The organism is Curtobacterium sp. LFS084 (assembly GCF_047977705.1).
Classification (GTDB): domain Bacteria; phylum Actinomycetota; class Actinomycetes; order Actinomycetales; family Microbacteriaceae; genus Curtobacterium.
In genome coordinates this window covers 55,934-111,280 of record NZ_JBFPFM010000001.1, presented here as the reverse complement: position 1 = coordinate 111,280, position 55,347 = coordinate 55,934, and the positions used below count along the sequence as shown (strand labels likewise).

General features: G+C 72.1%; 55 protein-coding genes and 1 pseudogene (2 of these 56 only partly in view). 33 read left to right on the top strand and 23 right to left on the bottom strand.

Translation table 11 applies throughout. The features are described 5' to 3' along the window. Positions 1-769 carry the 5' portion of an agmatine deiminase family protein gene (locus tag ACNQOV_RS00555; RefSeq protein WP_416392931.1) on the bottom strand. The gene continues 251 nt to the left of window position 1, outside the view, so the window shows 769 of its 1,020 coding nt (coding positions 1-769); its start codon is at positions 767-769; its stop codon lies beyond the left edge, outside the window. Next, complete coding sequence (locus ACNQOV_RS00550; RefSeq protein WP_416392930.1) at positions 766-1,800, bottom strand: nitrilase-related carbon-nitrogen hydrolase; 1,035 nt, start codon at positions 1,798-1,800, stop codon at positions 766-768. Before ACNQOV_RS00550 ends, ACNQOV_RS00555 begins: the two co-directional genes overlap by 4 nt. A gap of 58 nt (positions 1,801-1,858) precedes the next feature. On the opposite strand from ACNQOV_RS00550, the gene ACNQOV_RS00545 reads away from it, so the two are divergent. The 4 genes from ACNQOV_RS00545 (at position 1,859) to ACNQOV_RS00530 (ending at position 3,848) form a co-directional block, all read left to right on the top strand. Further along, positions 1,859-2,299: a VOC family protein gene (locus tag ACNQOV_RS00545; RefSeq protein ID WP_416392929.1), complete on the top strand. Its 441-nt coding sequence runs from the start codon at positions 1,859-1,861 to the stop codon at positions 2,297-2,299. Between the two features lie 70 nt (positions 2,300-2,369). Then, positions 2,370-2,582, top strand: a complete 213-nt coding sequence (locus ACNQOV_RS00540) for a PLDc N-terminal domain-containing protein (RefSeq protein ID WP_022908434.1) — start codon at positions 2,370-2,372, stop codon at positions 2,580-2,582. Continuing rightward, positions 2,579-2,929: a hypothetical protein gene (locus tag ACNQOV_RS00535; RefSeq protein ID WP_022908435.1), complete on the top strand. Its 351-nt coding sequence runs from the start codon at positions 2,579-2,581 to the stop codon at positions 2,927-2,929. Before ACNQOV_RS00540 ends, ACNQOV_RS00535 begins: the two co-directional genes overlap by 4 nt. 100 nt (positions 2,930-3,029) lie before the next feature. Next, a complete protein-coding gene (locus ACNQOV_RS00530) occupies positions 3,030-3,848 on the top strand; it encodes an SDR family oxidoreductase (protein WP_416392928.1) in 819 nt (272 codons plus the stop codon). Between the two features lie 12 nt (positions 3,849-3,860). On the opposite strand, the gene ACNQOV_RS00525 is transcribed toward ACNQOV_RS00530, so the two are convergent. Then, entirely contained in the window at positions 3,861-4,703 is an 843-nt protein-coding gene (locus ACNQOV_RS00525) for a helix-turn-helix transcriptional regulator (RefSeq protein ID WP_416392927.1), read from the bottom strand. Positions 4,704-4,830: 127 nt separating this feature from the next. Here ACNQOV_RS00525 and ACNQOV_RS00520 point away from each other — a divergent pair, with 127 nt between their 5' ends. After that, positions 4,831-5,763, top strand: a complete 933-nt coding sequence (locus ACNQOV_RS00520; RefSeq protein ID WP_416392926.1) for an SDR family oxidoreductase — start codon at positions 4,831-4,833, stop codon at positions 5,761-5,763. Here ACNQOV_RS00520 and ACNQOV_RS00515 read toward each other — a convergent pair. Beyond that, complete coding sequence (locus ACNQOV_RS00515; RefSeq protein WP_031263233.1) at positions 5,756-6,412, bottom strand: DUF1345 domain-containing protein; 657 nt, start codon at positions 6,410-6,412, stop codon at positions 5,756-5,758. The genes ACNQOV_RS00520 and ACNQOV_RS00515 overlap by 8 nt on opposite strands. 58 nt (positions 6,413-6,470) lie before the next feature. Next, complete coding sequence (locus tag ACNQOV_RS00510) at positions 6,471-7,571, bottom strand: VanZ family protein (protein WP_022908440.1); 1,101 nt, start codon at positions 7,569-7,571, stop codon at positions 6,471-6,473. A 136-nt stretch (positions 7,572-7,707) separates the two neighbouring features. On the opposite strand from ACNQOV_RS00510, the gene ACNQOV_RS00505 reads away from it, so the two are divergent. Next, entirely contained in the window at positions 7,708-8,154 is a 447-nt protein-coding gene (locus ACNQOV_RS00505; protein WP_402265965.1) for a hypothetical protein, read from the top strand. Between the two features lie 13 nt (positions 8,155-8,167). Here the strand turns inward: ACNQOV_RS00505 and ACNQOV_RS00500 are convergent, their stop codons facing one another. The 4 genes from ACNQOV_RS00500 to ACNQOV_RS00485 are packed head-to-tail and all read right to left on the bottom strand — an operon-like array spanning position 8,168 to position 12,772. Beyond that, positions 8,168-9,496 (bottom strand): flavin monoamine oxidase family protein, encoded by a 1,329-nt coding sequence (locus ACNQOV_RS00500; RefSeq protein WP_416392925.1) that lies wholly within the window; start codon positions 9,494-9,496, stop codon positions 8,168-8,170. After that, positions 9,496-10,860 (bottom strand): NAD(P)/FAD-dependent oxidoreductase, encoded by a 1,365-nt coding sequence (locus ACNQOV_RS00495; RefSeq protein ID WP_416392924.1) that lies wholly within the window; start codon positions 10,858-10,860, stop codon positions 9,496-9,498. Before ACNQOV_RS00495 ends, ACNQOV_RS00500 begins: the two co-directional genes overlap by 1 nt. Positions 10,861-10,862: 2 nt before the next feature. Further along, positions 10,863-12,293, bottom strand: coding sequence for an aspartate aminotransferase family protein (locus ACNQOV_RS00490; RefSeq protein WP_416392923.1), 1,431 nt, complete (start codon positions 12,291-12,293; stop codon positions 10,863-10,865). Continuing rightward, on the bottom strand, positions 12,290-12,772 hold the full coding sequence (locus ACNQOV_RS00485) for an Lrp/AsnC family transcriptional regulator (protein ID WP_416393038.1): 483 nt from the start codon (positions 12,770-12,772) through the stop codon (positions 12,290-12,292). Before ACNQOV_RS00485 ends, ACNQOV_RS00490 begins: the two co-directional genes overlap by 4 nt. Positions 12,773-12,905: 133 nt before the next feature. Between ACNQOV_RS00485 and ACNQOV_RS00480 the strand changes: the two genes are divergently transcribed. The 5 genes from ACNQOV_RS00480 (at position 12,906) to ACNQOV_RS00460 (ending at position 18,588) form a co-directional block, all read left to right on the top strand. Continuing rightward, positions 12,906-14,339: an aminobutyraldehyde dehydrogenase gene (locus tag ACNQOV_RS00480; protein ID WP_416392922.1), complete on the top strand. Its 1,434-nt coding sequence runs from the start codon at positions 12,906-12,908 to the stop codon at positions 14,337-14,339. Between the two features lie 34 nt (positions 14,340-14,373). Further along, positions 14,374-15,561 carry an ABC transporter ATP-binding protein gene (locus ACNQOV_RS00475; RefSeq protein WP_402265953.1) on the top strand — a complete coding sequence of 396 codons (1,188 nt, stop codon included), beginning with the start codon at positions 14,374-14,376 and terminating at the stop codon, positions 15,559-15,561. Beyond that, a complete protein-coding gene (locus tag ACNQOV_RS00470) occupies positions 15,558-16,769 on the top strand; it encodes an ABC transporter substrate-binding protein (protein ID WP_416392921.1) in 1,212 nt (403 codons plus the stop codon). Before ACNQOV_RS00475 ends, ACNQOV_RS00470 begins: the two co-directional genes overlap by 4 nt. 71 nt (positions 16,770-16,840) lie before the next feature. Further along, on the top strand, positions 16,841-17,713 hold the full coding sequence (locus ACNQOV_RS00465) for an ABC transporter permease (protein WP_416392920.1): 873 nt from the start codon (positions 16,841-16,843) through the stop codon (positions 17,711-17,713). Then, the gene (locus tag ACNQOV_RS00460) at positions 17,710-18,588 is read left to right on the top strand and encodes an ABC transporter permease (RefSeq protein ID WP_416392919.1); all 879 of its coding nucleotides are present in this window, start codon (positions 17,710-17,712) and stop codon (positions 18,586-18,588) included. The genes ACNQOV_RS00465 and ACNQOV_RS00460 overlap by 4 nt, the downstream gene beginning before the upstream one ends. A 50-nt stretch (positions 18,589-18,638) precedes the next feature. On the opposite strand, the gene ACNQOV_RS00455 is transcribed toward ACNQOV_RS00460, so the two are convergent. Continuing rightward, on the bottom strand, positions 18,639-18,857 hold the full coding sequence (locus ACNQOV_RS00455; protein ID WP_416392918.1) for a hypothetical protein: 219 nt from the start codon (positions 18,855-18,857) through the stop codon (positions 18,639-18,641). A 22-nt stretch (positions 18,858-18,879) separates the two neighbouring features. Further along, positions 18,880-19,401, bottom strand: coding sequence for a hypothetical protein (locus ACNQOV_RS00450; protein WP_416392917.1), 522 nt, complete (start codon positions 19,399-19,401; stop codon positions 18,880-18,882). A gap of 271 nt (positions 19,402-19,672) precedes the next feature. Between ACNQOV_RS00450 and ACNQOV_RS00445 the strand changes: the two genes are divergently transcribed. Continuing rightward, positions 19,673-20,041, top strand: a complete 369-nt coding sequence (locus tag ACNQOV_RS00445; protein WP_416392916.1) for a hypothetical protein — start codon at positions 19,673-19,675, stop codon at positions 20,039-20,041. Between the two features lie 69 nt (positions 20,042-20,110). Here the strand turns inward: ACNQOV_RS00445 and ACNQOV_RS00440 are convergent, their stop codons facing one another. Further along, entirely contained in the window at positions 20,111-21,700 is a 1,590-nt protein-coding gene (locus tag ACNQOV_RS00440; protein ID WP_416392915.1) for a GMC family oxidoreductase, read from the bottom strand. Next, positions 21,697-23,046, bottom strand: coding sequence for an alpha/beta fold hydrolase (locus ACNQOV_RS00435; RefSeq protein WP_416392914.1), 1,350 nt, complete (start codon positions 23,044-23,046; stop codon positions 21,697-21,699). The genes ACNQOV_RS00440 and ACNQOV_RS00435 overlap by 4 nt, the downstream gene beginning before the upstream one ends. A 127-nt stretch (positions 23,047-23,173) precedes the next feature. Here ACNQOV_RS00435 and ACNQOV_RS00430 point away from each other — a divergent pair, with 127 nt between their 5' ends. From ACNQOV_RS00430 to ACNQOV_RS00415, 4 genes are all read left to right on the top strand, one after another. Beyond that, a complete protein-coding gene (locus tag ACNQOV_RS00430; protein WP_416392913.1) occupies positions 23,174-25,723 on the top strand; it encodes a glutamate--cysteine ligase in 2,550 nt (849 codons plus the stop codon). Then, on the top strand, positions 25,723-27,507 hold the full coding sequence (locus tag ACNQOV_RS00425; RefSeq protein WP_416392912.1) for an N-acetylglutaminylglutamine amidotransferase: 1,785 nt from the start codon (positions 25,723-25,725) through the stop codon (positions 27,505-27,507). Before ACNQOV_RS00430 ends, ACNQOV_RS00425 begins: the two co-directional genes overlap by 1 nt. Before the next feature lie 101 nt (positions 27,508-27,608). Then, positions 27,609-29,420 carry a S9 family peptidase gene (locus tag ACNQOV_RS00420; RefSeq protein WP_416392911.1) on the top strand — a complete coding sequence of 604 codons (1,812 nt, stop codon included), beginning with the start codon at positions 27,609-27,611 and terminating at the stop codon, positions 29,418-29,420. A 71-nt stretch (positions 29,421-29,491) separates the two neighbouring features. Beyond that, positions 29,492-30,406, top strand: coding sequence for a GNAT family N-acetyltransferase (locus tag ACNQOV_RS00415; RefSeq protein ID WP_416392910.1), 915 nt, complete (start codon positions 29,492-29,494; stop codon positions 30,404-30,406). Between the two features lie 80 nt (positions 30,407-30,486). On the opposite strand, the gene ACNQOV_RS00410 is transcribed toward ACNQOV_RS00415, so the two are convergent. Next, positions 30,487-31,401, bottom strand: a complete 915-nt coding sequence (locus tag ACNQOV_RS00410) for a hypothetical protein (protein ID WP_022906803.1) — start codon at positions 31,399-31,401, stop codon at positions 30,487-30,489. Positions 31,402-31,438: 37 nt separating this feature from the next. Here ACNQOV_RS00410 and ACNQOV_RS00405 point away from each other — a divergent pair, with 37 nt between their 5' ends. The 8 genes and pseudogenes from ACNQOV_RS00405 (at position 31,439) to ACNQOV_RS00370 (ending at position 39,434) form a co-directional block, all read left to right on the top strand. Next, complete coding sequence (locus ACNQOV_RS00405) at positions 31,439-31,915, top strand: hypothetical protein (protein ID WP_416392909.1); 477 nt, start codon at positions 31,439-31,441, stop codon at positions 31,913-31,915. 85 nt (positions 31,916-32,000) lie between these two features. Next, positions 32,001-33,002, top strand: a complete 1,002-nt coding sequence (locus ACNQOV_RS00400) for a matrixin family metalloprotease (protein ID WP_416392908.1) — start codon at positions 32,001-32,003, stop codon at positions 33,000-33,002. Positions 33,003-33,052: 50 nt separating this feature from the next. After that, positions 33,053-33,769, top strand: a complete 717-nt coding sequence (locus ACNQOV_RS00395; RefSeq protein ID WP_416392907.1) for a GntR family transcriptional regulator — start codon at positions 33,053-33,055, stop codon at positions 33,767-33,769. Positions 33,770-34,004: 235 nt separating this feature from the next. After that, the gene (locus ACNQOV_RS00390) at positions 34,005-35,003 is read left to right on the top strand and encodes a sugar phosphate isomerase/epimerase family protein (protein WP_416392906.1); all 999 of its coding nucleotides are present in this window, start codon (positions 34,005-34,007) and stop codon (positions 35,001-35,003) included. Beyond that, positions 35,000-35,468 (top strand): annotated as a pseudogene (locus ACNQOV_RS00385) (3-hydroxyacyl-CoA dehydrogenase family protein); the annotation flags it as partial. The gene ACNQOV_RS00390 and the pseudogene ACNQOV_RS00385, both read left to right, overlap by 4 nt. A 107-nt stretch (positions 35,469-35,575) precedes the next feature. Then, on the top strand, positions 35,576-36,967 hold the full coding sequence (locus ACNQOV_RS00380) for an MFS transporter (RefSeq protein ID WP_416393037.1): 1,392 nt from the start codon (positions 35,576-35,578) through the stop codon (positions 36,965-36,967). After that, positions 36,964-38,667: a dihydroxyacetone kinase family protein gene (locus tag ACNQOV_RS00375; RefSeq protein ID WP_416392905.1), complete on the top strand. Its 1,704-nt coding sequence runs from the start codon at positions 36,964-36,966 to the stop codon at positions 38,665-38,667. The genes ACNQOV_RS00380 and ACNQOV_RS00375 overlap by 4 nt, the downstream gene beginning before the upstream one ends. Further along, on the top strand, positions 38,664-39,434 hold the full coding sequence (locus ACNQOV_RS00370) for a triose-phosphate isomerase family protein (RefSeq protein WP_416392904.1): 771 nt from the start codon (positions 38,664-38,666) through the stop codon (positions 39,432-39,434). Before ACNQOV_RS00375 ends, ACNQOV_RS00370 begins: the two co-directional genes overlap by 4 nt. A gap of 5 nt (positions 39,435-39,439) precedes the next feature. On the opposite strand, the gene ACNQOV_RS00365 is transcribed toward ACNQOV_RS00370, so the two are convergent. The 7 genes from ACNQOV_RS00365 to ACNQOV_RS00335 form a co-directional block, all read right to left on the bottom strand. Beyond that, a complete protein-coding gene (locus ACNQOV_RS00365; RefSeq protein WP_022906848.1) occupies positions 39,440-40,111 on the bottom strand; it encodes a response regulator in 672 nt (223 codons plus the stop codon). Then, entirely contained in the window at positions 40,108-41,436 is a 1,329-nt protein-coding gene (locus ACNQOV_RS00360; RefSeq protein ID WP_402265905.1) for a sensor histidine kinase, read from the bottom strand. The genes ACNQOV_RS00365 and ACNQOV_RS00360 overlap by 4 nt, the downstream gene beginning before the upstream one ends. Before the next feature lie 237 nt (positions 41,437-41,673). After that, on the bottom strand, positions 41,674-42,360 hold the full coding sequence (locus ACNQOV_RS00355; protein WP_416392903.1) for an SDR family NAD(P)-dependent oxidoreductase: 687 nt from the start codon (positions 42,358-42,360) through the stop codon (positions 41,674-41,676). Between the two features lie 126 nt (positions 42,361-42,486). Then, positions 42,487-42,795, bottom strand: a complete 309-nt coding sequence (locus tag ACNQOV_RS00350; RefSeq protein WP_416392902.1) for a hypothetical protein — start codon at positions 42,793-42,795, stop codon at positions 42,487-42,489. Between the two features lie 11 nt (positions 42,796-42,806). Then, on the bottom strand, positions 42,807-43,238 hold the full coding sequence (locus ACNQOV_RS00345) for an Hsp20/alpha crystallin family protein (protein ID WP_071294275.1): 432 nt from the start codon (positions 43,236-43,238) through the stop codon (positions 42,807-42,809). Positions 43,239-43,364: 126 nt separating this feature from the next. Next, positions 43,365-44,015: a helix-turn-helix domain-containing protein gene (locus tag ACNQOV_RS00340; RefSeq protein WP_022906855.1), complete on the bottom strand. Its 651-nt coding sequence runs from the start codon at positions 44,013-44,015 to the stop codon at positions 43,365-43,367. Further along, positions 44,012-45,529, bottom strand: a complete 1,518-nt coding sequence (locus ACNQOV_RS00335) for an APC family permease (protein WP_416392901.1) — start codon at positions 45,527-45,529, stop codon at positions 44,012-44,014. The genes ACNQOV_RS00340 and ACNQOV_RS00335 overlap by 4 nt, the downstream gene beginning before the upstream one ends. A gap of 204 nt (positions 45,530-45,733) precedes the next feature. On the opposite strand from ACNQOV_RS00335, the gene ACNQOV_RS00330 reads away from it, so the two are divergent. The 6 genes from ACNQOV_RS00330 (at position 45,734) to ACNQOV_RS00305 (ending at position 51,541) form a co-directional block, all read left to right on the top strand. Further along, positions 45,734-47,227, top strand: a complete 1,494-nt coding sequence (locus ACNQOV_RS00330) for an APC family permease (protein WP_416392900.1) — start codon at positions 45,734-45,736, stop codon at positions 47,225-47,227. A gap of 79 nt (positions 47,228-47,306) precedes the next feature. Then, on the top strand, positions 47,307-49,340 hold the full coding sequence (locus ACNQOV_RS00325) for a primary-amine oxidase (RefSeq protein ID WP_416392899.1): 2,034 nt from the start codon (positions 47,307-47,309) through the stop codon (positions 49,338-49,340). Position 49,341: 1 nt separating this feature from the next. After that, entirely contained in the window at positions 49,342-49,944 is a 603-nt protein-coding gene (locus ACNQOV_RS00320; protein WP_022906859.1) for a hypothetical protein, read from the top strand. A gap of 130 nt (positions 49,945-50,074) precedes the next feature. Further along, positions 50,075-50,257, top strand: a complete 183-nt coding sequence (locus ACNQOV_RS00315) for a hypothetical protein (RefSeq protein ID WP_022906860.1) — start codon at positions 50,075-50,077, stop codon at positions 50,255-50,257. Positions 50,258-50,321: 64 nt separating this feature from the next. Next, the gene (locus ACNQOV_RS00310) at positions 50,322-50,864 is read left to right on the top strand and encodes a MarR family winged helix-turn-helix transcriptional regulator (RefSeq protein WP_022906861.1); all 543 of its coding nucleotides are present in this window, start codon (positions 50,322-50,324) and stop codon (positions 50,862-50,864) included. Positions 50,865-50,935: 71 nt separating this feature from the next. Continuing rightward, positions 50,936-51,541 carry a TetR/AcrR family transcriptional regulator gene (locus tag ACNQOV_RS00305; RefSeq protein WP_022906862.1) on the top strand — a complete coding sequence of 202 codons (606 nt, stop codon included), beginning with the start codon at positions 50,936-50,938 and terminating at the stop codon, positions 51,539-51,541. A 6-nt stretch (positions 51,542-51,547) separates the two neighbouring features. Here ACNQOV_RS00305 and ACNQOV_RS00300 read toward each other — a convergent pair whose 3' ends face one another. Then, positions 51,548-51,985 carry a MarR family winged helix-turn-helix transcriptional regulator gene (locus ACNQOV_RS00300; protein WP_022906863.1) on the bottom strand — a complete coding sequence of 146 codons (438 nt, stop codon included), beginning with the start codon at positions 51,983-51,985 and terminating at the stop codon, positions 51,548-51,550. 52 nt (positions 51,986-52,037) lie between these two features. Here ACNQOV_RS00300 and ACNQOV_RS00295 point away from each other — a divergent pair, with 52 nt between their 5' ends. Next, positions 52,038-52,775 carry an alpha/beta fold hydrolase gene (locus tag ACNQOV_RS00295; protein WP_416392898.1) on the top strand — a complete coding sequence of 246 codons (738 nt, stop codon included), beginning with the start codon at positions 52,038-52,040 and terminating at the stop codon, positions 52,773-52,775. Positions 52,776-52,853: 78 nt separating this feature from the next. On the opposite strand, the gene ACNQOV_RS00290 is transcribed toward ACNQOV_RS00295, so the two are convergent. Then, positions 52,854-53,324 (bottom strand): hypothetical protein, encoded by a 471-nt coding sequence (locus ACNQOV_RS00290; protein WP_148286921.1) that lies wholly within the window; start codon positions 53,322-53,324, stop codon positions 52,854-52,856. 216 nt (positions 53,325-53,540) lie between these two features. Here ACNQOV_RS00290 and ACNQOV_RS00285 point away from each other — a divergent pair, with 216 nt between their 5' ends. Both ACNQOV_RS00285 and ACNQOV_RS00280 read left to right on the top strand, forming a co-directional pair. Beyond that, on the top strand, positions 53,541-54,824 hold the full coding sequence (locus tag ACNQOV_RS00285; protein WP_416392897.1) for an SGNH/GDSL hydrolase family protein: 1,284 nt from the start codon (positions 53,541-53,543) through the stop codon (positions 54,822-54,824). 191 nt (positions 54,825-55,015) lie between these two features. Further along, on the top strand, positions 55,016-55,347 hold the 5' end (the start) of the coding sequence (locus ACNQOV_RS00280) for a hypothetical protein (protein WP_416392896.1). Its footprint extends 1,291 nt past the window's final position; the window shows 332 of its 1,623 coding nt (coding positions 1-332); the start codon lies at positions 55,016-55,018; its stop codon lies off the right edge, out of view.

Below are 55,347 nucleotides of genomic sequence, written 5' to 3'. Positions count from 1 at the left end.
CGATCGTGGCGTCGGTCGCCTCCTCGAGCGCCCGGCGGACCATCGGCATCACGAGGTGGTCCGGGTGGCCGGCGTCCGGCTGGGCGTGCAGCAGCACGGTGTCCATCCCGGCGCCCGCGAAGGTCGCCACCATGTCGACGTGCCCGCGGGTGCCGAACCCGTCGTAGTCGCGGGTCAGCCCGCGCGGGAGCCAGACCACCTCGGTCGCACCGATCGTCCGCGCCAGCTCGTGCTCCACCCGCGCGCGGTCGGCGTACGGGTTCCGACGGGGATCGAGCTGGACCGTCTCGGTGACGAGGACCCGCCCCGTACCGTCGACGTGGATCGCCCCGCCCTCGTTGACGAGCAGCGAGGGGATCCGTTCCGCGCCGGCCGCCGCGGCCACCGTGGCAGCGACCTCGGCGTCGCGCGTCCACGTCGACCACGGGTTGGCACCCCACCCGTTGAACACCCAGTCGACGGCGCCGAGCGCACCGGTCACGTCGTCGAGCACGAAGGTCGGGCCGATGTCCCGCATCCAGAAGTCGTCGAGGGGTGTCTCGAGCACGTCGATGCCGCCCGACAGCAGCCGGCGGGCGTCGTCGCGCGCGACCGGGTCGACGACCACGGTGACCGCCTGGTGTTCGGCGATCGCGTTCGCGGTCGCCGCCCAGACGCGACGAGCCGCCTCGGCGCTCGCCGGGTCGTCGCCGAGGGTGAGCCCGGGGCGTGGGAACGCCATCCAGGTGCGGTCCTGCGGCGCGGTCTCGGGAGGCATGGCCCACGTCATGCGCGCACCTCGCGTCCGGCGTCGGTCGCCGCCACCGCGATGGCCGCGTCGATCGCGTCGCGTGCGCCGAAGGCGTGGCGCTCCTCGTCGACGGGGTCGACGAGCGTGCCGTACAGGTCGGGTCGCCGGGTGACGTAGAAGGGGAAGAGCCGGAGCCACTCGGTACGGGCCTCGAGGTCGAGGTCGGCGACGAGCACGACGCTCGCGTCCCGGGGTGCCTCGACGAGCACGCGGCCGAACGGGTCGGAGATGAACGAGGACCCGTAGAAGGTGATGTCGCCCTCGTCGCCCCACCGGTTCGGCACGACCATGAACTGCCCGGCGGTGATCCCGTTCGCCACGATCACCTGTCGCCAGATCGGCGCGGTGTCGAAGGCGGGGAACGTCGGCTCGGAGCCGATGGCGGTCGGGTACGCCAGGACCTCGCTGCCGGCGAGGCCGTACGACCGGGCGACCTCGGGGAACCACTCGTCCCAGCAGGTCGGCAGTCCCACTCGGGCACCGAGTCCGGTCGGTTCGTACACGGGGAAGGCATCGGCGTCGGCGCCCGGGCGGAAGTAGGTGTCCTCGTAGTACCCGGCGCTGATCGGGATGTGGGTCTTGCGCGTCCGACCGACGAGCGTGCCGTCCGGGGCCACGAGGACGGCCGTGTTGTAGCCGCGGGGGTCCTCGGGGTGGTCGTCGGCGTCGGGCCGTTCGTACAGGGACGCGTGCACGAACACCCCGTGCTGCGTCGCCCGGTCCCGGGCGAACGCGACGGTCGGGCCGTCCTCCAGCGACTCGGCCGTGTCCTTCGGTGTCCCGCTGGCCGGGGTGTCGCCCGGGTACCGCGAGAGCGTGAGCTCGGGGAGGAACACCGCGGTGGCGCCGTTCGCGGCCGCGGTGGCGATGCCGTCAGCGAGCTGTGCACGGTGCGCCGTCGGGTCGTCGAGCCAGCGCGACTGGACGAGGGCGACGCGCACCCGGCGTCGGGGTCGGCCCGTGTCCTCGTGCAGGGGAGACGGCTGCGGTGTGCCGGTGATGACGTCCATGTCGCCATTGTTGATCGTGCGATCAACGAGCGCAAGCCCCACGGTGTTCTCTTGGTGCATGAGCGAACCCGTCGTCACGCCGCTCGGCTTCTCGCACGTGCGGCTGACGGTCACCGACATCCGACGCAGCAAGGCGTTCTACGAGCAGTTGTTCGGGATGCCTCCCGGGAGCGACTTCAGCGACCAGATCGACGACCCGACGATCCACGACGATCCGTGGCGGACCTACGGCGGATGCTCCTTCACGTTCGGCGGTCAGACGCTCGGCCTCCGTCCGGTCGCGCCCGCGGGGGACCGGTTCGACCCCGACCGGGTCGGCCTCGACCACGTGTCGTTCCGGGTCGCCTCGGTCGACGAGCTGCACGCCGCGGTCGGTCGGCTCGACGCAGCCGGGATCCCGCACGGCGAGGTGACCGACCTGCCGCCGTTCGGGCTCGTGATCCTGTCCGTGCAGGACCCGGACGACGTCAACCTGGAGTTCGCCGCGCCCCGAGGGTGACGGTCGTTCGGCGTGTGTGTCACGCCAAGAGGGGCTGTCCGCGCCGTCGCCGTCCTGGGAGCATCACGGCATGCTCGACAACCTGATGGGGACCGGAGCCTCCCTCTCCCTCGTCGCCTTGCTGGTCGCACTGGTGTGCCTGTGGGTGGCTGCGGTCCGGTCGATCCTCCGTGACCCGGGCCTGTCGAACGAGGGCAAGGTCGGGTGGATGATCGCGGTGTTCGTCGCACCGTTCCTCGGCGTGATCGCCTGGTACGCGACGCGGAGCTGGACCCGATCGTGACCCAGGGCATCCGCCGCCGCGGTGGACGGGCGCTGGGGGTCGCGTTCGTGTTCCTCGTGTTCCTCGAGGTGTTCGCGGCGTTCTCGACGTTCTTCGGGATGCTGATCGGCCAGACGGCGTACGCGTCGTGCACGTCGGACCACACGGTGTGCGCGGACGGCGTCGGGGGGACCGCGCTGATCGCCGTCCCCATCGTGTCGCTCGCGATCGCGATCACCACGTGGACCCTCGGCGCCGAGGGGCCGCCCACGCTCAGGCGGCGCGTGTGGACCCCGGCCGTCGGGCTCGGGTCGATCGTCGTGGTCTTCCTGCTCGGGCTCCTGGCGACCGACCTGTCCATCGGCTGACGTGGTCGCCGCTGTCCGGTCGGCGCGCGCGTCCCCCGGGTGTCGAGGTGGCTCCAGAACTCCCGGCGTTGGCTGGGCCGGTCAGACAACAGGAGGACACATGAGCACGACCTGGTTCATCACCGGCGCGTCCAAGGGCTTCGGCCGCGAGTGGACAGAAGCGGCACTCGAGCGCGGGGACTCCGTCGCCGGGACGGCCCGCAACCTCGAGGACGTGCAGGCGCTCGTCGACCAGTACCCGGACACCTTCCTGGCCGTGCAGCTCGACGTGACCGACCGCGAGGCGGACGTCGCCGCGGTCCAGCGCGCCGCCGACCACTTCGGTTCCCTCGACGTCGTCGTCAACAACGCCGGCTACGGCCACTTCGGCATGGTCGAGGAGCTCACCGAGGACGAGGTGCGCGCGCAGCTCGAGACGAACCTGTTCGGCGCGCTCTGGGTCACCCAGGCGGCGCTGCCGATCATGCGCGAGCAGGGGTCCGGACACATCATCCAGGTGTCGAGCATCGGCGGGATCAGTGCGTTCCCGACGGTCGGGGCGTACCACGCGTCGAAGTGGGCGCTCGAGGGCCTGTCGCAGTCGCTGTCGCAGGAGGTCGCGGGCTTCGGCATCCACGTGACCCTCGTCGAGCCCGGTGGGTTCTCGACCGACTGGTCCGGCCCGTCGTCGAAGCACAGCGAGGAGATCGCGGCGTACGCCGACGTCCGGGAGGCAGCGTCGAAGCGCCCGTCCGCCGCGGACCCCGGGAAGCCCGAGGCCACGCGGTCCGCGATCCTGAAGGTCGTCGACGCCGAGGAGCCGCCGCTGCGGGTCTTCTTCGGCAAGGCGCCGCTCGGCATCGCGGAGCGGGACTACGAGTCGCGTCTGGCGACCTGGCGCGAGTGGCAGCCGGTGGCCGAGGAGGCCCACGGCGCCTGACGGACCGAACGGTCAGGGGTGCCCGACCGCCGAGCTGACGACGGCGAGCAACCGGAGTCGCTCGGCGGTCTCGCTGCCGGGTTCGGCGGTGTACACGAGCAGGTTCTGCGAGCTGTCCGGGTCCTGCAGGACCTGGCACTGCAGGGTGAGCAGCCCGACCTCCGGGTGGCGGTAGGCCTTCACGTCACGTGGGCGGATGCCGACCTCGTGGCGCGCCCAGACCTCGCGGAACTCCTCGCTGATGTCGAGCAGCCGTTCCGCGAGCTGCGCTGCACGGGACGAGGGACCGCGGCGAGCGATGACGGTGCGGAGACCCGAGGCGTACATCCGGGACAGGAAGGGGTGGTCCTCGACCGGGTGGACGTCGCGGGACGCCGGGTCGGCGAACCACCGGTACCCGATGCTCCGGTCGTCGCCCCGTCGGCCGCTGGCGTCGCCGGTGAGTTCGGCGGCGAGGGACGTCTGCTGCAGCGTCTCGCCCAGCTCGGTGACGATCTCGGCCGGACTGTCGGCGAGCCGGTCGAAGATGCGCATCATGCCGGGACTGACGTGGTCGCCGCCGGACGCGGCCGTCGGTGGTTCGTGGCCGGCGAGGCGGAAGAGGTGGTCGCGCTCCGCTATCGTGAGGCGCAGGCCCTGCGCGATCGACGCAAGCATCTGGTCGGAGGGCTGCGGACCGCGCTCCCGTTCCAGCCGCGCGTAGTAGTCGACGGACATGTTGCTCAGCAGCGCCGCCTCCTCGCGCCGCAGCCCGCTCGTGCGACGGCGCTGTCCCCGGGGAAGGCCGACGTCCTCGGGCTGCAGGGCCGTCCGACGGCTCCGGAGGAAGTCCGCGAGGGACGCTCGGTCGATCATGCGCCCATCCTCTCCCGGGGCGTCGACCGCAGCCACGGATCGTCAGGCCGTGGTTGCGTGTGGAGGACGCGGCAACGATCGTCTCGGGTGCCGGATCGGGTGCTCACGACGACGGAAGAGGCGGACCATGGCACGGAACGAACGACTGACCCTCCCGGACCTCGGCGGACGCCGGGTCCTCGTGACCGGAGCGAGCGACGGCATCGGACTCGAGATCGCCGCGCGCTTCGCCGGCGCGGGTGCCGAGGTCGTCGTCCCGGTGCGGAACCGCGAGAAGGGCTCGGCCGCCGTCGACCGGATCACCGCGCGGCACCCGGGAGCCACGGTGGTGCTCGAGGACCTCGACCTGTCCTCGCTCGAGTCGGTCGCGACGATCGGGGAGCGGCTGCGGTCCGACGGCACCCCGATCGACGTCGTCGTGGGGAACGCCGGCGTGATGAACCCACCGGAGCGGCAGACCACCCGGGACGGCTTCGAGCTGCAGTTCGGCACCAATCACCTCGGGCACGTCGCGCTCGTCGGCGGCCTGCTCCCCCTGCTCCGTGCCGCGAACGGCCGCGTCGTGATGCAGTCGAGCGTGGCGGCGCAGCGGGCCTCGATCCGGTGGGACGACCTGCAGTCCGAGCGGGACTACGACGTCGCGCGGGCGTACGGGCAGTCGAAGCTCGCGTGCGCGCTGTTCGCCCTCGAGCTCGGTCGGAGGAGCCGGGCCGGTGGGTGGGGGATCACGAGTGCGGTCAGCCACCCTGGCGTCGCACCGACGAGCCTGCTCGCCGCGCGCCCGGAGATCGGGCGCTCTGGTGACACCGTGGCCGTCCGGCTGATCCGGTGGCTGTCGGCGCGCGGGCTCCTCGTCGGGACACCGGCATCGGCGGCGGAGCCGGCCCTGCTCGCGGCGACCGACGCGGACCTCGACGGCGGGTTCGTCGGTCCGACCGGACTCGGGCAGCTCGGCGGACCGGCGGGCCGACGCACGCCGTGGGCACCCCTGCTCCGCGATGACGACGCCGCTCGCCTCTGGGACGTGTCGGAAATGCTCGTCGGGAGTGCGGTCAGCTGATGATGTTGACGGCGCGCGAGATGACGAGCGCGAGCAGGATGAACCCGCCGATCGACTGGTAGGCCATGATCATCTTCGCCCGGACCGTCAGCGGCATGGTGTCCGTCGGGCTGAACGCCATCATGTTCGTCAGCGCGACGTAGAGGTAGTCGAGGTACACCGGTCGCCAGCCGGCGGACGTCGGATCGGTCTCCTGCGGGAACTGGAAGTCGGCGCGGTCCCTCGTCCACAGGTCCGGCCGCCGTCGGGCCACGGGGCCACCGCGGTCGAGCTCCCAGTACACGAGCCCGAACGCGATGATGCTGCTCACCCAGACCTGCAGCGCCGTGAGCAGCACCGCGCCGCCGTCGGGATGCCCGTGCAGCAGTTCGTCGAGGGTCCGCACGACCGTCAGCTGGTTCGCGACGGTCAGCAGGACCGCGAGACCGGTGGACAGCCATCGCGACCACGTGGTCTCGCGGCTGAGCCGCCGCGGGTTGAACACGATGAGCGGGGTGAGGAGCAGGACCCCGAGGAGCGGGACGACCCAGGACGGGAAGAACAGCACCTCGTCCGGCAGGAACAGGCTGAGCGCGAGGTTCACCAGCACGGCGACGGCGACCGGTGCGCGGTGCTCGTGCTCGGGTGTCGTCCGCGTCGTCGTGCTCACGGTCGCCAGTGTGGCACCGCTGAGGACCGCAGCCGCGGAGAACGCGGTGTGGACCTGCTCAGTCGGCGTGCACGGCGACCGGACCGCGTGCCGGCACCCGGTCGTCCTCGACGTCCGCCCGGACCACCGCGAGCGCGAACCCGCGCCGACCGCGGGTCGCCCAGACCGCGACGACCGACGTGACGGCGAGCACGAACGCGAGGAACCCGGAGAACGGGACGTCGACGGCGAGCAGGGCCGCCCACCCGCCGGAGCCGAGCGCCCAGCGCACCACGCGCCTCCCGGCCCCCGGTGTGGGTGTCGGTCGGAGACGCACGACGTGCTCGCCGAGGGTCCGACCCGTCGCGAGCACGATCGCGAGCTGCAGCGCGGGGGCCACCAGGGCACCGACGGTGACGAGCGTGCCGAGCACCGGGTCCTGATCGTCGCGTCCGGTGAGCGCCCACGCCAGGGCCGTCCCGACGCTGAGCGTGCCGGACAGCAGCCAGATCGCCAGGACGTCCGCGAGCATGCCCGAGAACCGGCGTGCGGCGGTCACCGGCCGGGGCGCCTCGGCGTCGGTGGTGCGGCCGGAGCCGGCCAGCAGTCCGACGAGCGGCGCGAGGAGGGTGCCGAGGACGGCGCCGGTCGTGTTCGCGAGCAGGTCGTCGACGTCGAACAGGCGGTACGCGCACGGGTACAGGAACCAGTCGCCGGTGAGCTGGGTCGTCTCGATGAGCAGGGAGACCACGAACCCGGCACCGAGGCCGACGAGCAGACCGGTGGACACCCGTGTCCGGGCGACGGCGTGACGGGCGAGTGCGCCGAGGGGCACGAACAGCAGCACGTTGAACAACACCTGCGCGGACGCCGGGTTGGACAGGAACGAGCGGGGTCCGGAGATCCCGCCCTCCTTCGCGACGTCCCCGAGGAACGCGAACGGTGTCAGCTGCGGCGAGGCCGCGTTCCGGCACATCGTGGCGACGTCGTCGGGCAGCGGGAGCAGCGTGTAGGTCACGAGGGCGAGGGCGTAGACGAGCGTGCCGAACGCGACGAGCGAGCGTCGGAAGCCGAGCTGCCCGTGACGGCGGTACTCCCACGCCGTCCACGGCACGAGGGCCGCCACGGCGAGGACGATCCCGACGACGAAGGCGATCACACCCGGCAGCACGCTTCCCATGCGTTCGACGGTACCGACCGTCCGGGCGCCCGGAGCGGATGTCAACCGCTCGACGGACCCGGGATCGACCGGTCGTCGCACGACGTCGCACCCAGCGGGGGACGACCGCCGGGACCCGGCTGCGCAGGCTGTTGCCATGTCCGAACAGCAACGTCCCGTCGTCCGTCTCCTCGCCGCCGCCGCCGTGGCCGGGTCCGTCGCCGTCCTCGCCACCGGCTGCAGCGTCGTGCAGCGGCAGACCGGCGACGCCTGGGCCGTGACCTACGAGGTCAGTGTCGACCGGCCGAGCGGAGCCGAGCTCTCCGACGTGCGCGTCGAAGGCGCCGAGCGCCGCGGCGACGTGCCGGAGGTGCACCGGCTCGGCTCCGAGGAGACCGGTGCCGGAGACGGCGACGGGTCGCGCTGGTCGCACGACACGATCGTCCTCGCCGAGCAGCGCGCGTCCGTGCGGGCCACCCCGGGCGCGGGCGCGACGGCGACGTGCCGGATCCTGCTCGACGGGAAGCGAGAGATCGCGCGCGAGACGTCCGTCCGACCGGGTGGCGTGGTCCGGTGCCGGGTGGCCACCCCGGCCTTCGACTGACCGCGGTTCCGGATCAGCCGGGCAGCGGCTCCGCCAACGACGCGGGCGTCACCTCGTGCCCGAGCAGGTTCCCCGCCGCCCGCAGGCCGGACAGCAGTGCGCCGTGCACGGTCGCGGGGTCGTCGCCCCACGTGGCCTCGCCGGCGAGCTGCACCCGCCCGGACGGCGTCCCGAGCAGGTCGTGGTCGTCCGGGGACGCCCCGACGTGCAGGTACGAGTACGACCCGCGCGCGAAGGGGTCCGCCGCCCACCGGGTGATCCGCACGGCGTCCGGTTCCGGTACCGCGGCCCCGAACATCCGACGGAGCGCCTCGACTGCCTCGTCGACGACCAGGGCGTCCGGCAGCGACTCGATCCGCCGAGCACCTGCCCCGCCGACGAGTGCTGCGAGCACGGGTTGCCCGCTCACCCGGGACATGTCGTACCAGGAGTGCCAGTCCACCCCCGCCGGGCCCTGCTGCCGCACGACCCAGTCGTCGCCCCAGAACCGCTCGGGGAAGCGCAGGAACACCTTGTCGTAGACGCCCATGCCGAGCCGGCCCATCGCGTCGAGGACGGCGGGGTCGAGTGGCGGCTCGAAGGTGATCGCCCCGGCCTGCAGCACGCCGAGCGGCGCGGTGACCACGACGTGCGCGGCGGACAGGGTCGTGCCGTCGGCGAGTTCGACGACGGTGCCGTCGGCGGACTGCCGGACGGCCATGACGACCGACGAACGCCGGACGTCGAGCCCGTCGGCGAGGGCGTGCGCGTACTGGGCGTACCCGGCCGGGAACACGACCTCGTCGCCGGGGACGTGTTCCTCGTCGAGCCCGTGCGCGTCGAGGACCGTGACCGGCGCACCGCAGAGGTCCTCGGACCGGTGTGCCGTGTACTCGCGGACCCGAGCCGCCCGGTCGCCCTCGATCCGCAGGTCGCGCAGCACCGCGTTCACCGCGACGGCGTAGGTGGACGGTGGCGGCGCGTGCTCGACCACGGCCGGCAGGGCGGCGTCGAGGGCGTGCAGGTCGGCGACGAACGCCGCGGCCTCGGCGTCCGTCAGCCGCCGGCCGGACGGGGCGTGCCATCCGATCGGGCGGCCGTCGAACTGGAAGCTGCCGACCGTGAACTCGACGGTCCCGATCCCGAACGCCGGTGCCAGCGCCCAGAGCGGGTTGCCCTCGACGCCGTGGATCCAGGACGCGCCGAGGTCGACCGGCACGCCGAGGGCGTCGTCCGTCCAGGTGCGGCCGCCTACGCGGTCGCGCGCTTCGAGCACGACGACGCGGCGCCCGCCCTGCGCGAGTGCCCGGGCGGCGGCGAGCCCGGAGACCCCGGCCCCGACGACGATCACGTCAGCGTCCATCAGTGTCCTCCGGTCAGGGGCGCCATCAGCCGCGCCGCGAGGCTCGGCCGGCCGGTCAGTGCTTCCTCGCGGTCGGCGAGGTCGGTCGCCACGAGTCCGGCGTTCGCGCCGAGGAACCGGAGCGGCTCGGGTTCCCAGTCGGGCGAGCGGTGGTTCACCCACGGCAGCGCGGTCAGCGACGAGTCGACGCCGAGCACCAGGTCGGCGAGCGTCCGACCGGCCAGGTTCGTCGTCGACAGGCCGTCGCCGACGTAGCCGCCGGCGGTGCCGACGTGGCCGTCCCAGGTCACGGACGCGCACCAGTCGCGGGGGACGCCGAGCGGTCCGCCCCACGTGTGCGTGACGGGTGCGTCCCGGACGGCGGGGAACAGCTCCACCAGGGACCGCCGCAGATGCTCGAACACCCGCGGGACCCGGTCGTACCCGGGGGTGATGGACGATCCCCAGTGGTAGCGGGCGCCGCGGCCGCCGAACGCCAGGCGATCGTCGGCGGTCCGCTGCCCGTAGACGAGCAGGTGGCGGTGGTCCGAGAAGGTCTGGCCGTGCTCGAGCCCGACACGGTCCCACACCGCCGCGGGCAGCGGCGCCGTCGCGATCATGAGCGAGTACAGCGGCAGGATCCGCCGCTTCGTCTGGGCGAGCTGCGCGCCGTAGCCCTCGACGGCGATCACGACGGCGCCCGCCGTCACGGTCCCGCGCGAGGTGACCACGCGGCCCCGGTCCCAGGACGAGGCGGGCGTGTGCTCCGCGATCCGGACGCCCCGCGCCTCCAGTGCGGCTGCCAGGCCACGCACGAGCGCTGCGGGCTGCACCCGCGCGCAGTCCGGGGTCCACGCGACGCCGGCCGATCCGGCCGCGTCGCCGGGGCGTGCGTCGCGGTACGTCATGTCGTCGCCCCACGCGGCCGATGAGGCGACCTCGTCGCGGGCCGCGCGCTCCTGCACGGCGGATCGCGCGTAGAGGACGGTGCCGCCCTTGACGTAGTCGCAGTCGATCTCGGCCTCGGCCGCTGCGCGTCCGACCTCGTCGACGGTGTCGCGCATCGCCCGACGCAGGGCGAACGCCGCGTCGCGGCCGTGCTCGCGTGCGATCGCGTCGGCGGATCGCGGGAACAGCGCCGAGCACCAGCCGCCGTTGCGGCCGGACGCACCGAACCCGGCGATCTCCCGTTCCACGACGACGATCTGGAGGCGCGGGTCGGCCTGGTGCAGGTACCACGCGGTCCAGAGACCCGTCAGTCCACCGCCGACGATGCAGACGTCCGCGGTGGTGTCGCCGTCGAGCGGCAGCCGGGGCGTCAGGTCGTCGCGGCCGCTCGTGACGAGCGCGTCGAGCCAGAACGAGACGCCCCGGTAGCCGGTCACGGTCAGATCTTCGTCCAGGCCTCGGACAGGACGCTCCGCAGGATCGACGTCATCTCGCGGAACTCCGGCTGGCCGATGGTCAGCGGCGGTGCGAGCTGCACGACGGGGTCGCCGCGGTCGTCGGCGCGGCAGTACAGCCCCGCGTCGAAGAGCGCCTTCGACAGGAACCCGCGCAGCAGGCGCTCGGACTCGGCGTCGTCGAACGTCGTCTTGGTGGCCTTGTCCTTCACGAGCTCGATGCCGTAGAAGTACCCGTCACCGCGGACGTCCCCGACGATGGGCAGGTCTCGCAGCGTGTCGAGCTCGGCCTTGAAGAGCGGGGCGTTCTGCTGCACGTTCTGGAGCAGTCCCTCCTCCTCGAAGATGTCGAGGTTCTCCATCGCGACGGCGGCCGAGACGGGGTGCCCGCCGAACGTGTAGCCGTGGTAGAAGGTCGTGTCACCCGAGGCGAACGGCTCGAAGAGCTTGTCGCTGATGATCGTCGCGCCGATGGGGGAGTACCCCGAGGTCATCGCCTTCGCGCACGTGATCATGTCCGGGACGAAGCCGTAGGTGTCACACGCGAACATGGTGCCGATCCGGCCGAACGCGCAGATGACCTCGTCGGAGACGAGCAGCACGTCGTACTCGTCGCAGATCTCGCGGACCCGCTGGAAGTACCCGGGCGGCGGGGTGAAGCAACCACCGGAGTTCTGGACCGGCTCGAGGAAGACCGCGGCGACGGTGTCGGGGCCCTCGAACTCGATCATCTCGCGGATGCGCTCGGCCGCCCAGAAGCCGAACTCCTCCTCGCTCTCGCCGGCGAAGCCCATCTCGGCGGCGCGGTAGTAGTTCGTGTTCGGCACGCGGAAGCCGCCGGGTGCCAGGGGTTCGAACATCTGCTTCATCGCCGGGATGCCGGTGATCGCGAGGGCGCCCTGCGGGGTGCCGTGGTACGCCACCGCTCGGGAGATCACCTTGTGCTTCATCGGCTTGCCGCGGAGCTTCCAGTAGTACTTCGCGAGCTTGAACGCGGTCTCGACGGCCTCGCCGCCGCCGGTCGAGAAGAACACCTTGTTGAGGTCGCCGGGAGCGTGGTCGGCCAGGCGGTCGGCGAGCTCGATCGCCGCGGGGTGCGCGTACGACCAGATCGGGAAGAACGACAGCGTCTCGGCCTGCTTGGCGGCCATCTCCGCCAGGCGCTTCCGACCGTGCCCGGCGGCGACGACGAACAGGCCGGACAGCCCGTCGATGTACTCCTTGCCGTGGCTGTCGTAGACGTGGTGCCCCTCGCCGCGGACCATGATCGGCACGTCGGCGCCGGCCTGGTTCGCGCCGTGTCGGGCGAAGTGCATCCAGAGGTGGTCGCGCGACTTCTGCTGCAGCGCGGCGTCGTCCACCGGGGCGAACGGGTCGTAGGAGCCCAGTCGGGCACGTGGTTCGGAGATGGTCATCGCGTTCCCCAGTCGTAGAGCTGTTTGCGGAGTTGCAGGTAGACGAAGGTCTCGGTGCCGGCGACACCGGGGATCGCCCGGATCGTGCCGTTCAGGAGCTCGATCAGGTCGTCGTCGTCCTCGCAGACGACCTCGACCATGAGGTCGAAGCTCCCGGCGGTCATGACGAGGTAGTCGACCGCCGGGAGCCGTTCGAGTGCATCGGCGACGGTTCGGGTGTCGCCGCTGACACGGATGCCGATCATCGCCTGGCGGTGGAAGCCCAGTTGCATGGGGTCCGTGACCGCGACGATCTGCATGACGCCGGTCTCGGTGAGCTTCTGCACACGCTGCCGGACCGCCGCCTCGCTGAGACCGACCGCCTTGCCGATCTCGCCGTACGGACGGCGCCCGTCCGCCTGGAGTTGTTCGATGATCCGTTTCGAGGTGTCGTCGATCGGTCCCGGACGTCGTGGTGCTGCCGCCATGCCGGACAGCATGGCAGCGGCCACTCCACCGCGCAAGGGATTTCGTTGTGAACACGATGTTTCGCGACGATTTCCGTTGTTACGGTTCACCACAACCTGCGGAATCTTCTTCCGAACGGCCCCGTTCCGTGCCAGTATCGCCGCCATGCTGGAGACCACGAGGACGGCCGAGGTCCGGAACTTCATCGGGGGTGCGTCCACCCCGGTCCGGGCCGAGACGACGTTCGAGCTGATCGACCCGACGAACGAGCGGTCCTACGGCACGTCCCCGGTGTCCGGCGCCGCGGACGTCGACGCCGCGTTCACGGCGGCGAGCACGGCGTTCGACTCCTGGCGCCGCACGACCCCCGGGGAACGGCAGCTCGCCCTGTTCCGCATCGCCGACGCGATGGAGCAGCGTGCCGAGGAGTTCGCCGACCTCGAGTCGCTCGACACCGGCAAGCCCCGCGCCACCCTCGTCGAGGACGAGATCCTGCTGTCCGTCGACCAGATCCGGTTCTTCGCCGGCGCGGCCCGGAACCTCGAGGGGCGGAGCGCCGGCGAGTACCTGGCCGACCACACGTCGTTCGTCCGGCGCGAGCCCGTCGGTGTCGTCGCCCAGGTCACCCCGTGGAACTACCCGCTCAACATGGCGGTGTGGAAGGTCGCACCGGCGCTCGCCGCGGGCTGCACCACCGTGCTCAAGCCGAGCGACACGACGCCGCTGTCCACCCTGCTCCTCGCCGAGGTCGCCGCCGAGTTCCTGCCGCCCGGTGTCCTCAACGTCGTCGTCGGGGACCGCACCACCGGCGCCGCGATGATCGACCACCCCACGCCGCAGCTCGTCTCCATCACCGGCTCCGTCCGCGCCGGCATGGAGGTCGCCCGCGCCGCCGCCGGCGACCTCAAGCGCACGCACCTCGAGCTCGGCGGCAAGGCACCGGTGATCGTCTTCGACGACGCCGACATCCCGTCCGCCGTCGCCGGCATCGTCGCCGCCGGGTTCTTCAACGCCGGGCAGGACTGCACCGCCGCGACGCGGTTGCTCGTGCAGGACGGCATCCACGACGAGTTCGTCGCGGCGCTGGCCGAACGGGCGCGGACCCACGCGCAGACGGGGCCGTCCGGTTCCTTCGGCCCGGTGAACAACGCGAACCAGCTCGCCCAGGTCCGGTCGTTCGTCGACACGCTCCCCGACCACGCGACGATCGAGCTCGGCGGCAGCCGGCTGGGCGACACCGGCTACTTCCACGAGGCGACGATCGTCTCCGGACTCCGGCAGGACGACCGGGCCGTGCAGCAGGAGATCTTCGGTCCGGTGCAGACGGTGCAGCGCTTCTCGACCGACGAGCAGGCGCTCACCTGGGCGAACGGGGTCGAGTACGGGCTCGCGAGCTCGGTGTGGACGACCGACCACGCGCGGGCGATGCGCTTCGCCCGTGACCTCGACTTCGGGTGCGTGTGGATCAACACGCACATCCCGATCGTCGCCGAGATGCCGCACGGCGGCTTCAAGCACTCCGGCTACGGCAAGGACCTGTCCCAGTACGGGTTCGACGACTACACCCGCATCAAGCACGTCATGTCCTACATCGGCTGAACACGACCCCCGACCCCGAGCAGCAGGAGGCACCATGGCAATGACCGGCACGTTCGCCGAATCGGGAGCCGATCTGCGGCTCGACCGGATCACCAAGTCCTTCCCAGGCCACACCGCGGTCGACGCGCTCGACCTGACCGTCCCGGCCGGTTCGTTCTTCGCACTGCTCGGCCCCTCGGGCTGCGGCAAGACGACGACCCTGCGCCTGGTCGCCGGGCTCGAGGAGCCCACGAGCGGCACGATCACGATCGGTGGGCGGGACGTCACCGACACGAAGCCGTACCAGCGGCCGGTCAACACGGTGTTCCAGAACTACGCGCTCTTCCCGCACATGAGCGTGCTCGAGAACGTCGCCTTCGGGTTGAAGCGCCGGCGGATCCCGGACCCGATGACCAAGGCGCGCGAGGCCCTGCACCTCGTCGAGCTCGACGCCTCGGCGTCGAAGCGTCCGTCGCAGCTGTCCGGCGGCATGCAGCAGCGCGTCGCACTGGCCCGCGCGATCGTGAACCGTCCGGCGCTCCTGCTGCTCGACGAGCCGCTCGGTGCGCTCGACCTCAAGCTCCGGCACCAGATGCAGCTCGAGCTGAAGACGATCCAGGCCGAGGTGGGCCTCACCTTCCTGCACGTCACGCACGACCAGGAGGAGGCGATGACGATGGCCGACACGGTCGCCGTCATGAACGGGGGCCGGATCGAGCAGATGGGGAGCCCGCAGGACCTCTACGAGCTGCCCCGCACGGCGTTCGTCGCGAACTTCCTCGGACAGTCGAACCTGCTCGAGGGCGAGGTCCGCGGGACCGACGGCGGGCTCCTGGTCGTCGCCACCGCGTCCGGCTCGATCGCCGTCCCGGCGGACCGCGCCGTCGCGACGACCGGTCGCGTGGTCGTCGGCGTCCGGCCCGAGAAGCTCAAGATCCGCACCGCGGAACCCACCCCCGAGGCCGGACGCAACATCCTCGGCCCCGGCCGTGTGGTCGACGTCTCGTTCTCGGGGGTCAGCACCCAGTACCTCGTCGACGTCCCCGGCGCGGGGCGCGTCTCGGTCTTCGCGCAGAACTCGAAGGGCGGGCCCCGGATCGCCACCGGCACCGAGGTCTGGCTCACGTGGGGCGTCGACCACGGGTTCGGCCTGGAGGCGCACCCCGCCTCCGACGCGACCGTCACCGCCGGAGCCGACCCGCGCCTCCAGTCCGCACCCGCCACCGCGGGGGTGGGCGCGTGAGCACGCGCCCGGACCTCGTGCGCGGACTGACGTCCGCCCGTGTCAGCCGGCGCGGCTTCCTCGCCGGCGGCGGGGCCGCCGCGGTCGCCGCACTGCTCGCCGGGTGCAGCATCAAGGGCTCCGCCGCCTCGCTCGCCGAACACCCCGTGGACTGGAAGCGGTTCTGGGCCGACGCGACGGCCACGAAGCAGCTCAACTTCGCGAACTGGCCGCTCTACATCGACTCCGACCACGGCAAGTCCGAGTCGATCCAGCTCTTCGAGGAGGCCACCGGGATCACGGTCGACTACCAGGCCGTGATCCAGGACAACGCGACGTTCTACGCGACGGTGTCGCCGATCCTCCGGGCGCAGGGAGCGACCGGGTACGACCTCGTCGTGATGACGAACGGCTTCGAGCTGACCCAGATGATCAAGAACGGGTTCGTGTGCGAGCTCGACCACTCGCGGTTGCCGAACTTCGCGAAGTACGCCGGCGACTCGGTCAAGGACCCGACCTACGACCCCGGGAACGAGCACTCGGTCGTGTGGCAGACCGGGTTCACCGGCCTCGCCTACAACCCGAAGTACATCGACCGCGAGGTCACGTCCTTCCAGGACCTGCTCGACCCGGCGTTCCGGGGCCGCGTCGGACTCATGAGCGACAACACCGAGCTCGGGTCCCTCGGGCTCCTCGCGAACGGGATCGCCCCCGAGACGTCGACCCCGGCCGACTGGCGGACGGCGCAGGAGTGGCTGCGGAAGCTCCGCCCGAGCGTGACCGGCTTCTACGACCAGAGCTACATCAACAAGCTCGAGAACGGTGACACCTGGATCACCCAGGCGTGGTCGGGCGACGTGTTCCAGGCGCAGCAGTCCGGGTTCGAGCACCTGCGGTTCGTCACGCCCGAGGAAGGCCAGATGATGTGGCACGACAACCTCATGATCCCCCGGCAGGCGGCGAACCCGGTGTCGGCCCTGGAGTGGATGGACTTCTACTACACGCCGAAGATCGCCGGCATCGTCGAGGACTACGTCAACTACGTCTGCCCGGTCCCCGAGGCGCAGGGCTACGTCCGGGACGAGCTGGAAGACGCCACGGTGGCCGACAGCCCGCTCGTCTTCCCGTCCACCGAGGTGCTCGACAAGTCGCACGAGTTCCGGGTGTTCGAGAACTACGACGAGTACTCGGAGTGGAACGGTGTCTTCAACGCGGTGGTGCAGTCGTGAGCGCGTCGGGCACGGTCGCCGTCGGCACGGCCGGGACCGCCGGTCGCGGGGCCGGACCGGGATCCGCGCCCGTGCGACACGGTCGCCGCCTGCGGGTGCCGTTCCTGCTCGCCGTCGTCGGCGCCGCGTACCTGGCGGTGTTCTTCGTCATCCCGCTCGTGTCGGGCCTCGTCGTCTCGCTCATGTCGGGCAACCCGGACGACGGCTACACGTTCACGTGGAACTGGGGGGTCTACGGCGCGCTGTTCATCGACCCGCAGGTGCCGTACCTGACGTTCCTCGGCCGATCGCTCTGGTACGGCGCCGCCGCCACCGTCGTCACCATCATCGTCGGGTACCCGGTGGCGTACTTCATCGCGTTCCGGGTGTCCCCGCGGTGGAAGAACCCGCTCCTCATGCTCGTGTTCGTGAGCTTCCTCGTGTCGTTCGTCATCCGGACCGACATGTGGGCGTTCGTCCTCGCGTCCCAGGGGCCCGTCGTCACGACGCTGCAGGCGATCGGTCTGGCGGGCAAGGACTTCCACATCCTCGGCACCGGCGGCGCGGTGGTCTTCGGTGACGCCTACAACGACCTGGCGTTCATGGTGCTGCCGATCTACGCCGCGCTCGAACGCATCGACCCCCGACTCGGCGAGGCGGCGAACGACCTCTACGCGGGCAAGGTCCGGGCGTTCTGGCACACCACGCTGCCCCTGTCCCGCTCGGGCATCTTCGCCGGGGTCCTGCTCGTCTTCATCGACAGCGTTGGCGACCCGGTGAACTCGGCGCTCCTCGGCGGCACGAACACGTACACGATCGGGCAGGCGATCCAGGACGCCTACTCCGGCAACCAGCAGTACAACGTCGCCGCGGCGCTCTCGACCGTCCTGATGGTCGTGCTCGGCATCATCCTGTTCATCTACGCCCGCGTCTCCGGCACCGACGACCTCGAGGACCTCGTATGACCGCCGTCGCACCGTCCCGTCAGTCCGCCGCCTCGACCTCGCCCGCGACCGGCGCCGTCACCGGCCGTCCGCGCCGGCACGGGGTGAACCGCCGCGGGCCGTGGCTGGCGATCGTCTACTGGGTGACCATCGCGATCACCCTCGTGCCGATCGTCTACATGATCGTGTACTCGTTCAACGACGCCCCGACGAACCGGCTGTCGTTCGCCTGGAACGGGTTCACGACGTACTGGTACGCGAACCTCGTGAACGTCTCGGGGCTCGGACAGGCGTTCGTCACCTCGGTCGTCATCGCGTTCCTCGCCGCGATCGTCTCGGTCGCGATCGGTCTGCCGCTGGCCCTGGCGCTCGAGCGCTACCGGTTCCCCGGGCGCGGCGCGGTCAACGCCGTCGTGTTCGCGGACATCGCGGCGCCCTCGATCGTCGTCGGGTCCGCGTCCCTGTCGTTCTTCCTGTCGGTCGGGCTCGGCACCGGGTTCCTGACGATCCTGCTCACGCACGTGGCGTTCGACGTCGCCTACGTCGTCGTGGTGCTGCGGGCGCGGATCGCCGGCACCTCGCGGGCGCTCGAGGAGGCTGCCGGGGACCTCGGGGCGACGCCGTTCCAGGCGTTCCGGCTCGTGACCCTGCCACTGCTCGCCCCGGGCATGCTCGCCGCAGGACTCCTCGCGCTCGCGATGTCGATCGACGACTACGTGATCACCTCGTTCGTCGCGGGGCCCTCGGTCACGTTCCCGCTGTTCGTCTACGGCGCCGCCAAGGCCGGCATGCCGCCGCAGGTGCTCTGCTTCGGCACGCTCGTGTTCGCGGTGGGGCTGCTCGTGGCGCTGCTGAACGGAGCGCTGAACCGGCGGTTGGCGCGCACCCGCGGCTGACCGCAGAAGCGGCGCGGGAACCCCGCCGAGGACCAAACCTGGTGTCGAGGTCACCGATCGCGGGACCGTCCGTTCGGGGCGTCGCTCCGGAACAACCAGAAGTACCCGACGGCGAGCCCCAGTGCGAGCGTCAACCCCATGCCGATCATCGAGAGCGCGGACAGCCGTTGTCCACTGGCCGATCCTGCGGGCAGCACATCGCTGACGCAACCCGCGACGAGGGCCGCCACGAAGAGGGCTGCGACCACGGCGACCGACGCGATCTTCATCACTCTCACGCGCAGGTCCCGCTCACTGGCTGTTGCACCAGACTGCCGGCGGGACCGCTCGAACGATGATCCCGCGACCCTTGGCGTTGCAGTTGTTCACGACCACGGCCCCGAGACCGAGGATGGAGCCGATGATCCCCGCCCCTGCTGCGCCGGGAGCGAACCCGATCGCTCCGCAGATGGCGGTGACGACACCGAGGGCTGCCGCGCCGGTTCCGTACGCGCGGGACAACTCCCCCGCCTTGCAGGAGCTGAAGTAGAAGTTGTACTGCAGTCCGGTCCTGTCCCAGGTGTTCCGGCCCCTGCATGCGGAAGTGGTCACGAGCATCCGTTCGAGCGTCCGAACCGCAGTCGGTCGGGGTTCCACACCGACGACGTCTCCTTCGCCCAGGGCGGTCCACGTGTCCGCGAAGTCCTGCACATCGCTCGCGGCGACCCCGTCTGCCAGGGCCTCCGGAGCGTTGAACGCACGAGTGGACGGGTCGACCGCGTCCAGCAACGCGGTGAAGTCGTGCACCTGCTCCTGCGTCGCCGGCGTCGTCACTCGCTGCGGAATCCCACTCTCGGCGTTCGCGGGGGTCGCTGTGAGCAGGGAAGCGCAGAGTGCCGCAGCGGCTGCGGTGATCAGAGCGGTCCGTGTGCGGGTCATGGTGCAGAGCTTCACGAGAGTCCTCCGGAGCGTCGTTGCTGGGTACGAGAAGACTGCCGGTAGAACGTGGAATACGCAACATCACACGGCGTCCGGGCGTGTCCACGGGTTGCGCCCGGGTCCCTGCGTGCCCGTCCGGGCGGTCCCGAGATCGTAGGGTGACGGCATGGACGTCATCGAGGTCGACGAGCGGGACAGCACGTGGGAGGACCCGCGTCCGCGCTTCCGCGTGTACGTCCAGCGCCCCGAAGGCGAGGTGTTCGCGACCGACACGACTGAGCTGCTCGAGGCCGACGTCCTGCAGGCCGTCGACTGGGCCCAGCGCCGCGCCGCCGAGCACGAGGGCGCGCTCTGGTCCCTCGCACTCGTCTCGGACGACCGGCGCGGGCTCCGCGGGCTCACCTGGCTCGTCGGTTCGGACGCGAACGACCCTCCGGAGGACGGCCTCGACGTCGACCGACGCGCGCGCATGCGTGCACGCCGGTCGGATCCCGTCGTCGTGCCGCCCCGGGATCGGGCACCCGCCGACGACTGACCGTCACCGACGGCAAACGGGAGGCGCGGTGCCAGCCCGCACCGCGCCTCCCGTCCTGGGTGATCCGCGTCAGGCGACGGCGGTCGTGGCCTGCTCGCGGTCGGCGGATGCGTCGTCGCGGAGCAACCGGTCGGCGGTGCGGAGCGACAGCGCCATGATCGTCAGTGCCGGGTTCGCGATGAGGGAGCTCGGGAACACCGAGTTGTCCACGATCCACAGGTTCGGCACGTCCCACGACCGGCCGGCGGCGTCGACGACCGAGCTGCCGGCGTCGGTGCCCATGCGGGCGGTCCCGACGGTGTGCGCGGTCCGGTCGAGCACCCGGACGTCCGTGCCACCAGCGGCCTCGACGATCGCGGTCATGGTGCGGACGGCGTGCCGGGTGATGGCCTCCTCGTTCGACCCGGGCGAGAACGTGACGCGGGCCTTCGGCACCCCGTTCGCGTCCACCTCGTCGGCGAGCACGAGCCGGTTGTCGTCGTACGGCAGGCACTCGGCGTTGATGCCGACGCCGGCCATCCGCGGGTAGTCCTGCAGGGCACGGACGAGCGCCGCACCCCGGAGCCCGCCGCCGCGCACGAGGCTCGTGGCCAACGTCAGCGGTTGCGCGCCGAGGCTCTGGATGAGGTAGCCGCCGGCGAAGTCCGCGTCGTCGGGGCGGATGAAGTCCTCGGTGATGATCGACGACGGGTAGCCACGGTAGGAGCGCATCGACTCGTCGAACGTCGCCCACACCTGGGTGGCGCCGTGCGCGGTGAAGTTCCGGCCCACCTGACCGCTGCTGTTCGCGAGACCGGTGTGCAGCAGCAGCCGCGGCGTCTCGATGCCGCCCGCGGCGAGGACGAGCGTGCGGCAGCGCTGCCGGTGGTCCCGCCCGCCCTGGCGGTAGACGACGGCCTCGACCCGGCCGCGGGCGTCGAGCTCGACGCCGTGCACGAAGGCCTCGGCGCGGATCTCCGCCCCGAACGCGACGGCGGCGGGCAGGTACGTGGTGTCCATCGACACCTTCGCCCCGTTCCGGCAGCCCTGGTGGCACGAACCGCAGGACACGCAGGCCTGGCGCAGGCCGTGGTGCTCCTGGTGCCTGTCCTCGGTGGTCAGGCCGACGGGGGCGTCGGTGGCGGTGATGCCCACCGCGGCGGCTCCCCGGATCATCATGTCCGACGAGGCGTTCCGCGGCGGCGGACCCATGCGGTAGCGGCGCTCCGGGTCCCACGGGTAGTGCGCGGGTCCGGCGACGCCGACGTCGTGCTCGGCCTGCTCGATCCAGCAGGTGAGCTCGGCGTGGTCGATCGGCCAGTCCTCGCCCTGCCCGGAGTCGGTGCGGAGCCGGATGTCGTGCTGGTTCGGCCGCGGCGTGAACGCGCCCCAGTGCAGGGTCGACCCGCCGACGCCGGTGCCGCTGTTGTTCGGGCCGAAGGCGGTCGGGGCGCTGCCGCCGCTGATGCGCTCGTCCATCCAGTTGATGTCACCGGGTGCCTCGACCTCGTCGGGCGTGTGGTCGTCCGGCTCGGTGTTCGGACCGGCCTCGAGCGCGACGACGCTGAGTCCGCGTCGTGCGAGGGTCGCCAGCAGGGGCGCTCCGCCCGCTCCCGTGCCGACGACGACCACGTCGACGACCTCGTCCTCGCTGTGGTGGCGCTGGTGGTCGAGTCTCATCGTCCGGCTCCCGTCGGTTCCCATGCTTCGCGCTCGCCGGCCCCGAGGAGCAGGAAGCCCTGTTTGCGCAGACCGTCGCCACCGTTGGCGAAGCCGTCGTAGTCGATCGCGGCCATCGTCGCCGGGTGCGCCATCCACTGCTTGGCGAGGTCGACGCTGGCGTCCTCGAGCCACGCACGGAGCTGCGGACCGTCGAGCGACCCGGCGGTGGGCGTGTACTCGCCCGCCGCGACGGCGTCGACGACCTCGGCGAGGTGCTCGTCGCCGTGCGCGGTTTCGCTCCGGAGCGCGTCGAGCCCGGCCCGGTACGCGTCGACGTCGGCGGGCAGGCCGTCCGGTCGCCAGCCGTCCCCGAGCCCGTCGGCGAGCTGGTCGTCGACGCGCAGCGCGAGGTCGACCGGGCGGTCGCCGGGCTGCGGCACGACGACACGCGCCAGAGCCCGGAGCGTGTCGAGCTGCTCGCGGGTGAGGGCACGCGGTTCGCGGTCCGGGGCGTCGGGCAGCGCGCGGACGGCGAGGATGCCGCGGGTGCGGGCGCTGACCCGGGGCGAGGCGATCACGCGCGCGGTGCCTTCCGGGACGACGGGACCGTGGTCGACCCGGCGGCGCCAGAAGTCGCGGATGCGGTCGGCGACGGCGTCGGGCTGCTCCCACGGCAGCAGGTGTGCCGCCCCGGGGACGGTGTCGAACTCGCCCGCGGTCCAGTGCGGCAGGTTCAGGTCGCGCTGGGCGTCCGGCCCGAGGTCGCCGTCCTCGGCGCCGGCGAGCACGAGGGCGGGGACCGGGTTCGGCGGGAAGACGGTCGACCAGTCCTCGCGGCTGCCGCGGACGAGCCAGTCGGTCCAGGCCTGCGGAACGGCGCGCTGCACGTCGTGCACGGCGATGGTGTGCGGTTCCGGCGCCAGGCGGGACGCGGTGTTGGCGTCGACGAAGGCCTCGGCCTCGTCGGGTCCGATCTCGCCGTCGGACGCCCAGTCGAGCATGGACTGCCGACGCTCGTCGTCCATCGGTTCGGGGGAGAGCGGCGACGCGGCGAGCAGCACCACGGCACGCAGGCCGAACAGGCCGTTGCTGCCGTCCACGGTGCGCGCAGCCACGACGGAGGCGACCTTCCCGCCCATCGAGTGCCCGATCAATGCCCAGTCGGTGGCACCGCTCCGGCCGATCGCCCGCTCGACGAGGACGACCATCTCCTCGACGGTCGTCCCGGTGGCAGCGGTGCTCGTCCCGAACCCGGGCAGGTCGATCCCGACCAGGTCGAGCGTCCCGGCGAGGCGGGCGCGCAGCCCCGCGTACTCCTCGGAACTCGAGCCGAGGGCGTGCAGGCAGAACACGGTGGTGGGCATCCTTTGTTCCTACGTGCCCCTCCAGCAGCGCTCCCAGCGGGGTGTACCCCGGGAGTCTTTGTTTCGAGCATGCGACGATCTGCGGCTCCCCGGGCCGATCCCGGGCGGTCGGGGATAGGTTCGGCCCATGAGTGCAGAGCTGACGCTCGGCGCCGAGGAAGAACTGCACCTCATCGACCTCGATTCCGGCCGACTTTCCGCGAAGGCCCCGCGCCTTCTGCCCAAACTGCCCGCCGATCGCTTCGGCGCCGAACTCCAGCGCACGACCATCGAGACGAACACCCCCGTGGTGCGTACCCTCGACGACCTGCGACGCGTGATCGTCGACCTCCGCAGTGAACTCACCGCCGCGATCGCGCCCGCCGGGGTCACCATCGCCGCGGCCGGCACCGCACCGCGGTCGGAGTACGCCGACTTCGAGCTGACGTCCGGTGGCCGCTACGGCCGCATGCAGGAGCAGTACCGGATGCTCGTCGACGAACAGCTCATCTGCGGTCTGCAGGTGCACGTCGGGGTGAGCGACCGCGACCTGGCGGTGCAGATCGCCCAGCGCGTCGCGCCCGTGCTGCCCGCCCTGCTGGCGCTCAGCGCGTCGAGCCCGTTCTGGAACGGCCAGGACACCGGCTACTCCTCGTTCCGCAGCATCATCTGGCAGCGGTGGCCCTCGGCCGGCAGCTTCGGACGGGTCCGGGACGCCGCCGAGTACGACGCGATGCTCGACGACCTCATCGCCTCGGGCGTGATCGCCGACAAGAAGATGGCGTACTTCGACGTGCGGCCGTCCTCGCACGCCCCGACGCTCGAGCTGCGGGTGTGCGACGCGACGCCGATCGTGGACGACGCCGTGCTCATCGCCGGCCTGTTCCGGGCCGCCGTCCGCAAGGCGGAGAAGGCGGTCGAGTCCGGTGCCGAGTGGCACCCGCGCAGCGAACCGCTGCACCGGGCCGCGATGTGGCAGGCGGCACGCAGCGGCCTGAGCGGCGAACTGCTCGGCCTCGGGCAGCACCCGGAGCGGCTCCCCGCCGAGACCGCCGTCCGGCAGCTCGTGTCCCGACTGCGTCCGGAGCTCGAGGAGCTCGGCGACTGGGCCACGGTGGCGGCGCTCGCCGAGGACACCCTCGCCCGCGGGAACTCGACGGACCGGCAGCGCACCGCGTACGCCGAGCGCGGCGAGCTCGACGACGTCGTGGCCGCGGTCGTCGAGGACACTGCCGGCACCCCGTCCGGCAGGGACGACCACCCGACCGTCACGATCCCGTCCTACCGCGTCCGCGCCGGCGACGAGGCCGTCGGACCGGGAGCCCGGCCCCGCCCGGCGTTCCGCGAGCTCGCGGCGTTCTTCCGCGGATGGGACGCCGAGGCCACCATCGAGCGCTGCGCCGCCCGCGACGCGTGGACCCGCGAGCACGAGGTCGGCTTCGTGGTCGACGGCGGCGTGCAGGCGTTCGGGTGCGACCTCGTGCCCCGGACCATCAGCGCGTACGAGTGGCGCCAGCTCGCCGCCGGCCTCGGGCAGCGCGCCCGCGCGATCGAGCTGTTCCTCCGCGACGCCTACGGGCCGCGCCGGATCGTGTCCGACGGCGCGATGGACGAGCACCAGTTCGTCGGCGCCGACGGCTGGGACCCGGCGGCCACCCGGCTGCCCGAGGACGCCGTTCGAGCGTCGGTGATGGGGTTCGACCTGGTCCGCAACGAGTTCGGCGGGTGGCGGGTGCTCGAGGACAACGTCCGGTCGCCCTCCGGCGTCGCGTACGGCATCGCGCTCCGCGAGCTGATGGACGACGTCGTGCCGGACGCCCCGCGGCCGGAGCACCTGCTCGACCCGCACGGCGTCGTCGACCGCCTGCGGCACACGCTCCGCACGAACGCGTCCGCCGTGACCGGCGAACCGGACCCGGTGATCGCGCTCGTCACCGACGGCCCGGCCGCCGGCGCGTGGTTCGAGCACCGACGGCTGGCCGACGGAGCCGGGCTGCGCCTCCTGGCCGGCTCGGACCTGGACGTCCGCGACGGCCACGTCGTCGAGGCGCGGACGGGCGACGTCCTGCACGGGCTGTACCTGCGCATCGACCGCGACGTCAGCGCGCTCGCCGCCGAGCACGCACCGGACCTCGGCGCGCGCGTCCTCGACGTCGCCGCCGCGGGGGGCGTGCACCTGGCGAACGCGCCGGGCAACGCGCTCGTCGACGACAAGGCCATGTACGTGAACGTGCCGGACCTCATCTGGTACTACCTCGACGAGAAGCCGCTGCTCGACGCCGTCCCGACCTACCGCACCAGCATCGAGGGCGAGCGGCTCTCGGTGCTCGACCGCGTCGGGGAGCTCGTGACGAAGCCGGTCGACGGCGAGGGCGGGCGTGACGTCCTGATCGGGCCGAGCGCCAGCGCCCCCGAGGTCGCCGAGCGGCGCCGTGCCATCGCCGCCGACCCGGACCGGTGGGTCGGACAAGAGGTCGTGCAGCTCTCCTCGCACCCGACGATCGGACCGGCAGGGCTCGACCCCCGGCACGTCGACCTGCGGGCCTTCGTGTACGTCACAGGGACCGGGCCGGACGACACCCACCTCGCCGACGTCGCCCTCACCCGGGTGGCGCCGGAGGGCAGCATGGTCGTCAACTCCTCGCGGGGCGGCGGGGCCAAGGACACCTGGATCACCGGAACGGCAGGAGAGCGCTGATGTGCGGACTCGCGGGAGAACTCCGGTTCGACGGGACGGCACCGGACGTCGCGGCGGTGGCGCGGATGACCGGCTGCCTCGTGCACCGCGGCCCCGACGGTGACGGGCTGTGGGCGCGCGGGCCGGTCGCGCTCGGACACCGGCGGTTGTCGATCGTCGACCTGTCCACCGCCGGCGCGCAGCCCATGGTGCACCCGCGCGCGGGACTGACCATCGCCTACAACGGCATGGTCTACAACTACCGGCAGCTCCGCGACGAGCTGCGCGGCCGAGGCCACGGGTTCTCCTCGACCTCGGACACCGAGGTCATCCTCGCCGCCTACGCCGAGTGGGGCACCCGCTTCGTCGACCACCTGGTCGGGATGTTCGCGATCGCGATCTGGGAGCACGCCAGCGGCCGGCTCGTCCTCGCCCGCGACCGGCTCGGCATCAAGCCGCTCTACGTCGCCGAGGTCCCCGGCGGGATCCGCTTCGCCAGCTCCCTGCCCGCGGTCCTGGCCGGTGGTGGCGTCGACACGAGCATCGACCCGATCGCCTTCGCGTCCTACATGACCTTCCACTCGATCGTCCCGGCGCCCCGCACGATCCTGTCCGGCGTCGGCAAGCTGCCGCCCGCGACCGTCCGGGTGATCGAGCGCGACGGGACCTCCCGCGACGAGACCTACTGGGAGCCCCGCTTCGAGCGCGACCCGGAGAAGGCCGACTGGACCGACCAGGACTGGCAGGAGGCCTTCACCGCGAAGCTCCGCACCGCGGTCGAGCGCCGCATGGTCGCCGACGTGCCGGTCGGCGTGCTGCTCTCCGGCGGGATCGACTCCTCGCTCGTCGTGGCCCTGCTCGCCGAGGCCGGTCAGCAGGACCTCGCCACGTTCAGCATCGGCTTCGAGTCGGCCGGCGGCGAGTCCGGTGACGAGTTCGAGTACTCCGACGAGGTCGCCCGGCACTTCGGCACCGACCACCACCGCATCCGGATCCCCTCCTCGCGCCTGCTCGACGGCATCGACGGCGCGATCGGCGCCATGAGCGAGCCGATGGTCAGCCACGACTGCGTCGCCTTCTACCTGCTGTCGGAAGAGGTGTCGCAGCACGTCAAGGTGGTGCAGTCCGGGCAGGGCGCCGACGAGGTGCTCGGTGGCTACAGCTGGTACCCGCCGCTCGCCTCCGTCCCCCGGGACCAGGCCGCCGAAGCCTACCGGTCGGTGTTCATGGACCGCCGCTGGCCGGCCCTGCAACCCCTGCTCGGAGAGCGCTGGCGGAGCGACGACGACACCCCGTCCGCGTTCGTGGACGCCGCGTTCGCGGTCCCCGGCGCCGAGACGAGCGTCGATGCCGCGCTCCGCAGCGACACGATGACGATGCTCGTCGACGACCCGGTGAAGCGCGTCGACAACATGACGATGGCGTGGGGCCTCGAGGCGCGCGTGCCGTTCCTCGACCACGAGTTCGTCGAGTTCGCCGGGGCGATCCCGCCGGAGCTGAAGCTCGCCGACGGCGGCAAGGGCGTCATGAAGCGCGCGGCCCGCGGCATCGTCCCCGACGCCGTCATCGACCGGACGAAGGGGTACTTCCCGGTGCCGGCGATCCGGCAGCTCGAGGGCCCGTACCTCGAGCGCGTCCGGCAGGCGCTGCACGCGCCGGAGGCTCGGGAGCGCGGGCTCTTCGACCCGGGTACCGTCGAGCGGATGCTCCAGGACCCGAACGGCACACGGACCGAGATCGGCGCGAACGCGCTCTGGCAGCTCGGCCTCATCGAGATGTGGCTGCAGCAGCAGGGGGTGCGGTGAGGCCGGGAGGCGCGACACCCGTCGCGTCGTCGACCCGCGTCCGGCAGGCGGCCGACCTGGGCGAGCGCCTCGTCGCCGCCTGGGGGTCGTGGGGACCCACCATGACGCGGAACGCGCGCCGGGTCGCCTTCGTCAGTGATCGGCACGGCACCCCCGAGGTCTTCGTGCAGGACGTCGTCGTCGGCGCCGACCCGCCCGAGCCCGTGCGGATCCGACTGTCCGACGACCCCGTGATCCGGGTGACGTGGTCGTCCGACGGCGAGTGGCTCGCCGTCGCCATCGCGACGGACGGCGGCGTGAAGCAGCAGGTCTGGGTGGTCCGCCCGGACGGCTCCGACGCCGCGCAGATCGCCGGGTCCCGGTACCAGCACGCCGAGCTCGGACCGTGGAGCCGCAGCGGCCACCGGGTCGTCATCACCCTGCCGTCCACCGAGGCCGACCAGCCCGCCCGCTCCTACCTCGTCGACCCCGTCTCCGGGGACCGCGACGACCTCGCGGTGGGGGAGCTCATCCACATCCTCGACCTGAGCGTCGAGGAGCGCCTCGTCGTGCTCCGCGACGGCCAGCGCGGCCAGGAGTTCGTCGTGGTCGTCGACCGGCTCACCGACGAGAGCCACGCGCTGCTCGCCGACTCACCGGACGGCTCGGCCGAGATCGCGTTCCTCCGACCGGCGCCCGCCAGCGAGACCAGTCCGCTCGTCGCCTACGTCGCGACCGAGGACGGGCTGCCCCGCCGTGGGCTCGTCGCGCAGCCCGTCGGCCCGCACGGCTGGCGCGGAGCACCCCGCCGGATCACCGAGCGGGACGACGCCGAGCTGGAGTACCTCGACGCCGACGACGCCGGACGGACCCTGCTGCTCGTCTGGAACGTCGACGGCCGGAGCGAGCTCGACCTCGTGAACACCCACGACGCCTCGCGCACCCCGGTGCCGGACCTGCCCGGCGAGGTCGTCACCGACCCGGTGCTCAGCCGCGACGGGCGCAGCGTGCTCCTCGCCGTCGAGGGCCCCACGCGGCCGCGGGAGCTCTGGCGGCTCGACACGAACGCGCTCACCTGGAGCCGGGTCACCGGCGTCCCGGCGCTCCCCGACGTGCGGCTGGTCGAGCCGACGCTCGAGCGCTTCGCGGCGCGCGACGGGCTGGAGCTCACCGGCTGGCTGTACCGGGCGGTGGACCCGGCCACGTCGCCGACCGACGGCGACCCCGGTGCCGGTGCCGCGCCTCCCGGCCCCCGCGCAGCGCTCGTCCACCTGCACGGCGGACCGGAGTCGCAGGAACGACCCACCTTCTCGCCGCAGCACCAGGCGCTCGCAGCGGCGGGGATCACGGTGTTCGCGCCGAACATCCGCGGGTCCAGCGGTTCCGGGCGCGACTTCGTGCACGCCGACGACCTCGGGCTCCGCTGGAACGCACTCGCGGACGTCGTCGACTGCGCGCGGTTCCTCGTGTCGAACGGGTACGCCGACCGGTCCCGCGTCGCCGTCGAGGGCCGCTCGTACGGCGGGTACGCGACCCTCGCGTCCCTGGCGTTCACGCCGGACGTCTTCGCCGCCGGGGTCGCCGTGTGCGGGATGAGCGACTTCGCGACGTTCTACCGGGACACCGAGCCGTGGATCGCCTCGGCGGCCGCGACGAAGTACGGGCACCCCGTCGACGACGCCGCCCTGCTGGACTCCCTGTCGCCGATGCGGGCGATCGACGACGTCACCGCGCCGCTCCTCGTCGTGCACGGGGAGCTCGACACGAACGTGCCGATCGGCGAGGCGCACCAGGTCGTCGCGGCGCTCCGGGCGAGGTCGCACGACGTGGAGTACCTCGAGCTCGCGGGCGAGGGGCACGAGTACCGACGGGCCGCGTCGCGCGAGGAGCTCGTGCGGCGGATGGTGACGTTCGTGGCGGACCGGCTGGGCTGACGTCGACGGCGTGCGCGTCACGCCGTGCAACGCGGCACGGGTCCGTCCGTGCGGCGTTGCAGGATGGAGGCATGACGACGAGTGCCGACGTGACCGACCTGACCCGTCCCGGAGAGGTCCTCCTGACCGACGTGCAGGACGCGGACGCCGTCGTCGACCACGCCCGCACCACCTACGCCGCCGCCGTCGTCGCCGACACGGCCGGCTGGGCGGACGGCGACCGCCGACGTCTCGAGGACCTCGGGTTCCGGGCCGGGGACGCCCGCGGCGCAGCCCTCCGGACGCTCGACCTGACCATCGCCGACGACGGCACCCCGACCCGACTCCTCGACAACCCCGCGCTCGCCGCGCTGAACAGCCACCACGCCCGGTTCGCCGAACGCCGCGGCGAGGTCGTCCGGTACCTGCCCGACGTCTCCGTCTGGACCGGGATCCCGGACCGCCCCACGCCCGCGGACTGGGAGGACGTCCGCGCGCTCCTCGGTCCCGGGGCCGTGGTCCGTGTCGGGACCTCGGCGGTGGTCCCGGACGGCTGGCCCGCGGCCGAGGGCATGCGCGGGGTGCAGCTCACCGGCGAGGACGTCGAGGGGGAGGCCGACGCCGAGGCCGTGGAACTCACAGCCGACGACGTCCCCGAGATCCTCGAGCTCGTCGCGCGCACGAAGCCCGGCCCGTTCCTGCCCCGCACGATCGAGCTCGGACGCTACGTCGGCATCCGCCGCGAGGGGCGACTCGTCGCCATGGCCGGGGAGCGCCTGCACCCGCCGGGCTGGACCGAGATCAGCGCGGTGTGCACCGACGACGCGTTCCGCGGACAGGGGCTCGGGCGGCGGCTGGTGCTCGACGTGGTGCACGGCATCCGGGCGCGGGGCGAGGCACCGCTCCTGCACGCGGCGGCGGGCAACACCGGGGCGATCCGCCTGTACCAGCACCTCGGCTTCCGGCTGCGGGAGAGCGGTGCGCTCCGGTTCGTGCAGGTCCCATGACCGCGATCGTCGCGCGCGGTGCGACGCGGGTCGGGAGGCGCGGTTCCGGACTGACCCGTGCCTCCCGTCCGACACGTCGGTCAGCCGACCTTCTTCCAGGTGCCACATCCGCTCGATTCGAAGCCCACGGCGTTCCGCGGGATGGTGACCGTGACGGTCGCCCGTGCGTCGCGGTAGTCGTTCGCGATGATCGACTCGATGTCTCCGTCCGCGGCCGAGAAGGTCGCCCAGTAGCAGCCGGCCGGTGCAGACGTGCGCCACGTGGTGCCGGCGCTGATCTGTGGTCCGACGACGTACACGCCGTCCGAGCTGATGTTCGCGAGCTTCGGACCCGCGGATCCGACCGGGTACCAGGAGCCGCAGTCGTCGAGCTCGACGTACTTGTCCGAGCTCGAGATGGTCATGAGTCGCTGACCGGAACCGAGGTCGTTCGCTCGGATGTCGTCGAGGCGACCCTGCGCGCTGCTGAGCCGCGCCCAGTAGCAGAGCTGGCTCGTCTTCGTCGTCGAGTAGTACGTGCCGGCCTTCACCTGCGTGCCGACGCGGAAGGTTCCGTCCCCGGAGAACGCCACCGCGGCCTTCGAGATCGCGGCGGTGGCCGCGCTGCGAGCGGCACCGTCGGCGTAACCGTTCTTCGACACGATCACTCGGGACGAGATCTTCGCCCCGACGTCGTAGTACCCCAGTCGGTAGGTCCGACCGGTCATGCTCGGGACGACGGTCCCGTTGCGCGACCACTCGTACCGGTAGGTGAGCCCCGAGGCGTTCCACGAACCCTGCGAGGTGGTGAGGACGCTGCCGCTGCGGGTGATGCCGGCGACCGCAGGGTTCTTCGTCGCACGAGGGGCGTCTCCTCGGGCAACGACCCCGACGTCCTTGGTGCGCGTGGCCGTCGTGTAGCCGGACCGTGACCCGGTGATCCCGACGCTGAGCTTGTGCCCCCGATCCGCCACCGTCGGCGTGTACCGGGTCTTGTACGCGCCGCCGATCGCCACGCCGTCCCGGTACCAGCGGTACCCGACCGTGGTCGGAGTGGGTTTCCACGTCGGCGCGGCGACCGTCAAGGATCCACCGACCTTCGCGCTCCCGGTGACGGTGGGGGCAGCCGTGGTGAACGACAGCGGCGCGGGTGTCGCTGGCGGGCTCGTCGGAACGGGCGGATCGGTCGGTTTGGGGGATCCCGTTGCGTCAGTGGACACCTCCGGAGACGTCCCCACCGTCGACGACGAGCTGGTCCCTCCCGCTGCAGGGCTGGCTGTGGCCGCGGCCGTCGGTGGGCCGGGCGTCGAGGTCGTGGTCGGTGCTGCGTTCGCCGGAGCGGTGGCCAGCATGGTCGCGGCGGTGACGGCCAGGGCTGCCAGGGGCAGGACGAACCGCCTCGGTCGTCCGGCGGCGCGTTCGGGTCGTGCCATCGAGGTGCTTCCGTTCTTCAGGTCGTGTGGGCGGATCGCCCGTACCGAGAATAGGAGAGCGGTACTCATGTTATGCACGGCCAGTTCGGGGGGTTGACCGCGCCGTGGCCCGTTCCGCACACTGACTGCGCTCGGCAGGGGGCTGCCGGGGACCGGGGACCAGGAGGGTCGAGAACGTGCGGATGTCCACCGTGACCGCAGGGGCGGTCGTGCTCGGGATCGCGCTCGCCGCGGTCGTCACCACGTCCGTCGGCGTGCCCGGAGCCGGCGCGGCACCGGCCTGCCGCGGGGACCGCATCAGCGTCTCGGCGCTGTCGACGGGCTGCGTCGTGTCGGACGGCACGGTCGTGTTGCCGGACGGCCGGCAGTTCCGGGTGCCGCCCGTCGGGACGACCGTGTCCGCGATGCCGGTCGGTGCGTCCGGCACCGCGGACGACGGCGACGTGTCGGTCACGAACACCGGCCGTTCGGGCGTCGCGGTCCTCGTGCACGACGACTGGTCCGGGTCGCCGGCCGCGATCCGACAGGAGCGGGCCGCCCTCGCCCACCGCACGCTCCCCGGCGGCTCCGCGCTCCGGACCGCCGGTGGCGCGGCGTCGTCCACGGCGGCCGCGAGCGGGGCGTCCAGCTGCTCGTCGACGGCGTACGCCAAGCTCGGGTTCCGCTGGACCGGACCCGTCGAGTGGGGGTACAACCCGAACAACCAGAAGGTGTCGGGCGCCGCGGCGATCGGTGCCGGTGCGGACGCCTGGACCGGCACGACCACGGCCTGCGGACGGACGGTCCGTTCGACCGCGGACGACACGTACACCGGCAGCCGCAAGGTCGCGATGGGCATCACCGCGACCGGCGGTTGCGGCACGTCCGACGGCGCGAACATGGTCGGGTGGGGGTCGCTCCGCGCGGGGACGCTCGCGGTGACCTGCGTCTGGTCCCGCGGGGGCGTCGCGGTCGAGGCCGACCAGCGGTACTCGACGTCGGTGGCCTGGTCCGCCACCACGACGTGCTCCGGCTCGCGCTTCGACCTGCGCGGGGTCGCCACGCACGAGTGGGGGCACGCCTGGGGCCTCGGGCACACGGCGTCGTCGAGCGGGCTCGTCATGAAGCCGGCGTCGACGACGTGCGAGACCGGCCAGCGGACCCTCGGTCTCGGCGACCTGATCGGCATCGACGCGCTCTACTGACCGCGACCGGTTCGGAGTGGTCGTGATCCTGGATTCTCTAGGATCGACGCATGTCGACCACGATGCCGGGCTTCGGGACCGAGCGCATCACGCAGCTCGGGCTGCGCGACCGTGTCTACGACCGGGTGCTCGAGGTGCTGATGGGTCACGACGTCGAGCCGGGCATGCGCCTGTCGATCGACGGGCTGGCCCGGTCCCTCGGCGTCTCGCCGACGCCGGTGCGCGAGGCGCTCGTGCAGCTCGAGCGCACCGGACTCGTCACGCGCGAGGCCAACAAGGGCTACCGGGTGTCACCGCCGCTCGCGGGGGACCAGCTCGAGGCGTTGTTCGACGCTCGGCTCATCGTGGAGTCCGGTGCCGTCGAACTGGCGGCGCGGGGCGACGTCCCGGCCCTGCGGACACGGCTGGCCGCGGCGCTCGAGGAGCAGGCGGCCGTCGCCCGGGAGATCGCCGGCGTCGGGGTCGGTGCGGCGTCCGAGGAGCTGATGGCCCGTTTCTTCCGGGCCGACTGGCAGTTCCACCAGCTCGTGTTCGACGCGACGCGGAACCCGTTCCTCGAGGAGATGTCCGAGATCATCACGACGCGTGTGCACCGGATGCGGCAGATCGTCGAGGGCGGCGGCGACGACACCGAACGTGCCGTCCAGGAACACCGGGACATCCTGGAGGCGTTGGCCGATGACCCGGCTTCGGCCGTCGCGGCGATGCGGCACCACATCGACGCCGTGCGGCTCCGGTCGCGAGCGGACGCGTCGCACACCGCCTGACGTCGGTGCCGCATCGGCGCGGTGGTCGCTGTCCACGGCACCGACCGGGCGTGCGTGGACGCCCGTCCCGAGGTTCGGGTCAACGGGACGGGCGTCCTGATCCTCCACGTCCGGGCTCCTTCGGAGCCCCCCGGACAGGGGGTTTGGTCGGATCGGTTGCGGATTCGCCGCGTCGGAGTATCTTTCCTATAGGAAAGAGGTTCGATGACGAGCCCGACATGCGAAGGAGCATCCCGTGAGCACACCGCAGGACTGGGTCACCCAAGACTGGGACGCCACCACCTGGACGGCCGACACCTGGCCGATCGCGACGTGTCTGCACGGGTTCCCGCCGGTGACCCGTGACGGGGTCGCCTTCCACGATGCGGACCCCGAGGTGTGGGACGACGTCTTCTCCCAGATCGAGGCGGTCGGGTTCTCGCTCGCCGAGATGGCGGACAGCCACATCCGACCCGCCGACCTCGAGCGGTCCCGGCGCGACGAGCTGTTCGCGATCGCGAAGGCGCACGGTGTCGGCATCCCGTCGGTGCACCTGCAGCGCAGGAGCATCGTCCAGCCCGGGCACGAGGAGGACAACCTCGCCTACGCCCACCGCACGATCGACGCGGCGGCGGAGTGGGGCATGCAGGTGTTCTCGACCGGGCTGCACCAGCCGTTCAACGAGGCGCAGCGGAAGGCCCTCTGGTTCTGGACTGCCCAGGGACCGAAGGACCCGGACGACCCCGAGGTCCGTGCCGCCGCGGTGTCGCGCCTCCGCGAGCTCGGCGAGCACGCCGCGAGCGTCGGGCTGCCGATGGCCCTGGAGCTCTACGAGGACACCTACCTCGGGACTGCGGACAGCGCCGTGCGCCTGATCGAGGAGATCGGCCTCGACACCGTCGGGCTGAACGCCGACGTCGCGAACCTCATCCGGCTGCACCGCCCGGTGGAGGACTGGCGCGAGCTCTTCGCGAAGACGCTGCCGTTCACGAACTACCTGCACGTGAAGAACTACACGCGGGACGAAGCCGGAGACGGCAGCTGGGCGACGAGTGCGCCGAGCACCATGGAGGCCGGGCTCATCAACTACCGCCAGGTCCTCCGCGACGCCGTCGCCGACGGGTTCCGCGGGATCGTCATGACGGAGCAGTACGGCGGGGACAGCCTCGGCGTCTGTGCCACCAACCAGCAGTACATCCGTTCCGTCCTCGCCACCTCGGTGGTCGGGGCGACGAAGCAAGGAGTCACCCGATGAGCACCCTCGACATCGCCGTCGTCGGATCCGGTTACATGGGCGGCGGGATCGCCCAGGTCCTCGCCCTCGCCGGCCACACCGTCCGGATCGCGGACGTCTCCGCCGAGATCGCCGCGTCCAACCGGGAACGGCTCATCACCGAGACGGAGCAGTTCGTCGCGGACGGCCTGTTCCCCGCCGACGCCGTGGCGCGCGTCGACGCTCACCTCAGCGCCGCGGACTCGATCGAGGAAGCGGTCGCCACGGCCGACTTCATCGAGGAGGCCGTCCCCGAGAAGCTCGAGATCAAGCACGCGACGCTCCGCCGCATCAGCGCCGCCGCCCGTCCCGACGCCGTCATCGGGTCGAACACGTCGACCATCCTCATCGAGTCCCTCGCCGAGGCGGTCACCGGCCCCGAGCGCTTCCTCGGCGTGCACTTCTCGAACCCGGCGCCGTTCATCCCCGGTGTCGAGCTCATCGCGCGCCGTCCGCGCGACGCGATCCGTGCCTCCCGTCCGGCCGACAGGCCGACAGGCCGACCGTCCGTCGGACGCACCGAAACCGCACCGTGCTCGCAAAGGAGCGAACCCGTGTCCCTTCCCCCTGCCCCCGCGCTCGGGTCGACGAACGACCCCGCCCTGAAGTCGGCGATCGGCAAGGCGACGAAGCACCTCATGCCGATGCTCGTCATCCTGTACTTCGTCGCCTTCCTCGACCGCACCAACGTCGGGTTCGCCGAGGAGGCGCTCAGCGTCGACCGCGGCATCTCCGACGCCGCGTTCGCACTCGGTGCGGGCATCTTCTTCATCGGCTACGCGATCTTCGAGATCCCGTCCAACCTGCTGCTCAAGCGGTTCGGCGCACGGTTCTGGCTCGCCCGCATCGCGATCACGTGGGGCATCGTCGCCGCACTGTTCTCGTTCACGACGAACGACACGATGTTCATCGTCCTGCGGTTCATCCTCGGCGTGACCGAGGCCGGCCTGTTCCCGGGCGTCATCATGTACCTGTCCGAGTGGTTCCCGAACAAGGTCCGCGTGCGGATGTTCGCGATCTTCTACCTGGCGCAGCCGTTCTCGCAGATGATCGGCGCCCCGCTCTCCGGCGGCTTGATCAGCTTCGGCGACCAGGCCACCCCGTTCCACGGCTGGCAGGTGATGTTCGCGGGCGAGGGACTGCTCGCGGTCCTCGCGGGCATCGCTGCGCTGGTGTTCCTGACGAACAGCCCGCAGCAGGCGAGGTGGCTCGACGACGGGCAGAAGGCGTCGCTCACCGCGGCGATGGCACGCGAGGACACCGCCCGCAGCGAAGACGGCCCGACCGGCATCTGGAAGGCGATGGCGAGCGGCCGCGTCTGGTACTTCACGATCATCTACTTCTGCCTGCAGGTCGCCGTGTACGGCACGACGTTCTACCTGCCGCAGCAGGTGTCCTCGCTGCTCGGCCAGGACGTCGGCTGGCAGGTCGGTCTCGTCGCCGCGATCCCGTGGCTCGTCGGGCTCGTCGCCTGCTACCTCGTCGGCTCGAAGGCGGACACCGTCGGACGTCGTCGCCGCTGGGGGACGTGGTTCTACGTCACGACCGGACTGTCGATCCTCGGGTCGGCGTGGGCCGGTGCGAACGGCCAACCGGTCCTGGGCATCCTGTTCATCACGCTGGCGGTCGCGAGCTTCCTCGCGGTGGGGCCGATCACCTGGGCGTACCCGACGGCCTTCCTGACCGGTGCGGCCGCCGCCGCGGGCATCGGGCTCATCAACTCGCTCGGCAACCTCGGCGGGTTCGTGGCACCGATCATGCGCACCGCGATCAACGACGTGGTGCCGACCGACAGCGGTGCGTTCGGCATCGTGTCGCTCGGGGTCCTGGCCTTCGTCGCGGCCGTGATGATCTTCTGCACGAAGTTCTTCCGGGGGGCGAAGGCGGATGACCTGCTCGACACCTCGCACGTCCGCACCACGACGTCGAAGGAGACGAGCGCGTGACCAGACTGTTCAACGATCCAGCGGACTTCGCCGACGAGGCCACCGACGGCTTCGTGGCCGCGAACGAGCGATGGGTGCGGAAGGTGCACGGTGGGGTTGCCCGCGCGACCACGAGCCCCGCCGGCACGGTCGCCGTCGTGATCGGTGGCGGGTCCGGGCACTACCCGGCGTTCGGCGGACTCGTCGGGCCGGGCCTGGCAGCCGGTGCCGCGATGGGGAACCTGTTCGCCAGCCCGAGCGCCCAGCAGGTGGCCGGTGTCGCCCGCGCTGCCGAGCACGGTGGTGGGGTGCTGCTGTCGTACGGCAACTACGCCGGCGACGTCCTCAACTTCGACGCCGCCGCGCGCACCCTCGAGGCCGAGGGGATCCCGGTGCGCACGGTGCGGGTGACCGACGACGTGGTGAGTGCGCCCGCCGATCGTGCGCACGAGCGTCGTGGGATCGCGGGGGACCTCTGCGTGTTCAAGGTCGCGGGAGCCGCCGCCGAGCGCGGCGACGACCTCGATGCCGTCACCGCCATCGCGGAGCGGGCGAACGACCGCACCCGCAGCTTCGGCGTCGCGTTCTCCGGCTGCTCGCTCCCTGGCGCCGACGAACCCCTGTTCACCGTGCCGGAAGGTCGCATGGCGATCGGGATGGGCATCCACGGCGAACGCGGCATCGACGAGACCGACGTGCCCACGGCCGACGGCCTCGCGTCGCTCCTGGTCGACCGGCTGCTCGAAGAGCCACCCTCCGGGCTGTCGCCCGAGGGTGCGCGGGTCGTCCCGGTCCTGAACGGCCTCGGTTCCGTCAAGTACGAGGAGCTCTTCGTCGTCTACCGATCGGTGCAGCGGCGCCTCGCGGAGGCCGGCATCGTCATCGTCGAGCCCGAGGTCGGGGAGCTGGTGACGAGCTTCGACATGGCCGGTGTCTCGCTGACGCTGTTCTGGCTGGACGACGAGCTCGAGGAGCTCTGGGCCGCACCCACCGACGCCCCGGCCTACCGCAAGGGCGGCGCCGTCGCCGCGGAGCGGCTGCCGGATTCGGCGCTCGAGGCCGACGAGGGGATCGTCGTCGGCACCGGGTCGCCCGAGTCCCACGCGGTCGCGGAACGCATCGCGACGGCCATCGCTGCGGCGCGGGCGGTCGTCGACGAGCACGCCGACGACCTGGGCGCGATGGACGCCGTGGCCGGCGACGGCGACCACGGCATCGGCATGCAGCGCGGCGTGCACGCCGCGGACGCCGCCGCGCGAGCAGCGCTCGAGCGCGAGGTCGGCGCCGGCGGACTGCTCGCGATCGCCGCCGACGCCTGGTCGGACAAGGCCGGTGGCACCTCCGGAGCGATCTGGGGTGCGGCCCTGGAGGCGCTGGGTCGCGTCCTCGGCGACACCTCGCGTCCGTCGGCCACCACGATCGCGGACGCCGTGCACGCGGCCGCCGAGGCCGTCCTCGCGTTCGGCGCCGTCCCCGGCGACAAGACCATGGTCGACGCGCTCGTCCCGTTCGACGACGCGTTCGGCCGGGCGGTGCGCGAGGGTGCGGCGACCGGTGACGCCTGGCGGACCGCGGTCGCGGCTGCCCGGGAGGCGGCGGACGCCACCGCCGACCTCGTGCCGCGCAAGGGACGGGCCCGGACCCACGCCGAACAGGCCGTGGGGACGAAGGACCCGGGTGCGGTGTCGTTCGCGTTGATCGTGAAGGCGGTCGCTCCGTGATCACCGTCGGGGTGTCGCTCAAGACGTACTTCTCGCACGGCCGGACGCTCTCGTGGGCGGCCGAGGTCGCGGACGTCGCCCGGCGGCACCCCGCGGTGACGTCCGGAGCGGCGTCGCTCTTCATCGTGCCGACCTTCCCGGCGCTCGTGCCGGTCCGGCGGATCCTGGACGAGGCCGACGCCCCCGTCCAGCTCGGGGCGCAGGACCTGTCGTGGGCCGACGCGGGTCCGTACACGGGCGAGGTCACGGGCGCCGAGCTGCGGGAGATCGGGGTCGACCTCGTCGAGATCGGCCACGCCGAGCGGCGTTCCCTGTTCCACGAGACCGACGACGAGGTCGCGGGGAAGGTGCACGCCGCCTTCCGCAACCACCTGCAGCCGCTGGTCTGCGTCGGGGAGACGAGCCGCGCCTCCCGTGCCGAGACCGTGGCCGAGGTGACCGCGCAGCTCGACCGGGCTGTCTCGACGGCGATCGCGGACGGACTGGCGGGGCCGCTCGTCGTGGCGTACGAGCCGGTGTGGGCGATCGGCGCTCCGGCACCGGCACCCGACGACCACGTCGTGGGCGTGCTCGCGGGGATCGAGGAGCACCTGGCGACCCGGCCGGAGCTCGCCGGCTCCGTGGTGATCTACGGCGGCAGCGCCGGACCGGGCCTCCTCACCCGCGGCCGGGGTCGGATCGGCGGACTGTTCCTCGGCCGGTTCGCGCACGACCCCGCCGCGATCTCCTCGATCCTCGACGAGGTGGCGGCACTCGAGGAGAGGTGAGCCGCTCAGGCGTCGCGTGCGCCCGCGAGTCCGTGGTCGTGTGCGTAGACCACGAGCTGCACCCGGTCCCGGAGCGCGAGCTTGCCGAGGATGCTCGAGATCTGCGTCTTGACCGTGGACTCCGTGACGAACTCCTTCGCCGCGATCTCGGCGTTCGACAACCCCCGTGATGCCCACCCGAACACGATCCGCTCGCGGTCCGTCAGCGACTGGAACGCCTCGGGCTGGGGTGTCGGGGCACGCTCGACGTCGGCGCCGAAGAGCTGCGAGAGGTCGTTCGGCGCGATCACCGAGTTCCCCTCGTGCACGGCGCGGACAGCGGCGAACAGGAACGGTGGCGTGGTGTCCTTCAGCAGGAACCCGCTCGCGCCGAGCCGGATCGCCGTGGCGGCAGCGGGATCGAGGCCGAACGTCGTCAGCACGACCACGCGGGGGAGCGGCCCATCGACCGCGCCGGAGAACAGCTGCCGGACGGTCTCGACCCCGTCCGTCCCCGACATCCGCATGTCGAGGAGCATCACGTCCGGTCGGAGCTCGGGGATCCGCGCCAGCGCCTCGGCTCCGTCGGAGGCCTCGCCGACGACGACCATGTCGTCCTGGGCGTCGAGCACGACGCGCAGGCCGGCGCGGAACAGCGCCTGGTCGTCGGTGAGCAGGATGCGGATCGGATCGGTCATCGGTTGGTCCCCCCATGGACGTCGAACGGGATGCGGGCGCGTGCGGCGAACACGTCGTCCAGGACGGCGGCGTCGAACGAGCCGCCGAGTGCGGTGAGCCGGGTGTGCATCCCGGCGAGTCCACGACCCGAGCCGCGGGTGCTCGCGGCCGGGACGACGACCGGGCCGGTGCCGACCGGGACGACGACCGGGCCGGTGCCGACCGGGCCGGTGCCAGCGGTCACGGTGCCTGCGGTCGGGCCGGTGGCCGGGCCGGTGCTCGCGGTCGGGACCAGGTTCTCGACCTCGAGCACGAGGTCGGCGGACCGCCAGGTCTCCCGCACGGTGACCGGCATGCCCGGGGCACCGTGCCGCAGGGCGTTCGTGAGCATCTCCTGCAGCACCCGGCGCGCGGCCGTCCCGCTCGTCGGACCGAGCACCACCGGCTGCCCGCGGACCGCCTGGTCGACGTCGACCCCGGCCTCGCGGATCCCCTGCACGATCTCCTCGAGCGAACCGGGGTCGGTCGCGGCGCCGGAGCCGTCGATGTGGCCGAGCACCTGTCGGACCTCGACGAGGGAGCTCCTGGCGGTGCTCGCGATCGTGGCGCTGACCTCGCGGATCCGGGCCTCGTCGTCGAGGAACGGCACCGAGTCCGCCTGCGCGATGATCACCGCGAGGGAGTGTCCGACGACGTCGTGCACGTCACGGGCGATGTCCGCACGGATCCGCTCGGACTCGGCGACGTCGATGGCGCGGGTCGCGGTGGCCTCGGCCTCGGTCGCGACGGCCTCGGCCCGGGACGCCGCCGCCTCGGCGTCCGCACGGCGCTCGGACTCGCGGTCGCGCGACCGGAAGGCCCGCACGGCGACGCCGCCGGCCCACACGCCGAGGAGCGCCGTCACCGGAGCTGCCATCGCGAGGAACGCCTGGTCGCGCGGCCCGTTGATGAGCACGAGGAACCGGAAGCCGGTCAGGGCGAGGTAGAGCGTGGCCCCGATGCCGGCCACGAACGCGAGCACGCCGGACACGATGACCTCGGTGCGGGTGCCGACCACGGCCGCGGTGCCGATCACCACGAAGATGGCGAGGTCGACGAGCGACGGCCGTTCACCGCCCCCGACCTGCACGATGCCGAGCACGACGACCATGAGCATCGCCGCCGTCGGCGAGAGACGGCGGAGGGCGATGGCCGCGGCGGCTGCCAGGACCGCGGCGAGGCTCGCGTGCTCGAGCTCGAGGTCGATGGGGAGCAGGAAGACGAACGCCGCGAAGGCCGCCCAGGCCACGTCGACGATGATCGAACGGGTGGCGAGCGGCCGGATGAACGTGCCCCGTTCCGTCACGGCACGATCATCGCACGGGGCGGTCCGCCACCGGTCACGGGGTCGGCGACATCGCGAGGAGCGCGACGGCGGTCACGACGACGATCGCCGCGCAGAGCATCAGGGTGGCGATCGTGTGCTTGGTCGAGGTGTCCATGCTCCGAGCCTCGCCGACCGTCCGGCGTCCGGCATCGGGCGCGAGGGTGAACGCCTTCATCCCCGCGGATGAAGGCGTCTGGTCCGCGCGGACGCGATCGGTCAGACGGTGATCTGGCCCAGCAGGCGGTGGGCGATCGCGATCGACTCACCGGACACCACCGACAGCGGCGACGCGAGGAACGCGACGAGGTCCGCGATCTGCTGCGGGCTCGACTCTCCCGGGGCGCCAGGTCGCACCTCGGCGCTCGGCGTGTCCGTGACCGTTCCCGGATTGACGACGTTGACCGTGACCCCGGTGCCGGCGGCCTCGTCGGCGAGGTTCTTCGCGATGACGCTCACCGCGGTGTTCCGCAGCGACGCCGTGATGTTGCCCGACAGGTACGCGTTCTGCCCGCTGATGACCACGACACGACCGAACCCTGCTCCGCGCTGGGCGGGGAGCACGGCGTTGGCGACGCGGAGGAACCCGAGCGCCTTGCCGTCGATCGCGGTGAGGACCTGCTCCGGGTCGGACTTCCTCGCCGGGTCGAGCGTGCCGGCGCTCGGGGCCGCGGTGACGACGAGCGCGTCGATGCGGCCGTGCTGTTCGAGCACGCGGGCCACGCCGGCGTCCACGGAGGCCTGGTCGGCGGTGTCGATCGCGACGCTGTCGGGGGAGTCACCGGCGCTCCGTGAGGCGACGACGACGGTCGCCCCCTCGGCCCGGAGACGATCGGCGACGGCGGCGCCGATGTACCCCTTCCCTCCGACGACGAGCGCGACACGGTTCTTGAGTTCGAGGTCCACGCCGTCACGCTACGCCCGCACGATCCGCTCGGGACGGACGGACGGACGGACGGACGGACGGACGGACGGACGGACGGACGGGAGGCGCGGTGCCGGCCGGCCCCGCGCCTCCCGTCCGGTGGGCGGTCACCGACCGATCGTCGAGACCGCGCCCGTGTCGTCCGGCTGTTCCACGCGTGGCGGCGCGAAGACGCCGTCGTACAGGCGGACGGCACTCCACCCGGCGACGAGTCCGGCTGCCCCCAGCACCGCGGCGATCCACGGCACCACCGGGGTGCCGCTCCAGGCCCCCGGGGCGGCGACCCACGCGAGGAACACACCGATCGTGCTGCCCGCGGCCCCGATCACGGCGGCCGTCCGCCGGTCGAGGCTCGTGAACGTCAGCGCGATCGTCACGGCGGCGATCGCGGCGAGGGCGTTGACGAGGTCGAACACTGCCGCCGCTCCTACTCTCCGCTGCCGACGGCGAGCTGCTCGCGTCCGCCACCCGTGGTGACGGCGATCTTGCGGGGCTTCGCCGACTCCTTGACGGGGATCGTGACGCTCAGGACACCGTTGTCGTAGCCGGCCGTGATGCGCTCGGCGTCGAGGCCGTCCCCGAGCGTCAGCTGCCGGACGTACGTGCCGGGCTGGCGCTCGCGCGTGAGCCACTGCGAGCCCTCGGGAGCGCCGAGGGTGCGCTCGGCGCGGATGGTCAGGACGGACCCGTCCACGTCGATGTCGACGGAGCCTGGATCGATGCCCGGCAGGTCGACGTCGAGGACGTAGTGGTCACCCGTGCGGTAGAGGTCCATCGGCATCGAGCGGGGCCCCGCGGTGCCGAGGAGGGAGCCGGCGAGACGGTCCAGCTCGCGGAACGGATCGAAGTTCATCGTCATCGGAATCAACTCCTTCGTGTCTGCTGTTGAGTCCCCTCGACTCAACTGCGACATGTTCTAGCACTCGAGCCTGGTGAGTGCCAAAAGAACGCTCGGAATCCGCTCGGAGCAGCGGATCTGCGGCGGTCAGCCGAGCAGCGGTTCGAGCCGCGAGACCGCGCTCCGCAGCAGCCCGAGCGTCGCGCCGGGCGCCTCGATCCGGGCCGCCGGAGCCGACAGGGTCAGCGCCGCGACGAGCTGCCCGTCCTCACCGAGCACCGGCAGCGCCAGGCACCCGAACCCCGCCGCGAACGCGCCGGTCTGGTGGACGGGTCCGCGACCGCCCGTCGCGTGCAGCCGCCCCATCGCGCTGGCGTCCGGCGTCGCCCGCAGTGCCCGCTCGTCGAGGAGCGGGAAGTCCGGGTCGACGTCGAGGTCGCGGATCCCGGACGCGTCGTAGCGGGCGAGGTGGACGCCGGCCCGCACGGCCGACCGCACGTCGGCGAGCACGGCACGCACGGCGCGGGGGAGCGGCGGGGGCACGACCGGTGCCGTCACCCCCGCGAGCTCGGCGACCTTGTGCCCGAGGGCGAAGCCGCGCAGGTCGGGCAGCCGCACGAGGTACTCGTCCTCGACGAGCAGGGTGATGAGCCGGTAGGTGGTCGCCCGCGGCATCCCGAGCACGTCGGAGAGCTGCTGCGCGGTGATGCCCGGCCCGGCGTGCGCGACGGCCTCGAGCACCGCGAGGGCGTTCTGGACCGCCTTCGGCTGTCGTGCGCGCAGACCGGGTTCGCTCATCGCACCCCCGTCCCGTGGCCGGGTCCGTCGGTGGGCCGGGAGGCGCGGAGCAGGTCCGCCACGACCGGCACGTCGTACACGGCGCGGCTCCGACCCCGCCGCCACGGCCGCCGACGGGTCACCACGAGGAACACCGCGACGACGGCGGCTACGGACCCGACGGCGAGGACGACCGCGGGCCAGTGCGGCGACGCGGCCTCGATGCCGAGGTAGGTGAGGAGGACGGCGGCGAGCAGCACCCCGGTGGCCGTCGCCACGATCGCGACGCCGGTGGTCAGCTCACCGATCCGCCGCAGGAACGCCGGCGCGGCGAAGCAGGTCAGGGCGTAGGCGGCGAGGTAGCCGAGCGCGGCCACCACGAGCTCGGCCTCCATCAGCGTCCAGGTCGGGATGCCGCTCGCCAGTCCGGCCACCGGCAGCGCCGTGAGGAGGCTGCACGCGAGGACGCCGGCCACGAACGGGGTGCGGAAGCGCGGGGACGCCCGGCCGAGCACGCGCGGCAGCACCCCCTCGCGTGCCATCGCGAACAGGACGCGCACGAGGGCGGTGGTGGACGCGATCGCGCAGGCGGCGAACGACGCGGCGATCCCGAGGTCGAGGGCCCAGCCGATCCACTGCAGTCCGGACGCGTTCGCGAGTTCGTTCACGGGCGAGGCGCTGTCGGCGAGGTCCGCGCCCATCGCCGCGAAGCCGAGCTGCTGCGCCGCCGCACTGGCGAGGTAGAGCACCCCGGCGACGAGGACCGTCCACGAGATCGCGCGCGGGATCGTGGCGAAGGGGCGCCGCGCCTCCACGCCGAGGACCGAGGCGCTCTCGAACCCGACGAACGCCGTGACCGCGAGGGCGGTGCCGACCGCGAACGGCGCGGGTGCCGTCGGGCCGAGCGCCATCGCCGAGGCGTCCACGGGGTGCAGTCGGGCGACCAGCGCCACGATGAGCACCACGATGACGGCGACGGACAGGGTCTCGACGAGCAGGGTCAGGCGGGTCGACACCCGGACGCCGAGCGCGATGACCGCGAACACGGCCGCGCCCATCGCCACGACCACGACGACGGTGACGAGGGCGCTGCCGCCGGCCGCCGGGACGAACCGGGACAGCAGGTAGTCGAGGTAGTAGCCGCTGCCGGTCAGCGAGAACATCGCGATGAACCCGTACCCGAGGAGCAGCGCCGCCCCCGCGACGACCCCGGCGACCGGTCCGAGGCCGAGCGACACGTAGGTGTACAGCGAGCCCGTGCCGGCGACGCGTCGGACGAACTGGTTCACGGTGCGGCCGACGAGGAACGACAGGGCCATCGCGGCGAGCAGTGACCACGTGGCACCCTGCCCGGCGACGGTCGCGACGAGCACCGGGATCGTGGTGGCTGCGGCCGACGGCGCGACCGCGGACACCGACTGTGCGAGGACGTCGACCGGGCCGACGCTGCGCCGGGAGAGTCCGTCGACGGGGGACCGTGTGCCCACACCCGGCACCCGTGGCGGGTCGGCGATGGCACGGTCGAGCGCGGTCATGCGGCAACGGTACGACCGCGGCGTTGCCCCGGTGTGCCGAAGGTGTTTCGCCCGCGTCTCACGCAAACGAGACACCGGCCGCGGGCGCGTCCCATTCGGGCGCGACCGGGTTTCACGCGGGCGGAACGAGGCCGCAACCGCGGCGCGGGACCGTGGTCCCACGCCACCCCGGCACACCCTCCCCACCCGAACCGGAAGGTCACGATGTCCAGCATCACGAAGGACCCCGCCTCACTCGGAGCCGTCCCCGCGCCGAAGCGGACGATGCGCGGCTCGCTCGGCGTCACCGCGATCGTGTTCATGGTCGTCGCGGCGGCCGCACCGCTCACCGTCGTCGGCGGAGCGGCGCCGCTCGGCATGCTCCTCGGCAACGGCGTGGGGTTCCCGTCGCTCTACGCCATCTCCGCCGTGGTCCTGCTGCTGTTCTCGGTGGGCCTCGCCGCCATGACCCGGCACGTGCCGCGGCCCGGGGCGTTCTTCACCTTCGTCGGACACGGGCTCGGCCGGCCGGCGGGCGCGGGTGCCGCCACCCTGGCGCTCCTGACGTACACGACCATCCAGGTCAGCGTGCACGGCTACATCGGGTACCTGCTCGGCGTGACGGTGTCCGGCCTCGGCGGACCGGACGTCCCCTGGTACGTCTGGTCGCTCGTCGTCGTGGCGCTCGTCGGGGTCCTCGGCTACCGGCACATCGACCTGTCGAGCAAGGTCCTCGGCGTGCTGCTCGTCGGCGAGGTCGGGATCGTGCTCGTCCTCGTCGCGGCGATCGTGTTCCGCGGCGGGGCCGACGGCCTGTCCCTCGCACCGTTCGAGCCGACGCAGATCGCGTCCGGGTCGCCCGGCGTCGGCCTGATGTTCGCGATCGCCGCGTTCATCGGGTTCGAGGCGACCGCGATCTTCCGCGACGAGGCGAAGGACCCGGAGCGGACCATCCCCCGTGCGACCTACACGGCCGTCATCGGCATCGGGGTGTTCTACACGCTCGCCTCCTGGGGGCTCGTGATGGCCTGGGGTCCGGACGGCGTCCTCGCCGAGGCCGCGAAGGACCCGGGCTCGCTCATCCTCACCACCGCGGCGCAGTACATCGGGACGGCGGGCGAGGCCGTGCTCAACGTGCTGCTGCTGACGAGCATGTTCGCCTGCGTCCTGTCGTTCCACAACGTCATCACCCGGTACCAGCACTCGATGGCGAACGCCTCGCTGCTCCCCGCGCGCCTCGGCGACGTGCACCACAAGCACGCCTCGCCGCACACCTCGAGCGTCGTGCAGACCGTGACCGCCGCCGTGCTCGTGGTCCTGTTCGCGGTGCTCGGGCTCGACCCGGTGCTGCAGGTGTTAAGCTGGTTCGCCGGCGTCGCCACCCTCGGGGTCGCGATCCTGATGGCCGCGACGAGCCTCGCCGTGATCGTCTACTTCCGCCGCACGCGGACCGACCGCCGTGTCTGGAACACGGTCGTCGCCCCGAGCCTCGGGTTCGTCGGGCTCGTCGCCTCCGCCGTCCTCATCTGGGTGAACTTCCCGACGCTCGTCGGCGACGTCGACGCCTCCGGGGCGAGCGTCTTCGGCGTCGTGAGCACCGTGCTCACCGGTCTCGTCGTGGTCGTCCCCGCCGTCGGCGTGGTGCAGGCGATCGTGCTGCGCCGCCGCGGTCGGAGCCGCTACGAGCAGATGCTCGACCGCCTCGCCACCGAGAGCTGACCCGCCGGACGCCCACCGCGCCTCCCGGCCGCACCCACCCGACCCACGCACGACGCACCACGCAAGGAGCACCACGCACATGACGATCACCGACCCGACCACCGTGACCACCGACGCAGCCACCACCGCGCACCCGCTCGGCAGCCTGACCCCCGACGAGTTCACCGCGGTCCGCGACCTCGTCACGGCGCAGCCGGACTGGACCGACACCACCCGCTTCGCGTACGTCGGCCTCGAGGAGCCGCCCAAGCACGAGGTCCTCGCATGGCAGGCCGGCGACGGCCCCCTGCCGGACCGCACGGCACGCGTGATGCTGCTCGACATGGCGACCGGTCGCTCCACGGACCGTGTCGTGTCGATCACCACCGGCGCGGTGCTGCGGACCGACGTCCTCGACGGCTCCCGGGGTCAGCTGCCGGTCCTCATCGAGGAGTTCGACGCCGTCGGTGAGATCGCCAACGCCGACGAGCGCTGGGTGGCCGCCCTGGCGAAGCGCGGCCTGTCCGCCGACGAGGTCAAGTGCGTCCCGCTGTCCGCCGGGTACTACGACTACCCGGAGGAGGTCGGCCGACGCATCCTGCGGGTCCTCGCCTTCAAGCAGGACCACCCCGCCGACCACGTGTGGGCGCACCCCGTCGACGGGCTGTCGGCCTACGTCGACGCCGCGAACCGCACGGTGACGCGGATCGTGGACGTGGCGGAGATGCCCGTGCCGACGACCTCCGGCAACTTCGACGACCCGGCGATGCAGGGCGAGCCGCTCGACCTCAAGCCGATCGTCATCACCCAGCCCGAGGGACCGTCGTTCCGCGTCGACGGCGAGTTCGTCGAGTGGGCGAACTGGCGGTTCCAGGTCGGCTTCGACGCCCGCGAGGGGCTCGTGCTCCGGCAGCTGTCGTGGCAGGACGGCGAACGGCTGCGCCCGATCGTGTACCGGGCGTCGATCGACGAGATGCTCGTGCCGTACGGCGACCCGGCCCCGGTGCGGTTCTGGCAGAACTACTTCGACACCGGCGAGTACCTGTTCGGACGCTTCACGAACTCGCTCGAGCTCGGCTGCGACTGCGTCGGCGAGATCCGGTACTTCGACGCCGTGCTGGCCGACGAACTCGGGAACCCGCAGACCATCCGGAACGGCATCTGCATGCACGAGGAGGACTTCGGCACGCTCTGGAAGCACGGTGACATCTACACCGGCTCGCAGGAGGTCCGTCGTTCCCGTCGCCTGGTGATCTCGTTCTTCACGACCGTGGGCAACTACGACTACGGGTTCTACTGGTACCTGTACCTCGACGGCACGATCGAGTGCGAGGCGAAGCTCACCGGTGTGCTCTTCACGTCGTCCTACCCCGGACGCTCCGACGACGGCGCGGACTACCCGTACGCCTCCGAGGTCGCCCCCGGCCTCGGTGCCCCGTACCACCAGCACCTGTTCTCGGCGCGGCTCGACATGATGGTCGACGGGCTGTCGAACGCCGTGGACGAGGTCGACGCCGTCCGCGTGCCGGTCGGCCCCGGCAACGAGCACGGGAACGCCTTCACCAAGTCCGTGACCCGCATCGCGTCCGAGGCGACGTCCGGCCGGCTCGCCGACGCGTCGAAGGCCCGCACGTGGTTCATCTCGAACACCGAGGAGCGCAACCACCTCGACCGTCCCACCGGCTACGTGCTGTACCCGCAGGACGCTCCGGTGCTGCTCGCCGACGACTCGTCCTCGGTGGCGTCCCGTGCCGAGTTCGCCCGGAAGCACCTGTACGTCACGCAGTACGACCCGGCGGAGCGCTTCGCCGCGGGAGACTTCGTGCACCAGAACCCCGGCGGCGACGGAGTGGCCCGGTACGTCCAGGGCGACCGGTCGCTCGACGGCGAGGACATCGTGCTGTGGCACACCTTCGGTCCGACGCACTTCCCGCGACCCGAGGACTGGCCCGTGATGCCGGTCGACTACGCAAAGTTCACGCTGAAGCCGTACGGGTTCTTCCCGCGGAACCCGGCGCTGAACGTGCCGGCGGCGATCGGCGCGACGGCCGCGTCGCACTGCTCGCACCACGCGTCCGGCGGGGTCGAGGCCGCCCACGACGCGGCCACCAACGACCACGGGCACGGTCACTGACGTGACCGACGTGCTCGGGCTCGCCGCCATCGTGCCGGCGTCCGCCGGGGCCTGCTGCACGGTCGGGGCCTGGCGCCCCGGCCGTGCGGTCGACGTGCTCGCCGCGCTGGTGATGGTCGCGGCGATGCTCGACGGCGTGTTCGCACCACGGGTCCTGCCCGGCGTCGTCTGGTTCGTGGTGCTCGCGGCGCTCGCCGTCGCGGTGGCGGCCGCGCACCGGTTCCAGACCGGTCCGGATGCGGCGGGGCCGCGGAGGGACGGGTCGGCCCCGGCGGGTCGCGACGCCTCGGCGCACGGCCGGTTCGGGCGACTGCACGCCGCGCTCGGCCTGCTCGCGATGGGTGCGCTCGGGGTCGGGGGGATGGGCGGCCCGGCCGCGTCCGGCGTCGGGATGTCCGGCATGCACGAGCACGCCGGTGTCGTCGGGGTCACCTGGCACCTCGTGCTGGCCGGCCTCGCGGTCGGTCACCTGGTCCTCACCGCCCGGATGGTGCGGGACGGCGTGCGGCACCGCTCCCCGGTGCTCGGCCTGGTGGAGACGCTCGCGATGGGGGTCGCCGTCGCGGTGATGGCGGCGGCGATGCTCGGAACGACACCGATGTAGTTCGGTTCTTCTAACAATTCGGTGCGCTAACCGTACAGAACACGAACAGTTCGTTGCCCTGATCGTTTACTCCGTGAAATAGTTCTGACGTCCACACGGGACAGCACGGATGACGAAGGGCGGTATCGCAATGCACAGCACGTACACCGGGATGCCGCGACAGACACGGCTCAGCGGGACGCACACGCGCGTCGGGCTGACCGACCCCGCCGTGATCGACGCGTACGTCCAGCGCCGCATCCAGGACCCGTCGCTGCTGTCCGGCCGCGCCGAGCCGTCCTACGCCGACTTCTTCTCGGTCCCGGCCGCCTAGACCGCGCCGTACCGGTCCGAACCAGATCCCCGACCCGAACCAGGCAGAGAGCACACCCGACCACATGCCGTTGACCGTCGTCCGCCGCGAGCACATGCACCTCTACGCCCGGGAACCCCGGACGCGTGCCGCGAAGGGTGCGCTCGAGGCCCTCCTCCGGTTGCAGCACGCCGAGGAGCAGCAGCTCGAGCAGGCGCGGTCCGAGAGTGGTCTCTCGAAGAACGAGTTCCTCGCCGTGCGGTACATGCTCCAGGCGCACCGGGACGGTCGGGCGATGAGTCCGAAGGACCTCGCCGTGATGCTCGCGGTGTCGAACGCCTCGGTGACGAAGATCGTCGACGGGCTCGTCGAGAAGGGCGACCTCGTCCGCGCCCCGCACCCCACCGACCGTCGCGCCCAGGTCCTCGAGCCGACGGACCAGGCGGCCGAGAAGATCGACGCGTCCTACGCGCGCTTCCACGAAGCCGTGGTCGGGGTCATGGATGACCTGTCGTCCGACGAGAACGACGTGCTCGCCCGGTGCCTCGCACGGATCACCGAGGCACTCGTCGGCGGAGCCCCCGCGCCGGTCGACGAGTACACGGTCGACGACGAAGCCGGCCACTGACGGACCGGATGGTCCCGCGCCCCGGCGATCCGCGCCTCCCGGAAAAAACCTTCCAGCGGTAAGTTGGGGGCATGACGCACCCCGACGACGACGCGGCCACGCCGCGACGCGGCTACCGCAAGGGAGCCGAGCGTCGGACCCAGATCCTCGACGAGACGATCCGGATGGTCGCCGACCAGGGCGTCGACGCGTCCTCGTTGCGATCCGTCGCCGAAGCGCTCGGGATCACCCACGCCGCGCTGCGCCACTACTTCCCGAGCCGCGACGAGCTGCTGCTCGCGGTCTACCGCGAGCACGAGGTCCGCGAGCAGGGCGCCCCCGACCGGATGAAGTCCGCGATCGGCGACATGCGCGAGAGCGCCTCGCGGAACCGTGCGGTGCCCGGGCTGGTGCAGCTCTACACGACGCTGGCGGCCGACGCCGTGCAGGAGGGCCACCCGGCCACCCGGGACTTCATGCGCGAGCGGTTCACCCGGTTGCGGGCCGAGCTCGCGGCGTTGATCGAGGCGGACCAGGCGTCCGGGCGGATCCGGGCGGACCTCGACCCCGTCGACCTCGCGTCACTCAGCATCGCGGCGTCGGACGGGCTGCAGGTGCAGTGGCTGCTCGACCCCGAGGCCGTGGACGGCGAGCGGGTGCTCCGGCTGCTCGAGCAGATCGTGCCGCCGGCCGGCTGAGGGGCGTCAGGCCGTCCGAGTGACGGGGGGTGCCTCGTCACGGAGGAGCGTCCCGAGGACCGTCGCGAGCGTCGCCCGGTCGTGCTCGCCGAGCGGTGCGAACAGGTCGTCGAGGACCGTGGCGGCGATGCGCTGGCCGTGCGCGAGGGTGGCGCGTCCCTCGTCGGTGAGCGAGTGCTCGATCCGCCGCCCCCGCCCCGCGGTCCGCGCGATGAGCCCGCGGTCGACGAGCCGGTTCGCGAGCGTGCCGAACGCCTGGTCGCTCTGGAAGGTCGCGACGGCGAGGTCGTGCCCGGACGCGTGCGGCATCCGGTCGATCGCACGGAGGGCATCCCACTGGACGAGGGAGACCCCGGCGTCGCGCAGGGCGCCGTCCATCGCGCGGTGGTTGCGGTACTGCGCGCGCTTGACCGCCTGTCCGAGCGCTTCCAGGTCCGTCGTCATGGTGCTACCGTATCAACATCCGTAGATAAACATGTTGAGATAGGTTGCGCAGATGTCCACTTCCTCCCCCGCTCCCCGGACCGCCCTCGTCCTGCACGGCGGCGGTGGCCCGCAGACGGTCGCCGCGATCGCTCGGCACCTCGCACCGTCGTTCCACGTCCTCGCGCCGACCCACCCGGGCTGGGACGGCACCGACCGACCGGCCGAGATCGACTCGGTGGGGGCCCTCGCGACGTCCTACCTCGACGGACTCGTCGCCGAGGGGCTCTACGACGTGGTGCTCGTCGGCTCGTCCATCGGCGGGTGGCTCGCGCTCGAGATGGCGTTGCGCGCGGCTGCCGACCACCGCTACTCCGGCGTGGTCGGCGCGGTGGTCGACATCGACGGTGTCGGCGCCGTGGTCGAGGGTGAACCCATCGCGGACTTCTTCGCGCTCGATGCCCGCGGGCTCGCCGAGGTCGCGTGGCACGACCCCGAGCGTGGACACCGCGATCCGGCCACCATGACCGACGAGCAGCGTGCGGTGCAGCAGGCCAACGGGCTGACCATGGCAGTCGTCGCCGGACGGTCCATGAGCGACCCGACCCTGCTCGGGCGGCTCGGTGCGGTCGCCGTGCCGACCCTCGTGGTGTTCGGCGAGAGCGACCGTGTCGTCACCCCGGCGTACGGGCGCGCCGTCGCTGCCGCGATCCCGGGTGCGGAGTTCCACGTGGTGCCGGCCGCCGGCCACCTGCCGCACCTCGAGAACCCGGACGCGACCTGGGCGGTCGTCGACCCGTTCCTCGGGTGACGGCGGTCAGCCGAGGCGCTCGCTGGCCGGTCGTCATCGTTGTCCGTCACCGTCGTTCGTCAGCCGGAGCCCGGTCGATCAGCCGTAGCCCTCGTCGGTCAGGCGCCAGCCTTGCGGGGTGTGGCGGAAGCAGAACTGCCACCCCGCCAGCACGCCCGGATCGGCACCGTTCATGTTCGTCTCGGTGATGTCGACCGGGATGCACTCCTCCGCCGACCGGCCCGTCTCCTTCGCGCTCAGTCGTGAGACCGCCCCGATGTGCCGGTAGCCGAGCAGGTCCGGGTGGTCGTCGAACCACGAGGACGGGGTCCGTCCGCCGCACCAAGCGGTGGGGTCCGAGGCGCCGTCGGAGAGGGCCTCGGTGAGGCCGCAGTCGTGCGCCGTCGCGGCCCGGAGGTAGACGCGGAGGACCTGCTCCGAGGATGCGCTCGCGGGCGGGAGTCGCCGGGCCACGGCCTGCGCGTGCGTCACCGACACCGCGGTCACCGTGCCGGCGGCGACCAGTGCGACGGCGGCGATCCCACCGAGCACCACCCATCGTCTCCGCACGGCGCTCATCCTGGCAGCGGCGGGCGGCGCTGGTCGCCGGGCATCGCTGCGAGTGGGTGAGGGGGTGTTCAGCTGCGGTCTCCCTGTCCTCGTCCCTTCGCGTGTCACGCGAACGGGGAGCAGAAACTGAGCATGCTTCTGTCCTAGCGTGGGCCAGGGGTGCGATCGGTGCGCCCACATCTGTCGTGGCGCACGCAGCGTCCGGAGGGGACGCACATGCGCACGACCCGTGGTCATCGCTCTGTCGTCATCACGGCGGCGACGGTCGTCCTCGCAGTCATCGGCGCGCTCCTCCCGAGCGGCGCGCAGGCCGCTCCGGAGCCCGGCACCGAGGTGCTGCGCGGCGTGCGGTACACCGCGTACGGTCACTCGTTCGGGCAGGTGCAACCGGGTTCCGGCGCAGTGCCGAGCAGGATGTACCCGGCGATGGTCCGTGACGGCCTCGGCGCGGACCCGGCACTCTGGTCGAACCAGACGATCAGCGGGGCGTCGACGGCGCAGATCCTCGCCCGTGCGCGCTCGACCTGGAACCGCGGCGACTACGGGGTCGTCTCGTACCTCGGGAACCAGAACGACGTCGGCCGGCACGTCCCCGAGACCACGTTCAGGGCGAACGTCCGAGGGTTCATCGACTGGGTTCGTGGCACCGGGCCGTTCCCACCCACGATCGTCATCGTGCTCGACACCCCGTCGACGACGAAGGGCTACGCGCGGTACCCGTCACCACCGACCGACGCTGACGTCGCCCGGTACAACCGCTCCCTGCGGAGCGTCGTCTCGGAGTACCCGAAGGACGGATCGGTCATCATCGCCGATGCGTCCACCGGATGGGACAAAGCGACGATGCTCGGGCCGGACGGCCAGCACCCGAACGACGTCGGACAGGCGCACATCACCGCGGCGATCACCTCCGCCTTGCGCGGTGTGCGACTCCGTGAGGGTCAGAACGTCGTGACGCCGGCTCCGGCGGTCCGCTACGACGCGTTCAATCGGTCCGACCTCATCACCGGACTCGGCAAGGACCTGCACGGTCGGTCCTACTCGACCGTCGGTGGAGTGAAGTACGGCATCACTGGTGGCCGCGCCTACCGTGCCAGCTCCGGGAGTGTCCGCGAATCCGCGGCCACCGTCGACACCGGGAAGCGCATGGTGGACATCAGCCTCACGATGACGACGATCTCGTCGAAGGGCTCGGGGCCGGTGTGGCGACTGAGCAGTGCGAAGGACTACTTCGTGCTCGACGTCCACGGGTCCGGCAAGGGCAACGCGAAGGTCTACAAGCGCGTCAACGGTCGGTTCATCCAGATCGGCAAGGCACTGGACCGCGAGGTCAAGCCCGGCTCGACCGTGCGGGTCAGGGCCGACGGCGCGAAGATCAAGGTCTACGTCGGCGGCTCCGTTGCCTACTCCAGCGCGGACAGCTTCAACGGTTCCGCGACGCGGGAAGGCATCCGGATGACCGACACCCGCGCGCGACTCGACGACCTCGTCATCCGCTAGAGCTGGAGGCGTATCGGTTCGAGCGCGGAACTTTCTACCCCCTCTCGTGGGGGAGCAGGGTGAGGGATGCTCCGTAGCGTGCTGTGTGGTTGCACAGTGCCGTCATGGGGGCGGCTCCGCTGGCTGCGACCTGTTGAGGGGTTCTGCGCGTGTTCGCGACGTCGCCGTTGTCTGTTCGTTCTCGTTGGGTCGTGCTGGCCGTCGTCACCTTGGTGGCGCTGCTGGGGTCGTTGTTGGCGGTGGTCTCGCCACCCGCTCCCGCGGAGGCCGCGGTGACGGGCACAGGTGGGCAGTTCGTGCCGCTGCCGACGAACGCCAGGATCTTCGATGGCGCAACACCTGCCGGTTCGTCGACGACGGTGCCGGTCGCCGGGGTGAAGGGCATCCCCGCTGACGGTGTCGGCGCGATCAGTGTGCTGGCGACCGTGGCGGACGCGAACGGTACCGGGCAACTGAAGGGCCGTGCTGAGTCGAGCGACGGGCCGACGCTGCTGATGATCTACGGCAGTGGTGTGGCGGGGAA

Excerpts from the sequence above, each read along its gene's own strand:
- ACNQOV_RS00550 (WP_416392930.1), bottom strand. The coding sequence starts at position 1,800 with ATGGACGTCATCACCGGCACACCGCAGCCGTCTCCCCTGCACGAGGAC.
- ACNQOV_RS00545 (WP_416392929.1), top strand. The coding sequence starts at position 1,859 with ATGAGCGAACCCGTCGTCACGCCGCTCGGCTTCTCGCACGTGCGGCTG.
- ACNQOV_RS00540 (WP_022908434.1), top strand. The coding sequence starts at position 2,370 with ATGCTCGACAACCTGATGGGGACCGGAGCCTCCCTCTCCCTCGTCGCC.
- ACNQOV_RS00530 (WP_416392928.1), top strand. The coding sequence starts at position 3,030 with ATGAGCACGACCTGGTTCATCACCGGCGCGTCCAAGGGCTTCGGCCGC.
- ACNQOV_RS00525 (WP_416392927.1), bottom strand. The coding sequence starts at position 4,703 with ATGATCGACCGAGCGTCCCTCGCGGACTTCCTCCGGAGCCGTCGGACG.
- ACNQOV_RS00520 (WP_416392926.1), top strand. The coding sequence starts at position 4,831 with ATGGCACGGAACGAACGACTGACCCTCCCGGACCTCGGCGGACGCCGG.
- ACNQOV_RS00510 (WP_022908440.1), bottom strand. The coding sequence starts at position 7,571 with ATGGGAAGCGTGCTGCCGGGTGTGATCGCCTTCGTCGTCGGGATCGTC.
- ACNQOV_RS00505 (WP_402265965.1), top strand. The coding sequence starts at position 7,708 with ATGTCCGAACAGCAACGTCCCGTCGTCCGTCTCCTCGCCGCCGCCGCC.
- ACNQOV_RS00500 (WP_416392925.1), bottom strand. The coding sequence starts at position 9,496 with ATGGACGCTGACGTGATCGTCGTCGGGGCCGGGGTCTCCGGGCTCGCC.
- ACNQOV_RS00490 (WP_416392923.1), bottom strand. The coding sequence starts at position 12,293 with ATGACCATCTCCGAACCACGTGCCCGACTGGGCTCCTACGACCCGTTC.
- ACNQOV_RS00485 (WP_416393038.1), bottom strand. The coding sequence starts at position 12,772 with ATGCTGTCCGGCATGGCGGCAGCACCACGACGTCCGGGACCGATCGAC.
- ACNQOV_RS00480 (WP_416392922.1), top strand. The coding sequence starts at position 12,906 with ATGCTGGAGACCACGAGGACGGCCGAGGTCCGGAACTTCATCGGGGGT.
- ACNQOV_RS00475 (WP_402265953.1), top strand. The coding sequence starts at position 14,374 with ATGGCAATGACCGGCACGTTCGCCGAATCGGGAGCCGATCTGCGGCTC.
- ACNQOV_RS00460 (WP_416392919.1), top strand. The coding sequence starts at position 17,710 with ATGACCGCCGTCGCACCGTCCCGTCAGTCCGCCGCCTCGACCTCGCCC.
- ACNQOV_RS00455 (WP_416392918.1), bottom strand. The coding sequence starts at position 18,857 with ATGAAGATCGCGTCGGTCGCCGTGGTCGCAGCCCTCTTCGTGGCGGCC.
- ACNQOV_RS00445 (WP_416392916.1), top strand. The coding sequence starts at position 19,673 with ATGGACGTCATCGAGGTCGACGAGCGGGACAGCACGTGGGAGGACCCG.
- ACNQOV_RS00440 (WP_416392915.1), bottom strand. The coding sequence starts at position 21,700 with ATGAGACTCGACCACCAGCGCCACCACAGCGAGGACGAGGTCGTCGAC.
- ACNQOV_RS00435 (WP_416392914.1), bottom strand. The coding sequence starts at position 23,046 with ATGCCCACCACCGTGTTCTGCCTGCACGCCCTCGGCTCGAGTTCCGAG.
- ACNQOV_RS00430 (WP_416392913.1), top strand. The coding sequence starts at position 23,174 with ATGAGTGCAGAGCTGACGCTCGGCGCCGAGGAAGAACTGCACCTCATC.
- ACNQOV_RS00425 (WP_416392912.1), top strand. The coding sequence starts at position 25,723 with ATGTGCGGACTCGCGGGAGAACTCCGGTTCGACGGGACGGCACCGGAC.
- ACNQOV_RS00420 (WP_416392911.1), top strand. The coding sequence starts at position 27,609 with ATGACGCGGAACGCGCGCCGGGTCGCCTTCGTCAGTGATCGGCACGGC.
- ACNQOV_RS00415 (WP_416392910.1), top strand. The coding sequence starts at position 29,492 with ATGACGACGAGTGCCGACGTGACCGACCTGACCCGTCCCGGAGAGGTC.
- ACNQOV_RS00400 (WP_416392908.1), top strand. The coding sequence starts at position 32,001 with ATGTCCACCGTGACCGCAGGGGCGGTCGTGCTCGGGATCGCGCTCGCC.
- ACNQOV_RS00395 (WP_416392907.1), top strand. The coding sequence starts at position 33,053 with ATGTCGACCACGATGCCGGGCTTCGGGACCGAGCGCATCACGCAGCTC.
- ACNQOV_RS00365 (WP_022906848.1), bottom strand. The coding sequence starts at position 40,111 with ATGACCGATCCGATCCGCATCCTGCTCACCGACGACCAGGCGCTGTTC.
- ACNQOV_RS00345 (WP_071294275.1), bottom strand. The coding sequence starts at position 43,238 with ATGACGATGAACTTCGATCCGTTCCGCGAGCTGGACCGTCTCGCCGGC.
- ACNQOV_RS00340 (WP_022906855.1), bottom strand. The coding sequence starts at position 44,015 with ATGAGCGAACCCGGTCTGCGCGCACGACAGCCGAAGGCGGTCCAGAAC.
- ACNQOV_RS00335 (WP_416392901.1), bottom strand. The coding sequence starts at position 45,529 with ATGACCGCGCTCGACCGTGCCATCGCCGACCCGCCACGGGTGCCGGGT.
- ACNQOV_RS00330 (WP_416392900.1), top strand. The coding sequence starts at position 45,734 with ATGTCCAGCATCACGAAGGACCCCGCCTCACTCGGAGCCGTCCCCGCG.
- ACNQOV_RS00325 (WP_416392899.1), top strand. The coding sequence starts at position 47,307 with ATGACGATCACCGACCCGACCACCGTGACCACCGACGCAGCCACCACC.
- ACNQOV_RS00315 (WP_022906860.1), top strand. The coding sequence starts at position 50,075 with ATGCACAGCACGTACACCGGGATGCCGCGACAGACACGGCTCAGCGGG.
- ACNQOV_RS00310 (WP_022906861.1), top strand. The coding sequence starts at position 50,322 with ATGCCGTTGACCGTCGTCCGCCGCGAGCACATGCACCTCTACGCCCGG.
- ACNQOV_RS00305 (WP_022906862.1), top strand. The coding sequence starts at position 50,936 with ATGACGCACCCCGACGACGACGCGGCCACGCCGCGACGCGGCTACCGC.
- ACNQOV_RS00300 (WP_022906863.1), bottom strand. The coding sequence starts at position 51,985 with ATGACGACGGACCTGGAAGCGCTCGGACAGGCGGTCAAGCGCGCGCAG.
- ACNQOV_RS00295 (WP_416392898.1), top strand. The coding sequence starts at position 52,038 with ATGTCCACTTCCTCCCCCGCTCCCCGGACCGCCCTCGTCCTGCACGGC.
- ACNQOV_RS00285 (WP_416392897.1), top strand. The coding sequence starts at position 53,541 with ATGCGCACGACCCGTGGTCATCGCTCTGTCGTCATCACGGCGGCGACG.